Origin of the sequence: Enemella dayhoffiae (assembly GCF_002250625.1) — a bacterium.
GTDB classification, from domain to species: domain Bacteria; phylum Actinomycetota; class Actinomycetes; order Propionibacteriales; family Propionibacteriaceae; genus Enemella; species Enemella dayhoffiae.
The window spans coordinates 1-55,947 of sequence record NZ_NMVQ01000011.1 but is presented as its reverse complement, the minus strand read 5'-3'; the positions used below and the strand labels follow the sequence as shown (position 1 = coordinate 55,947).

Below are 55,947 nucleotides of genomic sequence, written 5' to 3'. Positions count from 1 at the left end.
GGACCAGGGCTGACGCATGCCAAGCACTTGAGCCGACGCTGCTGAGCGCGGCGTTCACCGCCATCGTCCGCGGCCGGGTGGAAGCAGCCCCACCAGCTCCAATCGTCAGCCGCTGCCACCCGGCCGAGACGACGGTCTGCCCGGCCTCGTCGAAGGTCTGCTGCCACAGCACCACTCCCGAGTCGCGATCCAGCCACCAGCGCGACACCGGCGCACCGGTCGGCGTACGCGCCTCCACCAGCTGCGACTGGCGTCCGGCCACCACCGGGCCGGGGCCGCTGACCAGGCTGTGCCGCTCGGCGACGCGGTCGGCGCTGTCGGGTTCGGTACCCGCGACGGCCGGCCACCACGTCCGCGCCTTTTGCCGGTCGGAGCCGGCGGCCACCACCTGGCTGCCCCCGCGGGGATCGCTCTGCACCTCGGCGGTGGCGGTCCAGTAGCCGTTCAGGTGGCGTACCTGGATCACCTGGGTGCCCGACAGTGAGAAGCTGCGCGAGGCCAGATCGGCCCGTTCCAGCTGTTCGCGCGCGCCGGCCGGCTGCATCGGCCCGACCGGTCCGGTGGGCAGGCTGACCCGCTCCACCCGGGGCCCGCCGCGATCGGTGCCGCGGGCGGTGGCAACCGCCGGATTGCCCAGCCCGTCGGCGGCCAGCACGGCCGCGAACTCGCCGCGGGCGGTCGGCGCCGGGTCCAGGGCGGGCGTACGCGTGGGTGGAGCGGCCGCCCAACCGACCCCAACCGCTCCGGCCAGCGCGAGGCTGCTCCCCGCCACCGAACCGGCGGCGATTCGGCGCAGTCGACGACGCCGGCTCGGCAACCGGCCAGCCGACGCTCCGGGCGTACGCCGGGAGTCGAACGGGCGCGCATACAGCGGTGCGGTACGCCCCTCCCCGGCGATCGCGCTCAACCGGTTCGTCAGGTGGTGCGGAGCGCCCGGTTCACCCGCGCCACGACGGACCCGCTCCCGCAGCCCGCGCAGCTCTGCCACCTCGGCGCGGCAGTCGGCGCAGTCGACGAGGTGGGCGCGGACCCGATCACGCGCGGGCAGCCCGAGGGCGCCGTCGACGAACGCCGACAGCTGGTCCGGCCGATCGGGGCAATGGGTCACCCCTGTTCCGCTTCCACGCCAAGGTAACGACGGCGTGATCCGGTGGGTTCCCGATGGGTCAACTCTGCCCGCAGTTGGGCCCGGCCGCGGTGGATCCGGCTGCGCACGGTCCCGAGCTTGAGATCCAGCACCTCAGCGATCTCCTCATAGGTGAGCCCCTCGATGTCGCAGAGCACCACGCAGGCGCGATATTCGGGGGACAGCCCATCCAACGCTCGCGCTACGTCGTGGTCCAGACCCGCATCGTCGACGGCATCCTGCGGCGGCGACTGGTCGCCGGCGAGCCGCTCGTCGGCGTTCTCCCCCAGCCCGTCGAAGCGGATCCGCTGCCGGCGTCGGGCCTGGTCGAGGAACAGGTTCGTGGTGATCCGGTGCAACCAGCCCTCGAGGGTGCCCGGCTGGAACCGGTGCAGCGACTTGAACACCCGGACGAACACGTCCTGGGTGAGGTCCTCGGCGTCGTAGCAGTTGCCGGTCAGCCGCAGCGCCAACCGGTACACCCGGGCGGTGTGGTCACGGACCAGCTCCTCCCACGTCGGCGGCACCCAGGTCGGTTCGCGATCGGGGGTGGCAGCAGGGGCAACTGCTCGCTCCGACTCGGCGGTCGAGCGAGTAGGCCAGCGTCCGGTCAGCGGCATGGTCCCCCCTCCGTCGCATCCATCATGCCCCACCAGCCTGTGCGTGGGCTGTGAGCGTACTGAACCTCCGGGCGTACGCCTCAGAGCAGGCCGGAGAACCGCAGGCAGGCCGCGATCGCCTGCCGCTGTTCCTCGGTCGCCTCGATCATCGGGCGACGCAGCCCACCGACCCCGCGCCCCTGCAGGTCGAGGCCGGCCTTGACCAGGATGCAGCCCTGGGTGGCGAACACCCCGGTGAAGGTCGGCTCGAGCCGACGGTGCAGCTCCAACGCCTGCTCGGGCCGGCCGCCGACCGCGTGCTCGATCATCTCCTTGGCGGCGGCGCCGGTGAAGTGGGTGGAGGTGCCGACGAGCCCGACCCCGCCGATCGACAGCAGCGGCAGCGTCATCACGTCATCGCCGGAATAGAACGCCAGGTCGGTGGCGGCCATCACCCGCCCGGACTCGGTCAGATTGCCCTTGGCGTCCTTCACCCCGACGATCCGCGGGTGCTCGGCGAGCCGCTTCAGCGTGTCGGTGGCGATCTCGGTGCCCGAGCGGTGCGGGATGTCATAGAGCATCACCGGCAGCTCGGTCGCATCGGCGACGGTGGTGAAGTGCTCCAGCAACGCCGGCTGGGGCGGCTTCGAATAGTAGGGGGTGACCACGAGCAGGCCGTGCGCGCCCGCCTCGGCTGCGGCCCGGGCCAGATGCACCGTGTGGTCGGTGCTGAAAGTACCGACGCCCGCCAGCACGCGGGCCCGGTCACCCACCGCGGCCACGACGGTGCGCAGCAGCTCCGACTTCTCCTCGTCGGTGGTGGTCGGTGACTCACCGGTGGTGCCGGAGATGACCAGGGCATCGTTGCGCATCTCGTCCACCAGGTGGGCCGCCAGCTCAGCGGCCTTGTCGTGATCCACCGCGCCGGAACCGTCGAAGGGCGTGACCATGGCGGTCAGCAGGCGACCAAAGGGCAACGTGGCTGTGGACATGGAGGAAATCGTAGCCCGGTGTGCCCTCAGCCGAGGGTGACGACCACCAGCGGGTCGCCGTCGCGGACCACGTCGCCGGTGGAGACGATGACCTCGGCGATCCTCCCGACCTGCTCTGCCAGCACCGGGATCTCCATCTTCATCGACTCCAGCACGCAGACGGTGTCGGTCTCGGTGACCCGGTCGCCCACCTCGACCTCGATGCTGAGCACGTTGGCGACCAGCTCGGCGGTCACGGTGTGCCGGTTGCGGCGTTCAGCGGCGGAACTCGTCATGCGCGACATGGTAGGCCCCCTGTCCCCGACGCTAGGCTGACCCCGTGAATGCGACCCAGCCTGCGAGCAGCAACCCCCGTTCCGCCTCCGGGCGCGGCAAGAACTCCGCGCCGGCCCCCCGGGCCGCGTCCTGGGCGTACGCCGAGGAGTTCAGCCCCGAGCCGACCGGCGCGGCCGATGCTCGCATCGAGGCCGGTGCACTGGGGGTGACCCCGCTGTCCCGCGGCACCGCGAGCCTGATCACCGTGCTGGCGCGTTCCGTCCAGGCCCGGGCAGTGGTCGAGATCGGTACCTCCGCGGGCGTGTCCGGGCTCGCCTTCTTCGACGGGATGGGCGACCAGGGCATCCTCACCAGCGTCGACCCCGAGCACGAGCACCAGAGCGCCGCGCGCAAGGCGTTCACCGCGGCCGGCATCCCCAACCGCCGGTTCCGGCTGATCACCGGTCAGCCGCTGGACGTGCTGCCCAAGCTGAGCGACGGGGCGTACGACATGGTGTGGGTCAGCGGCGACAAGCTCGAATACGGCGAATACATCGACCAGGCGACGCGGCTGCTGCGGCACGGGGGCCTGCTGCTGGTGCACAACGCGCTGTGGTCCAACAAGATCGCCGACGCCAACAACACCGAGAACGAGACGATCGTGATCCGCGAGACCCTGGCCGGGATCAGCGAGGACGAGTCCCTGACCGCCACCCTGGTCCCCGTCGGCGACGGCCTGCTGCTCGCCGTCAAGGCCTGAGCCGTCAGTCGCGGGTGACGCGTATCCCCTTGCCGACGACGGTGATCCCGCCGCTGGACACGGTGAACCCGCGGGCCCGATCACGCTCGTGATCCACGCCGACCTCGCAGCCCTCCTCGACCACCACGTTCTTGTCCAGGATCGCGTTGCGGACCACGGCGTTGCGGCCGACCCGGACGTTGTCCATGATCACCGCGTGCTCGATGTTCGCCCACTTGTCGACCCGCACGTTGGGTGAGAGCACCGAGGCGTCGACGTCGCCGCCGGAGATGATGCAACCGGCCGAGACGATCGAGTCCTCCGCGTTTCCACGCAGCACGAACTTCGCACCGGGACGCTGCGGCTGGTAGGTCCAGATCGGCCACTCGTTGTTGTAGACGGAGAAGTTCGGGTCGACCGACACCAGGTCCATGTGCGCCTCGTGATAGGCGTCGATCGTGCCCACGTCCCGCCAGTAGTTCTTGTCCTTCTCGGTGGCCCCCGGGACGGTGTTCTGGGTGAAGTCATGCACCTGCGCCCGCCCCTGGTTCACGAACCGCGGGATGATGTCCCCGCCCATGTCGTGGCGAGCGGTCGCATCGGCGGCGTCGGCCTCGAGGGCCTCGACCAGCGCCTTGCGGGTGAAGATGTAGTTGCCCATCGAGGCGAACGACTCCTCCGGCGAATCGGGCAGCGCGGGCGGGTCGGCCGGCTTCTCCAGGAACTCCTTGATCTGGCGGTCGGAGCCGGCGTCGATGATGCCGAAGGCACTGGCGTCCTTGCGCGGTACGCGGATTCCGGCGACCGTGCAGTCCAGGCCGGAGTCGATGTGCTGCTCCAGCATCTGGGAAACGTCCATCCGATAGATGTTGTCGGCCCCGAACACGACCACATAGTCGGGGTCGTCGTCGTTGATCAGGTTCATCGACTGGAAGATCGCATCGGCGCTGCCCTGGTACCAGCGCGGCCCGAGCCGCTGCTGGGCCGGCACCGGGGTCACGTAATTCCCAAGCATGGTGGACATTCGCCAGGTCAGCGAGATGTGTCGGTCGAGCGAGTGCGACTTGTACTGGGTGAGTACGCAGATCTGGCGCATGTCGCTGTTCACCAGATTGGACAGCACGAAGTCGATCAGGCGGTAGGTGCCGCCGAACGGCACAGCCGGCTTCGCGCGGTCGGCGGTCAACGGCATCAGCCGCTTCCCCTCGCCTCCGGCCAGAACGATGGACAACACCTTCGGACGACCAGTCATGACACGAACCTATGACCCCACACGATCACCCGACAAGCCCCTCCGGGCCCGCAAGCCGGATTGATTTCGAGGAGCACCTGTGCCTGCCCACAACCACTGTGTCACGATCAGTTCATGAGCATGCGCATCTCCATCCTGACCCGCGAATATCCGCCCTCGATCTATGGCGGGGCGGGGGTGCACGTGGCCCAGTTGGTGCCCCAGCTCCGTAAGCTGGCCGAGGTCGACGTCCAGTGCATGGGCGCCCCCCGCGACGGTGCCACCGCCCACGCCGAGGACTTCCCGGCCGGGGCCAACGCTGCGCTGCGCGTCTTCGGCGCCGACCTGTCGATGACCGCGGCCGTGCCCGAGGTCGACGTCGTGCACGGACACACCTGGTACGCCTGCCTGGCGGCCCAGCTGACCGGGCTGTTCCAGGACATCCCGCACGTGGTCACGGCCCATTCGCTCGAGCCCGACCGGCCATGGAAGGCCGAACAGCTCGGCGGCGGCTATCGGCTGTCCACCTGGGCCGAGCGCACGGCGTACGAATCCGCGGGCGCGGTGATCGCGGTCAGCGAGGCGATGAAGCCGGCCATCCTGAACGCCTATCCCGGCATCGATCCGGCCCGGATCCACGTGGTCAAGAACGGGATCGACCCCGAGGAGTTCAAACCCGATCGAGACACCGACATCATCACCGGGCTCGGTATCGACCTGGACCGTCCCGTGGTCACCTTCGTCGGCCGGATCACCCGGCAGAAGGGTCTGGTGCACCTGGTCCGCGCGGCCGAGGAGTTCGACCCGGACACCCAACTGCTGCTGCTCGCCGGGGCCCCGGACACCCCCGAGATCGCGGCCGAGTTCAATGACGCGTTCGCCCACCTCAAGCAGGCGCGCTCCGGCGGGGTGACCTGGGTGCAGGAGATGTTGCCGCGAGCGAGCGTACGCCAGGTGCTGTCGCACTCGACCGTCTTCGCCTGCCCGTCCATCTATGAACCGCTGGGCATCGTCAACCTGGAGGCGATGGCCTGCGAGACCGCCGTCGTCGCGTCCGCGGTCGGCGGCATCCCCGAGGTGGTTCAGGACGGGCGGACCGGGCTGCTGGTCGACTACGATCCCGCGCGCGCCGACGACCCCGACTTCGTCCGCGGATTCGAGAGCCAGTTCGCCGAGCGGGTCAACGAACTCACCCGCGACCGTGACCGCGCCGAGCGGTTCGGCCGCGACGGGCGACAGCGCTGCATCGACGAGTTCTCCTGGGCGAAGATCGCCCAGCAGACGATGGACGTGTACGCCGCAGCGATCGCCGCGCACCGCGGCTGATTCCCAGCACCGACGCTGATTCCCAGCACCGACGCTGATTCCCAGCACCGACGCTGATTCCCGAGCACCGACGCTGATTTCCGAGCACCGACCGCACCGAACGAACAGCAGGGCCCCGGGACATCCCGGGGCCCTGTTGCTGTTCACGCGATCATCGCCTGGTCGTCAGCCGACGACCTCCTTGAGAGCCGCAGCCAGCTCCGTTGCCTCCTGCGCGTTCATCTCCACCACCAGACGACCGCCGCCCTCGAGTGGAACCCGCATCACGATCCCGCGACCCTCTTTTGTGACCTCCATCGGGCCGTCGCCGGTTCGTGGCTTCATTGCTGCCATCGCGCATCCTCATCTCTCTCAGTGGACCATGTGATCGATCCCCAGGTGTGACCGGGCCCATTATTCCGTATTGGGCGGTCGCCGGGGAGGCGGACCCGACTCAGGCCTTCGGACCGGCGTCGCCACGTCCCGGCCGTTGCGGCGCCCAGGCGTCGTCGTCGCCCTTCTCGGCGGGCCGTTCGTCCCCGTCCTCGTCCTTGCCGCGCCACCGGTTCGCCCTGCGGCGCGTGGCGTTCGGCTCGGCCGAGACCGGATCCCGCGATTCCACCGGGCGCGGCTCAGCCGGGCCCACCTCCGCCGGGCGCGGCTCGGCGGGCGAGTTGGCGGACGCCGCATCGGCGGCGCGACGATCCCGTTCGTCCAGCTCCCGCGCCATCCGCGCCATCAGCTGGTCCACCTCGGCCATGTCGTAACCCCGCGCGGAGGTCGCGAACTGCACCCCGGCCAGGTCCTTGCCCTGGATCGGACCGGCGGCCGGGAGCGGCGGCTCATAGCGGTCCTGGACCGCGTTGGCCTGCATCTCACCGAACTTGCCGACGGCCACCATCGACGCCAGTCCGAGCACCGCCACGGCGATCACCACGATCACCAGCTCCATCTCAGGCCCCTTCCTGGGGTGTGTTCCGCTCGACCATGATGGCAACCGCCTCGTCCACATCGTCGGTGATCGGCAGCATGTCCACGTCGGGGGCGGAGATGTAACCCTCCCCCAGCGCCTGCTCGACGATCCACTCCTTCAGCCCCGACCAATAGCCGGATCCGAACAGCACCACCGGAAAGTCGGTGACCTTGCGGGTCTGCACCAGGGTGAGCGCCTCGAACAGCTCGTCGAAGGTGCCGAAACCACCCGGCAGCACCACGAACCCCTGGGAATACTTGAGGAACATCGTCTTGCGAGCGAAGAAGTAGCGGAAGTTGATGCCGAGGGTGACGTATTCGTTGAGCCCGGTCTCGAACGGCAGCTCGATTCCGAGTCCGACCGACACTCCGCCGGCCTCGCAGGCGCCCTTGTTGGCTGCCTCCATGATCCCCGGGCCGCCGCCGGTGAGCACCGCGAAGCGGGCCTGGGCGAGCCGCTGCCCCAACGCTTCGGCTGCGGCGTACATCGGGTGACCGGGCCTGGTCCGGGCGGAACCGAAGACGCTGACCGCGGGCCCGAGCTCGGCCAGGGTGCCGAACCCCTCGACGAACTCCGACTGGATCCGCAGCACCCGCCACGGGTCGGTGTGCACCCAGTCGCTGGATCCGCGCGATTCCAGCAGCCGCTGGTCGGTGGTCGTGGGCAGGACCATGTTGCGGGAGCGGAACACCGGGCCCTGTTGCCGGCGCTCGTGGTCTCCGCGGGCGGGTGGCAGTTGCGGGGTCATCGGTCGGCTCCGGTCAGCCAGCGGGCCATCGCGTCGCGGCAGGCGTACACCTGGGCCGCGGGACAACACTCGTCGTCGGTGTGCGCCTTGGTCGGTTCGGCCGGTCCGAAGTTCACCGCGGGTACGCCGAGGGCGGCGAATCGCGCCACGTCGGTCCAGCCGTGCTTGGGCCGCGGGTCTCCGCCGACCGCGGCCAAGAAACCCTGGGCGGCCGGCTGGTCCAGCCCGGGACGGGCGCCCGGCGCCAGGTCGGTCACCCGGAAGTCGAACCCGTGCAGGAAATCCGCCAGGTAGTCCGTTGCCGCGTCGGCGTCCTTGTCGGGGGCGAACCGATAGTTGAGCTCGACCTCGCAGCGGTCGGGGATCACGTTGCCGGCGATCCCGCCGTTGATCCGGACGGCGTTCAGCCCCTCGTGATACTGCAGCCCGTCCACCCACGGCTGTTCGGGGGCGTACGCCTGCAGCCTGGCCAGCAGCTCTCCGGCGTCGTGGATCGCGTTCTTTCCCAGCCAGGCGCGGGCGGAGTGCGCGGCGGTGCCCTCGAAACTGACCACGGCGCGCATGGTGCCCTGGCAACCACCCTCGATCCGGCCGCCGGTCGGTTCGCCGAGCACCGCGAAGTCGCCGGCCAGCAGGTCCGGGCGTTCGGCCGCGAGCCGGTTCAGCCCGTTCCGGCTGGCCTCGACCTCCTCGTTGTCGTAGAAGATCCAGGTCACGTCGTGCACCGGTTCGCTGATCGTGGCGGCCAGGTTGAGCGCGACCGCGACCCCGCCCTTCATGTCGCAGGTCCCGCGCCCGATCAGCACCCGGTCCTCGCCGCTGCCCTCGATCCGGCAGGGCAGGTTGGGCTCGTCGGTGAGCGGCACGGTGTCGGTGTGCCCGGCGACCACGATCCGGCTGGGTCGGCCCAGGTTGCTGCGGGCGACGAGCACGTTGCCGATCCGGGTCGTCTCCAAGTGCTCGAGGCGCCGCAACTGCCGCTCGATCGCGTCGGTGATCGGGCCCTCGTTCCCGGAGACGGACTCGATGTCCACCAGGTCACGCAACAACTCGACCACGTCACCGGTCAGTTCCAGCTCAGTCATGGTGGCAACCCTAGCGATCACTCGCGCGGTGATCCTGACCTCACGGCTCCACCGAGAAGATCTCCCCCGGCGTACACCCGAGCGCCTCGCACAGGGCGGTCAACGTGGAGAACCGGATCGCCTTGGCTCGATTGTTCTTCAGCACCGACAGGTTCACCAGGGAGACCCCCACCAGCTCGGCCAGCGCGGTGAGCGTCATCCCTCGTTCGGCGAGGAGCACGTCGAGGTGGCAGACGACCCGGTGCGGTTCGTCGACGGGCATCAGACCAGTCCTTCGGTGTCATGGCGCAACTCGGTGCCGCGACGGAACACCATGCCGAGCACCTCCACCAGGCCCGAGGCCGCCAGGCCCGTCAGCGCGAGGGCGATCGACCCCGGGGACGCGGTGGCGTACACGTTGAGGTTCTCCTGGCTGCCCGCGAGCAGGGTCGCACGAGCCGCCAGGCTCCCTTGGGGTGATTATCGTTCTTCGATATTATCGACTGTCGATAATATCGTCAATCGTCAAACGACCAGATGGGCCGAGAAGCACCGGTAACCTGTCCCTCATGACTTCTGCGCAGCACTCCGACCGTTCCGCCTGGGGCTGGGGCCTGGTGTCCCGGCACGACAACGGGCAGGTTCTGGACACCTGGTTCCCCTCCCCGCAGCTGGGGGCGCACGACGGGTCGGAGGCTCCGGCCGAGCTCACCGCGGCGGCCGGGCACGACGTCGCCCGCGGGGTGAGCACGGCGGTCGAACTGGTCAGCATCGACCTGGACGCCAAGCCCGCCGACATGCCGGACGCCTACCTGCGGCTGCACCTGCTCAGCCACACCCTGGTCCGGCCGAACACGATCAACCTGGACGGATTGTTCGGCGTGCTCACCAACGTCGTCTGGACCTCTGCCGGGCCGTGCGCCGTCGACGGGTTCGAGGTCACCCGGGCCAGGCTGCGGGCCGCTCGGGGCCACGTCACCGTGTTCGGGGTGGACAAGTTCCCCCGCCTGGTCGACTACGTGATCCCCGCCGGGGTACGCATCGGCGACGCGGACCGGGTCCGGCTCGGCGCCCACCTCTCCCCCGGCACCACCGTGATGCACGAGGGCTTTGTCAACTTCAACGCCGGCACCCTGGGCGCCTCCATGGTCGAGGGGCGGATCTCCCAGGGGGTCGTGGTCGGTGACGGTTCCGACATCGGCGGCGGCGCCTCCACCATGGGCACGCTGTCCGGCGGCGGCACCGAGCGGGTGTCGATCGGCGAGCGCTGCCTGCTCGGCGCCGAGTCCGGCATCGGCATCGCCCTGGGTGACGACTGCGTGGTCGAGGCCGGGCTCTACGTCACCGCCGGCACCAAGGTCCGCGTCGACGGCGAGGTGGTCAAGGCCGCCTCCCTGTCCGGACAGGACGGGCTGCAGTTCTGGCGGAACTCGCTCACCGGCGAGGTCGAGGTACGCGGGCGGGCCGGGCGTACCGTCGCCCTCAACGACGCCCTGCACGCGAACTGACCCGCTCGGCCGCACCTCGATGGCGAAACGAACCGGACGCACCATCGGCTGCCTGGCCGCCGCGGTGCTGGTCGCGATCGCCGTGGGGGTGCTGGGGTTGGCGTTCCTGCGGCAGCAGGATCAGGTGCCGCCGATGCAGTTCGAGCAGCGCTGCGTGGCCACCGCCGACGGGCGCTCCGTGACACTGACCCGCGAACAGGCCTATTTCACCGCCATCATCGTCGGGGTGTCGGTGCAACGGCAGCTGGACCCGCACGCGGCCACCATCGCGATGGCGACCGCCTATCAGGAGAGCGGGATCCGCAACCTCGACTATGGCGATCGCGACTCGCTCGGGCTGTTCCAGCAGCGGCCGTCGCAGAATTGGGGGTCGGCCGAGCAGGTGCGCGACCCGTGGTTCGCCTCCAACTCCTTCTACACCGCGCTGGAGAAGGTGCCCGACTGGCAGAACGGCGACGTCAACGACACCGCCCAGGCCGTGCAGAAGTCCGGTCACCCCGACGCCTATCGCAAGCACGAGGCGAACGCCCTGGTGCTGGCGAAGGTGTTCACCGGGCAGGCGCCGGGCGGGCTGTCCTGCTTCGACGAACGCAGCGGCGCCGGACGGGCGCAGGCGTTCGGTCAGCAGCTGGAGCTGACTCACGGAAAGGTGCCCACCCGCACCTCCGGGAACACGCTGACGATCACCGCCCGGAACGGCCGGCACGCATGGGCGATCGCCCACTACGCGGCCACCAACGCCGGCCTGCAGGGGATCGCCAAGGTGGAGACCAACGGTCGCACCTGGCAACCCGACGGCCGCACCATGCCCGCCTGGATCAGCGCCGGCGGCAGCGGCGAACGTACCGTCGTGGTCACCTTCCGCTGACTCCGCGGACTGAATTTCACCTCGCGTGGTGAAGTTCACCTCACGGACCACCGGTGACCCGCGGAGTGAACTTCGGCACGCAAAGTGGCGTTCGGCACGCGAAGTGGTCTGGGCTGGCTCAGGTCGAGGGGTACGCCCCGGCTCAGGCACCCCCGAGGCGTACCGCCGCCTGCTCGATCCGCTCGTCGGTCTCGGTCAGCGCGATCCGCACGAAGTCGTCCGACACCGATCCGTAGAAGTCGCCCGGGGCGGCCAGAATTCCGTGCTCGGCCAGGAAATCCAGCGATTGCCGCCCGGATTCACCACGGGTCGCCCACAGGTACAGCCCGGCCTCGGAGTGCACGATCTGGAAACCGACCCGCTCCAGCGCCGGCCGCAGCAGCGCGCGCCGCCGGGCGTACCGCTCGCGCTGCTCGGTGACGTGGGCGGTGTCGGTGAGCACCGCCGCCGCAGCGGCCTGGACCGGGCTGGGCAGCATGAAACCGGAGTGCTTGCGCACCTCGAGCAGTTCGGCCAGCAGCGGCTGGTCGCCGGCGACGAAACCCGCCCGATAGCCGGCGAAGTTGGACCGCTTGGACAGCGAGTGCGCGGCGAGCAGGTTGGCGTGCGAGTCGCCGCAGATGTCGGGGTGCAGCACCGACAGCGGCTCGGCCTCCCAGCCGAACTCGAGATAGCACTCGTCGGAGGCCAGCACGGCGTCGTGTTCGCGCGCCCAGGCCACCCAGCCGCGCAGCAGCTCGGGATCGGCGACCGCTCCGGTCGGGTTGGACGGATAGTTGATCCACGCCATCGCCGCCGGCGGCGCCTCGGTCGGGTCGTCGCACACCAGCACCCTGCTGCGCGCCAGCGCGCCACCCACCGCATAGGTCGGGTACGCCACCGCGGGGATGATCAGCGTGTCGTCGGGGCCGAGCCCCAGCTGGGACGGCAGGTTGGCGACCAGCTCCTTGGTACCGATCGCCGGAACCCCTGCCACCTCACCGATTCCGGCAACCGCACACCGATCGGTGAGGAAGGTGCGGATCGCTTCCTGCAGCGTCGGCGTACCGATCGTCGTCGGATAACCGGGCGAATCGGCGGCCGCCGCGAGCGCCCGCTGGGCCACCTCCGGCACCGGGTCGACCGGTGTACCGACCGACAGGTTGACGATCCCGTCGGGATGGGCCGCCGCCCGCGCCTTCACGCCGGCGATCGTGTCCCAGGGGAAGTCGGGCAGACCGGAGGTGTGCGGGCGTCTCACTCCTCGTGTTCCTGCGGGGGCAGGTTCTTCACGAACTCGTGGTCGTCGTCGATCACGCCGAGCTTCGAGGCGCCGCCCGGGGAGCCGTGCTTGTCGAAGAAGTTGACGTTGACGTCGTAGTAGTTGGCCCACTCGCTCGGAACGTCATCCTCGTAATAGATGGCCTCCACGGGGCACACCGGCTCGCAGGCGCCGCAGTCGACACACTCGTCGGGGTGGATGTAGAGCATCCGGTTGCCCTCATAGATGCAGTCGACTGGGCACTCCTCGACGCAGGCACGGTCCTTCAGGTCCACGCATGGTTGAGCAATGATGTAGGTCAACGTTCCACTCCCTCGTTGTGCGCCCGCGGCGCTGCCGTCACAGTCCAGTATCGCGGTCCACTTCCCACCCCGCAAAGGACCCGCCCATGGTGAGACGTGATCCGCTGGATCACCCGGACAGCGTACGCCCCGGCTGTCGGCTCTCGCTGCGGCTGGCCACCCCCGACGGGCTGACCGATCGGGTTGGGTTACTCGTCTCGCTCGCTCCGGGATCGCTCGTGCTGGAGGATCGCACGGGCGAGCGGCACACCATCGAGCGCGAGCAGGTGGCGTTCGCGCGGGTGATCCCGACGGTTGCCCGCGGGCGCAACCCGTTGGCGTTCGACCCGGGCGGCCTGCGGGCGCTCGCCCACGATGCCTGGCTGGGCGGTTCTGGAGCCTGCTGGGTGGCGCGGTTGGCCGACCTGGTCGACCACCTGGACGACTCCGGCGTACGCCAACTCTCCGCCGAGCGTGCGATCGCCGGCGACTCCCGCGGTCTGGTGAACGGCGAGTGGGCTGCGGTACGCCTGGCCGCCGTCGCCGACCTCGACCCCCTCGCCGCCTGGGCCGCCCGCCGCACCGCCCGCAACCTGGTCCTGACCAGCCCCCTCCCCGACGCCGAGCTCACCGCCCTCGCCCTGCACCCGTTGCCCGATTAGCGGGGGCGCCTGACCTGCAGTCTCCCGGAGCAGCGCGTTTGAAACCCAGTCCCACTGGGTTTGATCATGAACAGTTTCGGAGACTGCAGGCCGGACGTCACGGGCATCTCCCGCCCACCTACTCGGTGGCCCTCAGGGCTTCTTCTCGCACTTGATCTCGTCGGTGGCGGAATACTTCCAGGTCTTGTCCTCGCGGCGGATCACCTGGCCGTTCTGCTTCCAGACGCGGTAGTAGCTGGCGGTGAAACCGGGCGAGGCGGACTGCGGGGTGCAGCCCGGCTTGGTGTCGACGAGCTTCTTCCCGTCATAGAAGTTGGACTTCGTCGGCTCGGGCGACTCGACATCCCACTTCTTGGTGCCCCAGATGCGCACCGTGATCGAGCCCTTGCCGCCGGGCGATGACTTGGCGTTGGACGCCTCCACATAGATCGCGGCGTCGGTGGTGTTCTTGAACTGCACGTCGATCGAGCCCGAATAGATGGTCGACTCACGCCCGGCCGGATAGCGGTCGAAATAGAGCGTGTGCGGCTGGTGCTCGATGTCCTCCAGCCCGGCGAACCAGGCGGCGTTGAACACGGTGGTCGCCGACTGCGAGATGCCGCCGGCGTTCTCCTTCTTCAGCTTGCCCCCGTCGATCACATAGCCGTCGACATAACCCGAGCTCCGGCTGCCGAGTTCCTTGTCCAGGGAGAAGATCCCGCCGACCGGCACGGTGTTCCCGTTGATCCGGGAGGCGGCCAGACCGAGGTTGGTGTTGCGATAGTCGGCGTGCGGATAGAACGTGGTGAACTGCCCGATCACCTCCTTGGGCACCTGCTGATTGGCCTGCTCGGTGGTGAACTTCGCCGGGGCCGGGGTCAGCTCGGCCTTCACCTCGCGCTTGTCGGTGGTGGGCACCGCCGGCAGCACGGCCTTGAGGAAGTTGTCCTTGCCGAGCTGGGCGCCATCCACCGACGGTACGACCGTCGGTCGCCCCCCGTCGAACTTGAACGAGGCGTCCTTCGGCTCCTTGAGGTTCAGCTTCTTGATCGCCGGCTGGGCTTCCTTGAACAGCTTCTCCCCGTCGGTGCTGCCCTTCAGCTTGCCGTTGTCGACGGTGATGCTGCTCGCGTTGCCGATCATGGTCGGGCTCACCTCCGCGACTCCCTGCCCGGTGTCCACCTTGACGGGTCCGGAGACCGCGGGCCCTGCGAAGGTGCGCACGACCTCGTCGGCGTCGGCGTCGGTGATCGCCGGATCGCTGCGGGTGGTGGTCGCGCCGACCTCGGTCTGCTTCAGGTACGCGGACTTGAGCGCGCTGGTCAGGGCCGGCTGCTGCAGCTCCACCGCCTGAGCGGCGGGGGTGCGTTTCAGCTCGCTGCCCGCGAAGGCGACCGTGGCGTCGACGGCCGGCCGGTTCACCTTGCCGGCGAGCTGCCCGACGGCGCCGGTTAGCTTGTTCTGATCGGTGCTGACGACCGGCGAGATCGGGCCGCCTCCGGTGAGCACCCGCCAGATGTGCCCGGGGGCGAGGCTCTTACCGGCGCCGGCCTGGAGCACCGTCTGGTGATGGTCGACGGTGAGGCCGGCATCGGCGGGCTTCACCTCGTGGCGTACGCCGTCGACGGTCACCGCAAACGCCTGCTCGGCCTTCGGCGCATATTCGGTGGCCAGCTTCGTCTCCGCCTCAGCCGCTGTCAGGCCACCGATCGCGATCCCGTCGACGGAGGTGTTCTTGGGCAGTCGGTCCCCCGCCATCGCATATCCGGCGAAATAGATTCCGCCCAGGATCACGGCCAACGCCACCAGCACGAGCGTCACGATTCGGCCGCGGCGCGGCGTACGAGTGGGTCTGGGCGCGGTCAAGGATCCTACCTTCTGCATGGCGACGAACGGGTCCGATCCTACGACAACCCTCGCTCGACGCTGAATTCTTCGGTACGCCGACCGGCCCGACGGAGGCCCTTTCAGCCGGGTCCGGGCAGGAACTCACCCCTGTAGTAGGTCAACGGCCGGCGCGGGTCCTCCACCACCCGACACCCCAGCACCGCCCCGATCAGCAGGCTGTGATCACCGGCCTCCACCAGCTGCTCGGTCCGGCACTCGAACCACGCCAGCGCCCCCTGCAGCAGCGGTGAGCCGGTCAGCTCCGACTGCTCGACCGGCAACCCGTCGAACTGGCGGTCGCGGTCGCGACCGCGGTCGGCGAACCACCTGGCGATCGCCTGCTGGTCCGCGGCCAGCACCGAGACCGCCCACCGACCCGCGCGCACCACCGGATCGTGAAAGCGCCCCGCCCGGGCCACCGACACCATCACCAGCGGCGGGGTCAGCGACAGCGAGGTGAACGAGTTCGCGGTCATCGCGTGCTGCTGGCCACCGTCCTGGGCGGTGATCACCGTGACACCGGTCGCGAAGGTGGCCATCGCCTGGCGCATCCGCCCACCATCCGCGCCGACCAGATCGTCCCGCGGCTCGGCGGGCCACCGCTCCTGACCCGACCGCTGCTCCTGACCCGGCAGACCCTCAGTCACGGGCGAGCCCGGCGAACACGTCGTCCGCCCCGTGCGGCGGGGCCTCGCCTCCGGCGTACACGAACCATTCGGTCGCCCACGCCTGCGGGAACAGGTCGGCCATCGCGAAGAAGGGGCTGTCGAAGGAGATCTGGGTGGCGTGGGCCCGGAACGCGGCCAACTTGTTCGGCACCAGTTCGGGGTCCTGCACGGTGATCGCGATCTGGTCGTCGGGGCGCACCATCGGCGGCATCGGGCCCTCCGGGTCCATCCCTCCCCACGCCTCGGTGTCACCGGCGGCGCGCAGCTGGCGCAGCCCCTCGCGCAGCCAGGTCTCGCTCATCGTCGACCACAGGATCCGCCGGATCCGCCAAGGCTCCCCGAGATCAGGACGGTACGCCCCCACCGCGGCCAGCTGGGCGGCGTACATCGCGACCCGGTGGGCCTGGATGTGATCCGGGTGCCCATAGTTGCCGTAGTCGTCGTAGGTGATCAGCACGTGCGGTCGGCGGTCACGGATCACCGGCACCAGGTCGGTCGCCGCCTCCCGCAGATCGGCGCGCCAGAAGCAGTCGTCGTGCAGCACGTCCGCCGGCAGCACGCGACCGTTCTCGTCGGTGGTCATCCCCGAGTCGCGGTATTTCCCGTCCCCGCCCAGGCGCAGGTGATCCTGCACGCCGAGCTCGGCCAGGGCCGCGGACAGCTCACCGATCCGATACTCCCCCAGGCCGCCGTCGCGATCGGCGGCCAGGTGCTTCAGTTCGTCCACCACGATCTCGCCCTCTTCACCGAGGGTGCAGGTGACCAGCGTCACCGCGGCGCCGTCGCGGGCGGCCCGGGCCATGGTGATTCCGGTCGTGGTCACCTCGTCATCGGGGTGCGCGTGCACCAGCAGCAGCCGGTACGGGTTGGCGGTCGAGGGGGGGTCGTGGAGTTTGGCGTCGGTCACGGGCTCCAGCCTATAGAGACGTCACTTGACCCGGACGCTGCTGAGATCGAGGGTGCCGTAGGTGGTCACCTTCACATCGCTGACCCGGTTGGACCAGGCGACGGGGTTGGTGGACACCCACAGCGGCACCGACGGCGGATCGAGGGTCAGCTGCTCCTCGGCCTGGCGGTACGCGTCGTTGGCGGCCGCCTGGGAGGTGGCGCCGGCTGCGGCGCGCACCCGCTGGTCGTAGGCCACGTTGCTGTAGCGGCCGAGGTTGCTGAACGAGTCGGAGCGGAACGGGGTCAGGTAGGGCTCCGGGGAGAGGTAGGTGGCCACCCCACCGGTCAGCACCAGCCCGCCGAGCCGGCCCTGCTGCAGCTGCTTCAGCACCTGGGCCTGGTTGCCCAGCAGCCGCACCTGGCAGTCGAGTTCCAGCGCGTTCTTCAGCTGGTTGCACAGGGCGTCGGCCCACTGCTTGTTGCCGCCGTCCGCGTTCACGGTGATGAAGAACTCACCCTTGTACTCTCCCGCAGCCTCGTAGAGGTTGCGCGCCTGCACCGGGTCATAGACGCAGGTCGGGCCGCAGGCGTCGGTGCGATATCCGGGCACCAGCGGAGAGACCCAGCTGGTGGCCGGGTTACGGGTGTTGGTGAACACCTGTCGGGCCAGCGCCTCCCGGTCGACGGCCATCGAGATTGCCCGACGCAGCCGCGGCGAGGCCAGCTGCGGGTCGGTCATGTCGTAGGTGAGTTGATCGACCCGTTTGATGTCCTTCTTCGACCAACGCCCCGGCATGTCCTTGTGCCACTGCTCGTCGATCAGCTGGTCGCTGGGGATCACGTCGGTGAAGTCGAGCCGGTTGGCGACGACGTCGTTGTACGCCCGGGAGAGATCGAAATTGCGCACCGTCTCGTCGTACATCCGCAGGGTCACCCGACGGACCTGGGCCGGGTAGCGGCCGGTGTAGTTGTCGAACGCCTCCAACGCGAACTCGCTCGGCGTGCTGCTGGCGATCTTGAACGGCCCAGCACCCACCGGCAGCTTGCCGAAGGTCTCCTTGCCCTCGTCCTCGGGGAAGAACGCGTCCGGGAGCGGGGAGAACACCGGGTGGCTCACGCGTGCCGCGAAGTCGGTCAGCGGCCGGGCCGTCTTCACGGTGAAGGTGTAGTCGTCCAGCACCTTCAACCCGCTCAGCGCCGTCGGGCGGCCGTCCTTGGAACAGGGTCGCTCGGGGGCGCACGCCATCTTGTCCGCCCCTTCGATGGGACTGAAGAAGGTCTGCCCGGACATCTTGTTCGGGCCGTACGCCGCCCAGTTCCACGCCGCGACGAAGTTGCGGGCGCGGACCTCGGTCCCGTCGTGGAAGAACCGGCCGCGGGCCAGGCGTACCGTGAACGTCTGCGAATCGGTGGTGTCCACCGAATCAGCCAGGTCGGCCTCGGGCACGCCGGTCTCGGTGTTCCCGCGATAGAGCCGCGCGGTCAGGCCGTCCAGGATGCGCAGCCCGCAACTGTCCAGGGTGTCCGCCGGCAACAGCGGCCGCAGCGGCGTACAACCGCGGATCACGACCTCGCCGGAGGCCTTGGCGGTGCTCACCGGCAACTGCGGATTGGTCGGGCTGGAGGGCTGACCGGTACAGCCGGCCAGGGGCACCAACGCCACCAACCCCAGCAACAGCCGCCGCTTCATCACCCTCCTCCGATCGTCGGTCGATCTTAGCGGGCAACTGATCAGGCGAGCACATCCCGCGGGCGGGCGAAGTGACAGGCCGACTCGTGCTGGCGTACGCCGTCCTCGCGCGGCTCGAGCAGCGGCTCCTCGATCCGACACTTCTCCTCGGCCCGCCAGCATCGGGTGTGGAAGCGGCAGCCGTTGGGCGGGTTGGCCGGGCTGGGCACGTCGCCGGTGAGCACGATCTGCTGCTTCTTGTCGCGACGGGTCGGATCCGGCACCGGCACCGCCGACAGCAGCGCCTGGGTGTAGGGGTGGGTAGGGTGGGAATAGATCTGGTCCTCATCACCCAGCTCGACCATCTTGCCCAGATACATCACCCCGACCCGGTCGGAGATGTGGCGCACCACCGACAGGTCGTGGGCGATGAAGATGTACGCCAGGCCGAGCTCGTCCTGCAGCTTCTCCATCAGGTTCACCACCTGCGCCTGCACCGACACGTCCAGCGCGGACACCGGCTCGTCGCAGATCAGCACCTTCGGGTTCAGCGCGATTCCGCGGGCGATGCCGACCCGCTGACGCTGCCCACCGGAGAACTGGTGCGGATAGCGGTTGATGTGCTCGGGGTTGAGCCCGACCAGGTCCAGCAGTTCCTGCACCCGCTGGCGTCGCCCGCCCTTCGGTACCGCGTCGGGGTGGATGTCGTACGCCTCCCCGATGATGTCGCCGACGGTCTTGCGCGGGTTCAGCGAGGTGTACGGGTCCTGAAAGACGATTTGGATGTCGCGTCGCATCCGGCGCATCGCTCCGCCGGACTGGGCTTGCATGCTCAACCCGTTGAAGTGCACCTCTCCGGCGGTCGGCTCCTCGAGCCGCATCAGCAGCCGGCCGAGGGTGGACTTGCCGCAGCCGGATTCCCCAACGATGCCGAGGGTTTCGCCGGGATAGAGGTCGAAGGAGACCCCGTCGACGGCCTTGACGTGCCCGACGGTACGCCGCAGCACGCCCCGCTTGATCGGGTAGTGCTTGACCAGGCCGCGGGCCGACAGGATGGGCTCCCGGCCGCCCCCGTCGGTGGGATAGGGCTCGAAGGTCATCGAATCTCCTTGATCTCTTCGGGAGCAACGCCTGCGTGCACCTGCTCGGCGTAGTAGCAGGCGCTGGCGCGCTCCTGGCCGATCTCGATCAGCGGCGGCGGAGTGCCCCGGCGGCAGTGGTCGGTGGCGTACGCGCAGCGCGGGTTGAAGGCGCACCCCTCGGGGATGCGCAGCAGGTTGGGTGGCAACCCACCGATCGCCGAAAGCGTCTGCCCCTTCTGGTCCAGCCGCGGGATGGAATCCAGCAATCCCTTTGTGTACGGGTGTCCCGGCTTGGCGTACAGCTCGAACACGTCGGCGGTCTCGACGAGTCGGCCGGCGTACATCACCGCGATCCGATCGGCCACGTCGGCGACCACGCCGAGGTCGTGGGTGATCAGGATCAGGCCCATCTTCCGCTCCTCCTGGAGCTCCTTGAGCAGCGACATGATCTGCGCCTGCACGGTCACATCCAGTGCCGTGGTCGGCTCGTCGGCGATCAGTACCGCCGGATCGAGGGCGATCGCCATGGCGATCATGATCCGCTGTCGCATGCCACCGGAGAACTGGTGCGGGTAGGCCCGGACGCGTTCCTTGGCGGCCGGGATGTTCACCTTCTCCATCAGGCGCACCGCCTGCTGCAGAGAGTCCGTCTTGTTCATCCCACGGTGTAGCCGGAACATCTCGGCGATCTGCCAACCCACCGGGAACACCGGATTCAACGAGGACAGCGCATCCTGGAAGATCATCGAGATCTCCGGACCGCGGACGGTGCGCATCTGCTTCTCCGGCAGCTTCAGCAGATCGGTCCCGCAGTAGCGGACCTGGCCGCCGGTGATGTAGCCCGGCGGAGTGTCCAGGATCTGCATGATCGCCTGCGCGGTCACCGACTTGCCGGAGCCCGATTCGCCAAGGATGGCAAGGGTTTCGGACTCGTCGAGGGTGAAGTTCACCCCGTTGATCGCCCTGGCCACGCCATCGCGGGTGCGGAACTCCACGTGCAGGTCGGCCACCTCGAGCAGTCGGCCGTCGACCGGCTGCCACCTGTTGCGCCGCTCGTCGATCCGCTCCGCCGGCCTGCCGGAGCCCAGGGTTTCACTCTTGGACATCGTGATTCCTCTCAGCGCAGCTTCGGATCGAGGGCGTCGCGGATCGACTCGCCCAGCAGGATGAAGCCGAGCACGGTCACAGACAGGAACGCCGACGGGACGAGCAGCATGTGCGGTGCCGCGGCGATGTAGCCGATCCCGGACGCCTCGGAGATGTCCACACCCCAGGAGATCACCGGAGGTTGCAGTCCGATGCCAAGGAAGGACAGCGTCGCCTCGGTGGCGATGTAGGCGCCCAGGTTGATCGTGGCCACGACCACCGCCGGCGCGAACGCGTTCGGCAGCACGTGGCTGATGATCAGTCGCGGTGCGCCGGCGCCCAGCGCCCGCCCCGCCTGCACGTAGTCGGTCGGTTTCACCTGCAGCACCGAGGATCGCATCAACCGCGCGATGGTCGGCCAGCCCAGCACGACGATCGCCGCGACCACCTTCAGCACGACCACCATGTAGGGGGTGTTCAGCTTGTTCGGGAAGGTGTAGAGGATGATGATGCCGCCGAGCAGCAACGGGATGGCGAAGAAGATGTCGCCGATCCGGGACAGCACCACATCCAGCCAGCCGCCGAAGAATCCTGCCACGATGCCGATCAGCGAGCCCAGCACCAGCGTGCCGATGGTGGCGAGCAGACCCACCAGCACCGAGGATCGCGCCCCGTGCACGGTCCGGGCGAAGACGTCACAGCCCTGCAGGGTGTAGCCGAACAGCGCGCCGTTCTGCCCCGGCTTCTTCAGCGAGTTGTTCAGGTCGCAGTAGTAGGGGTCCACCCGGGTGAACAGGGTCGGCGCGATCGCCATCACCACGACGATCACGATCAGCAATGCCGCGATCCAGAACATCGGGCTGCGGCGCAGCTCCAACCAGGCATCCCCCCACAGCGAGCGCGCCTTGTCGGGCTTGGCGTTGGGACGATCGGCCGCGCTGGAGTGGTTGTCGGCGGGCGTCGGGTCGGTTGTCACTTGAGCCTCAGTCATGGCTGATCCTCGGGTCCAGGAATCCGTACAGCACGTCCACGATCAGGTTGGCGAGCAGGTAGATGAGCACCAGCACGGTCACCGCTCCGACCACCGAGACGCCATCCTGCTGGTCGATGGAGCGGAAGATGAAGAAGCCGATTCCATTGATGTTGAAGATGCGTTCGGTGACGATCGCGCCACCCATCAGGACGCCGAGATCGATGCCGATCTGGGTGACCACCGGAACCAGCGAGTTGCGCAGGGTGTGCACGCCGACGGTTCTGTTGCGGGACAGCCCTTTCGCCTTGGCGGTCCGCACATAGTCGGCGCGCAGGTTCTCGACCAGGGAGGTTCTGGTCAGCCGGGTGATGTAGGCGATCTGCAGACACGCCAGCACCATCGCCGGCATCACCAGCGAATAGATCAGTTCCGGCGACGCCGGCCCGTTCTGTGCTGTCACAGGGAAGAGCTGCAGCTTGAGACCGAGGGTCATCTGGAACAGACCGCCGATCACGAACACCGGCATCGAGATCAGCACCAGGGTGAGGATCGTGATCAGCAGATCGGGCAACTTGCCCTTGGTGATCCCAGCGATCACGCCGAGGGTGATCCCGATCACGATCTCCATCAGGATGGCCATGATGGCCAGGGTGAAGGTGGTCGGGAACCGCTGCGCCAACTCGGCGGACACCTGGTTCTGATAGAAGTTGACGCCCAGGTCACCCTGCAGCAGCTTTCCCAGGTACATCACATACTGGACGAGGATCGGTTTGTCGAGATTGTAGTCCTGCTTGAACTTCTCGATGTACGCCGCATCACACGGCCGCTCACCGCAGCGGCCCTCCCAGGGCTGGCCGGGCAGCGCGTAGACGAGGACGAAGAGCAGGAAGGTCGCGCCGATCAGCACCGGGATCATCTGGAGCAACCGACGCACGATGTAGGTGATCATGACGCCTCCTTTGCGCGACCGCACCGAACGTGCACGGCCCGGACGGTCAGGGGTAGGTCCTTACGCAGGTCTCGGCCCGCCGGCGGGGCCGACGGGCCGAGACCTGGTCAGGATGGGGTCACTTCAGCGTGATGGACGAGAGGTCCAGGGTGCCGAAGGGGGTCACCTTCACGTTGGTCACCTTGTTGGAGTGACCGTACGGGACGGAGGAGTACCACTTCGGAACCGTCGGCAGGTCCTTGGCCAGCATGGCCTCGGCCTCCTGGTACAGCTTGTTCGCCTGGTCCGGATCCTTGGCCGCGTCCGCCTCGACCAGCTTCTTGTCGAAGGCCGGGTTGGAGTAGTCGAAGTCATTCGAGGAGGCACCGGTCTTGTAGATCGGAGTCAGGAAGTTCTCGATCGACGGGTAGTCCATCTGCCAGCCGGAGCGGAACAGGCCCTTGAGCTCGCCGTTCTTGATCTGGTTGCGCAGGGTCTTGAAGTTCGGGGTGATCACCACGCGGCAGTCGATCCCGAGCACCGTGCGCCAGTTGTTGCAGGCGGCGTCGGCCCACTGCTTGTGGCCACCGTCACCGTTCACGCCCAGGGTCAGCGGACCGTTGTAGCCGCCGGCCTCCTGCCACAGCTGCTTGGCCTTGGCCTCGTCATACTTGCAGACGTCACCGCACTGGCCGGCCTTGGCGCCGTCCACCACGGGGGACACCCAGCCGGTCGCGGGGACGCGGGAACCGTTGAAGATGGTCTTGGTGACCAGGTCACGGTTCAGCGACATCGACAGCGCCTGACGCTTGCGGACATCCTTGAGCTGCTCGTCCTTCGGCGAGAACGCCAGCGACTGGATGACGCCGGACTCCTTCTGACCGCTGCGGCCCTGCAGGGTGGCCTTCCAGGCGTCCCCCACCAGCTGGTCGGCCGGGATGATGTCGGTGAAGTCCAGGTTGTTCGCGACGACGTCGTTGTAGGCGGCGTTGGCGTCGTTGTAGATCTTGTAGGTGACCTTGTCCACTTTGCCGGCCTTGGGGCCGGTGTAGCCGGCGTCCTTCTCCAGGATGATCGCCTGCTCGTTGTTCTGGGTCACCTTGAACGGCCCGGCGCCGACCGGCATCTTGCCGTAGGCCTCGGGGTCCTTGAAGAACGAGTCCGGCAGGGCGGCGAAGGCGGTGTAGCCGAGGCGCAGCGGCAGGTTCGACACCGGGCTGGTGGTCTTGATGGTGAAGGTGGTCTCGTCAACCACCTTCAGCCCGCTCATCTGCTCGGACTTGGCGTCGCCCTCGTCCGGGTGCACGTCGAGGTAGCCCTCGATCGGCTCCATGAAGTAGCCGGACAAGTAACCCTGCTTCTTCTGGGCGGAGAAGTTCCAGGCCTTGACGAAGTTTTCCGCCTTGACGGGGGTGCCGTCGGAGAACTTCGCGCCGGACTTCAGCTTCACGGTGAAGTTCTGGTTGTCGTCGGTCTTGATCGACTCGGCGAGGTCATTCTCGGGCTTTGCGGTGTCGGGGTTGTAGCGCACCAGCTTGGCGGTGACGGCATCCAGCACGTTTCCACCGCACACTTCGTTGGTGTTGGCCGGGATCAGCGGGTTCTGCGGCGTGCACCCACGCATCGAGATCTCACCGCCCGACTTGCCGCCTCCAGTGTTGCCACCCGTGTTGCCGCCGCCACCGCAGGCGCTGAAAGCCAGCGCGACGATGCTGGCCGAAGCTGCGGCGACCATCAGGCGAGAGCGTCCTCGCATGAATTCGTCCCCTAGATCGGGGGGCGCCCGTTATGCGGACGCCTGGGAAGTGCCCCGCGCGATCACGCGGGCGCACCGAACTTGCGCCTTTTCTATGGCATTCCCAGAGGCAGTGACAAGAGGCTCCCCAAAGCGCAACCCATTTGTGACCTCGGGGTAACAGAACGGTCCGTCACATGTGAAATTCTTCACAAAACAAGGACTTCTGTCGCTACGGCTTCACGTCGAACTCACGCCCGCAGGGTCAGCCCACCGGGGCGAACCGTTCCAGCGACGTGACAGCTCGCCGCAACTGATCGGTGGCCTCCATCAGGGGACGGCGCAGCCGTGGGTCGAGATCGGCGGAGGCCAGTGTCCCTTCGGCCAGGTCGAGGGTTTCCCGCGTGGTGGCCGAGGCCGGGAACGCCTGCAGGGCGAGTCGCGACAGCGACCAGCCGCGCCGGAACGCCGCGGTCGAGTTGATGCCGGTGAAGAACCGGCGCACGAACGGCTCGGTCAACTGGGCCTGTTCTGGCGCGAAGAAGCCTTCGGCCACGGCGTACAACTCATAGGCGCTGAGCTCGGAGGGGTGCATCAGCAGCCGGAACGCCTCCTCCTTGGAGCTCAGGTCGGCCAGGCTCGCCAGGGCCCGCGCCCGGTGCACCCGACCGGACGCCGAGCGGTCCAGGGCGTATGCCTCCCCCACCGCCTCCCGAGCCCGACCGAGTGCCGCCGGCCCGACCGCCAGCGTTGCCAGGCGCCAGACCGCGGACCACCTCAGTTCGGCGTCCAGCTCCTGGCCGAGTGGCAGGCTCACACCGGAAAGCCAACCCTCCAACAGTTCCACGTCGTCGGTGCAGCGCAGCAACCCCCGCCAGGCGGCCAGCTGACGATCCGAACCGTGCTCGGCGGCCTCCAACAGCTGATGGCCCAGCACGGCCAGGCGGCGCAACCGGCCGGGGCGGTCGGCCGGGGCCGCATAGGGTCCGGCCAGGACGCCGTGCGCCCAGGTCAGCACAGCCGTCACCACCACCTCGTCCGGCTCGTCCAGCAGCTGCTCGCAGACCACCCGCAGCGCCACCGCAGGATCCAGTTCGGCATTGCGCACCTGGTCGCGGATGCTGTTCCACAGCACCACCCGGACCGACGAGTCGGCGATCCGGGCCAGCGGCGGCCACTGTTCGACCGGAGCCGAGGGGCGGATCCGCGCCCAGGTGGAATCCCCCGCATCGGGCACCCAGAAGCCCGCGGGCAAGGTGGGCCGCGCCGGCCGGTCCCCCACCTGGATCTCCGACCGCCCGCGCTCCGAAGCGTCGCTCGCCAGGCTGACCACCTCGATGACGTGCCGCCGCTCGAGCGGCGCCCCCGGCCGACGGCGGAGCTGCCACGTCTCGGGATCGCCGTCGGCGTCCACGGCCAGGGTGTCCATGCCACTGGTCGCCAGCCAGGCCGCGGACCAGTCGGCCAGCTCCGCCGCGCCGGCGCCCGACCAGGCGGCCATCAGGTCACCCAGGGTTGCGTTGCGGTGTTCAAATTCCGCGAAATAGCTGCGCAGGCCGGTGAGAAACACCTCGGGCGTCATGCTGACCAGGAGCTGCTTCAGCACCCCCGCACCTTTGGCGTACGAGATTCCGTCGAACTGCGCGAGCGCCTGCTGGGTGTCGTACGCCCCGTTTCCGGCCACCGGGTGGGTGGCCGGCCCCTGGTCGGCGATCGCCCCCCAGTCCTTGCGCTGGATGCCGAACTCGACCCACAGCGGATAGTCGGTGAAGTCGCTGCACACCCAGTGCGCCATCAACTCCGCGAAGGACTCGTTCAGCCACAGGTCGTCCCACCAGCTCATGGTGACCAGGTCGCCGAACCACTGATGGGCCAGCTCGTGCACGATCGTGCCGGCCCTGTGAGCCCGTTCGGCAGCCGTCACGGAGCCGCGGAACAGGTACTGATCGCGCAGGGTGACGCAACCCGGATTCTCCATCGCGCCGGCGTTGAAGTCGGGTACGAACACCTGGTGATAGTCGCCAAAGGCGTACCGTCGTTGGAAAAGCTCGTGATAGGCGTCGAACGCCCGGCAGGTCACCCGGAGGATGTCCGCCGACTCCCGCTCCAGCGCCTCGGCAAGGGAGCGGCGCGCGTGCAGACCCAGGGCGATCCCGTCGTGCTCGGCCCGCACCGAGGCGTACGGTCCGGCGACCAGGGTGACGAAATAGGACGCCAGTGGGGGCGTCTGTCGCATCTGCCAGTGACCGGGCTCTGTCTCGGCGAAGCGACCGTTGCCGAGGGCCGTCCAGCCCTCGGGGGTGCGCACGCGCATCGTGTAGGGGCACTTCAGGTCGGGCTGGTCGAAGCTGGCGAACCAGCGCGGACCGGCATCCAGGAAGCTCATCGCATAGAGGTACGCCTCATCATCGGCCGGGTCGAGGTGGCGGTGCAGGCCCTCGCCGTCGTTGCTGTACGCCATCTCGCCGACCACTTCGAGGGTGTTCTGCGGGGCCAGTCCGGGCAGCGGCAATCGGTACTCGGACAGGGATTCCACCGGCAGCGGGTGACCGTTGAGGGTGGCCGAGAGAAGCCTTGCGGGGGCGAACTCGACGAACGTGTCGGCGCCCGGTTCGGCACAGCCGAACTCGATCCGCGTGGTGCTGTGGAACGTGGGAGACAGGGGGTCGGTCAGATCCAGTTCAACCGCACTGCGCTGCACGGTGAGCAGCGCGGCCCGGGCGAGGGCCTCGGCGTGGGTGAGTGCCGGCATGCTCGCACGCTATACCCGCCTCGCCCGGGTGACCGGGGTGGGGCGAGCGAGCCGATCGTCGTTTCATAGGGTGGTGTCATGAGATTCGGTGTATTCATTCCGCAGGGGTGGCGCTTCGACCTGGTCGGCATCGAGCCGGCCCAGCACTGGTCGGTGATGAAGTCCCTGGCCCAACGGGCAGATGCCGAGCAGGGGTGGGAGAGCATCTGGGTCTATGACCACTTCCACACCACCCCGACCCCGAGCGAGGAGGCGACCCACGAGGCGTGGACGCTGATGGCCGGCTTCGGCGCGGTGACCGATCGGGTACGCCTGGGCCAGATGTGCACCTGCATGGCATACCGGAACCCCGCCTATCTGGCGAAGATGGCCGCGACCTGCGACCACATCAGCGGCGGCCGGATCGAGATGGGAATCGGCGGCGGCTGGTACGAGCACGAGTGGCGCGCCTACGGCTACGGCTTCCCGCGGGCCGGCGTACGCCTGAAGATGCTCGACGAGGGCGTACAGATCTTCAAGCAGGCTTGGGAAACCGGCACTGCCACGTTGGACGGGGAGCACTACCAGGTGGACGGGGCGATCGTGCAGCCGCGACCGGTGCAGGAGCCCAGGATCCCGCTGTGGATCGCCGGTGGCGGTGAGAAGGTGACCCTGAAGATCGCCGCGAAATACGCCGACTACACCAACTTCGACGGTACGCCGGAGGGCTTCGTCCGCAAGTCGGAGTTGCTGGCCGAACACTGCAGGTCCGTCGGCACCGACTTCGACCGGATCACCCGCTCCTCGAACTACAACGTGCTGATCGGCCGCGACGAGAAGGAGGTCGCCGAGCGCCGCGCCGCCTACGTCGACCGGGTCAAGGGCCACCTGAGCGAGGAGCAGCTCGCCGGCCAGCTCCGCGCCTTCGACGGCATGCCGGGTGTCGGCACCCCCGAGCAGATCGTGGAGAACCTGCGCGCGATGAAGTCCAAGGGCATGACGTACGCCATCACCTACTTCCCCGAGGCGGCCTACGACCCCTCGGGGATGGACCTGTTCGCCAAGGAAGTCATCCCGGCCCTCCAGGACTGACCCCCTCCCCGCCCACCAGCACCACCGGAGGCGGTGCTGGGCGTCGCTCTGAAAATGATCGGGCATCCGATCGGTTCATCGGGCGGGGCAATTGGTCATCGGGCGGCCGAAATTGCCTGACAATTTTGCCCGCCCGGTGTCGATTTGCCCCGCCCGATGAGAGATTCGGATGCCCGATCAAATTCCTGGCACTGTCAGTCAGCCCATGGGGGACGCCTTCAGGCTGCTCGCTTGCCCAGGCGAAGGGCGCGGGAAAGGAACTCGGCGAACCCCTTGCGGTCATCCAGGTCTTTCCAGATCCACCGAATCACCCACGGTCCTTGGCGCCGGATCGCTTCCTCCCGCTGCTTCTCGAGGAGCACGACGTCGGCGATGGTCTGGCCAGGCTTGAGATCCCTGCCATATTTCACCTTTCCGTCGAACTCGCCGACCACGTTGCACTCCGGCCACCAGAAGTCGGATCGCGCGACGAACTCCCCCTTCGGCGTGAGGATCTTGTGCTGCAGGATCGGCGCCGGAAGTCCCAGCTCGTGCATCAGCCACCGGGAGTGTGACTCACCCACGGACTCGCTGAGTCCATCAGCGAACCGGATCAGCCGGCGGGCCTGCACATTGCCCGCGTTGCGCCGAGAGTCGGTCAACTCCAACAGCAGTTCCTGACCGGCACCAAGCCGCAGGGCGTGATCGAGCAACGCCACGGCATGGACCGGTGGTAGCACCCGGGCCAGATCCACCGCGGTCTGGGCCAGCGAAGTCATCGGACCGTGTTCCCCGACCACGACCTCCTCCTGCGGCAGCTGGGCCCGGTGCAGGTGCACGCTGCCGCTGACCCGCCCGCTGTGTCCTGGCCTGGTGACGTGCACCGCACCGATCAGACGAGGGGGTAGCGGGAGTCCGTGCATCAGAGCAGCCGACTGATGACTCAGCACTGCGCCATCCCCGAAGCCGGGCATCGTGGCAGCCACCTTCGCCAGATGCTGTTCGATGCCATCCGCATCACCACCCGCCAGCGCTTCGATCCGCCGATAGACGCCATGCCGGACGCGGATCAGTTGGCCGGATCGCACCTGCGCGCGGATCTCGTGATGGCGTACCCCTTCGGCGAGCAACTCGCGGGTTCTGATCAGCATGAGACCAGTCCAGCAAGTCCGGGCGGGCCATGGTGTTGTCCGTTGCCAGTTATCCACAGCCAAAATTTGGAGGCCAACCATCTGCGGGGGGCCTCCCAGTGCACGCCGGGGCGTCCGCCCGAAAGTGATCGGGCATCCGATCGGTTCATCGGGCGGGGCAATTGGTCATCGGGCAGCCGAAATTGCCTGACAATTTCGGCCGCCCGATGTCGATTTGCCCCGCCCGATGGAATATTCGGATGCCCGATCAAATTCCGCGATGCCCGGGGCCCGGGTCAGCGAGCACCGGGTCAGCGAGCACCGGGTCAGCGAGCACCGGGTCAGCGCAGGGACACGGTCACTCGGTGAGGGCGCGGTCCCGTTGCTCGGGCATGGTGAGGGCGGCGACGGCGCCGATGGCGAAGGCGGCAGCGAAGGTGGCGAAGACGAGCCAGTTGGAGCCGCCGGCGGCCTTGATCAGCACCGGCACCAGCATCGGGGCGATGATCGAGGCGATCCGGCCGAAGCCGGCGGCGGCGCCGGTGGCCGAGGCGCGCACCCCGGTCGGATAGAGCTCCGGGCCGACGGCGTACAACGCCCCCCAGGCGCCGAGGTTGAAGAACGACAGCGCACACCCGGCGGCGATCAGCGTGGCCGGGGTGTGGGCGAGTCCGAACAGGCCAGCGGCCACCGCTGAGCCGATCAGGAAGGTGGCCAGCGTGGGCCGGCGCCCCCAGCGCTCGATCAGGAATGCAGCGGCCGCATAGCCGGGCAGCTGGGCGAGGGTGATGATCAGCGTGTACTCGAAGGATTTCACGAGACCGAAGCCCTGATTCACCAGCAACGTCGGCAGCCAGATGAACGCTCCGTAGTAGGACAGGTTGATGCAGAACCAGACGATCCACAGGGCTGCGGTACGCCCGCGCAGCCCCGCCGACCAGATGGACAGCGGGCTCGCCACCGGCTGCGGAGCGACATCCGGGGACGGCACCGCGGCCACCCCGGCGGCCGACTCGAACGTCCGAACAGCCCGCTCGGCCTCCTGATCACGGCCCCGCTTTTCCAGGTACCGAACGGATTCCGGCAGCCCGAAGCGGACCACTGCGGCGTACAACGTGGGCACCAGGCCGACCGCCAACGCCCACCGCCAACCGTTCGCCACGTTGGGGATGAGCAGATAACCGATCAGTGCGGCGAGGATCCAGCCGACAGCCCAGAACGCCTCCAGCGCCACCACGATCCGACCGCGGATGTGCCGCGGAGCATATTCACTGACCAGGGTCGAGGCGACCGGCAGCTCGGCGCCCAGCCCCAGCCCGACCAGGAAACGCAGCGCCATCAGCACCGCCACCGACCCGGCCAGCGCCGAGGCGCCCGTCGCCACCCCGTACACCAGCAGGGTCAGCGCGAACACCTGGCGACGGCCGAGCCGGTCGGCCAAGAGCCCGCCCAGGGTGGCACCGAGGGCCATCCCGACGAAACCGATCGAGCCGATCCAACCGAGGGTGGTCGGGTCGAGCTTCCACTCCTTGGCGAGGGCGGCCATCACGAAGGAGATCAGCCCGACGTCCATCGCATCCAGCGCCCACCCGATCCCGGATCCGGTGAGCAGCTTGCCGTGCGCCCGGGTGAACGGCAGCCGATCCAGCCGTTCGGCCCGGGTCAGGGTGGTCTGGCCAGAATCGATCGTCATGCCGCGCTCCTAGGGCAACCTGCACAATGGTGCGGTCAACCTACCGCGCGGCGCCCACCGATTCGCGCGCAGCGCGCAGCTGGTGCAGGGCACCGGCGAGTTCCTCGACCTGGTCGAGCACGCCGGACAGCTCACCGGCACGACGATCGGCCGGCTCGAAACCGTCCGGGCCGAACTCGGTGAACAGCGACAGCGACACCTGGTTGCGTACCGCGATCAGCCGCAGGTTGGCGGCGATCACGCGCCACTGCTCAATGGCGCGTACGCCGCCGTCTGCGCCGTAGCCGACCAGGCCGAGCGCCTTGTCGCCCCACTCCGGGCCGAGCACGTCGACCGCGTTCTTCAGCGCCGCGGGGACGCCGTGGTTGTACTCGGGGGTGACGAACACATAACCGTCGAACTCGTCGATCTTCTGGCTCCAGGCTCGGGTCTCCGCCCGCTCGTACTGCCGGTTGGCCATCCCCGGGACGGTGGGCTCGGCGAGCAGCGACAGGTTGTAGTCGGCGAGGTCGACCAACTCATAGTCGGCTCCGGTACGCCCGGCGGCCTGGTCGGCGACCCAGGGACCGACCGACTCGCCGCTGCGGCCGGGGCGGGTGCTGCCGATGATGATGCCGATCTTCATGTCCACTCCTCAGTCGTGATTGAAAGCTCAAACAAGCGGTCAACAGGGCCGGCCCGAGGCGGTATTCCGAGCAACCACCGTGACCCCACCTCACAGCGGAACGCTCGGTTGGCGTACGCCTGCGCGAGCCTCTATCGTGACCACGTTCTCTCAGCACTTTCTCAGGAGCATCAGGTGACGTCACCGGCCAGGCGAGCAGCGGGGCCTGCCCCCCACTCCCCCGTCCGCGAACCCCGCAACCCCGAACACGCCCCGGCCAACGCACGGCGCGCCTGGCGGGAGGAGACCGAAGCCGCAACCGGCCCGCGCCGCGCCGCCGAACCGCCGACCGACCCCACCCCGCGTCGAGCGGCCGCCGCAATCCCGGCCTCTCGGCCGGGCGTACGCCCGTGGCGGACCGGGCTGCTCGCCGGCAGCCTCGCTCTGGTGGTGACCGCCACGGCGGCCGCCGCCCCGGACGCGCTGAGCAGTCTGACCCCTGCCGACCGGCCAGCCGTGCAGGAGCGCGCGGCAGCGCTGCCGCTGGCCACCCCCCAAGCCGCGGCGCCGGACGACCAGCCGGTCGGCGACCGCCCCGATCGCGGCGCCACCCGTCCGCCCGTGCCGGCTGCCGTGCCGCCGGCGGCTGTCCCGCCGCCCCCGGCACCCGCCGTCGTGGCTCCGCCGGTGCCCAGGGTGGCCGGGATCCCGAACCCGTGCCCGATCGACCTGCCGATCACCGACGCCATGAGTGCGGCCACCATTACCGATCGCGCGGAGAAGCGGTGGGGACTGACGCTGACCGGCTCGCAGTGGCGCAGCAGCGAATACCGCCCCGTGGTGAAGCTGTTCGCCGAGACCCTGGACGCGGTCGACTGCACCGACTATCTGGCCCGGGTCAAGGCCGGCAACGGCGGCCGGCTCGAGATCAACTCCGGCTCCACCCGGTCCTGGGCCTGGGGCGACTATGGGCTGACCCGGCCCAACGTGCTCACCCTTGACTTCAGCAAGTTCAAACAGGGGTACGCCGAGGGTGACCGCGGGCGGCTGGTCCGGTTGATCATCCACGAGATGGCGCACTCGCTGAACACCGACCGGGACGCCTCCCCGGCGTACTGGAACCGTTTCCAGGGGGTGTGGGCGGGCAACGGCCCGGTCAGCCACTATGGCAGCACCCCGACCGAGAGCTTCGCCGATGCGGTCGGCTACTACGTGGCGCGTTGCGCCGCGGACAATCCGTACGCCACCACCAGGCACCGCGACTACTACGAATACGTGAAGGCCAACATCTTCGGCGGTCGCGAATTCGGCACCGCGGTGGGCACCCGGCAGAGTTGCGACGGCGAAGGTCGCTGAACCGAACCGCGCCCCGGGCCCGGTGAGCCCGATCCGATACGCTGCGCAATGGACAAGACCTGTAACCGGCAGCCGAGGGAGAACCGCACCGATGCCCAAGATCATCTACACCCTGACCGACGAAGCGCCGATGCTGGCCACCTATTCGTTCAAGCCGATCGTCGACGCGTTCGCCGCGGCGGCCGGGGTCGAGGTGGAAACCCGTGACATCTCCCTGGCCGGGCGGATCCTGGCGGCGTTCGCGGACCGGCTGCCGACCGACCAGAAGGTGGACGACGCGCTGGCCGAGCTGGGCGAGCTCGCCAAGACCCCCGAGGCGAACATCATCAAGCTGCCCAACATCTCCGCCTCCACCCCCCAGCTGAAGGCGGCCATCGCCGAACTCCAGGAGAAGGGGTTCGACCTGCCCGACTATCCCGAGGAGAAGGGTGACGCGGACGTCCGCGCCCGCTACGACTCGGTCAAGGGCTCGGCGGTCAACCCGGTGCTGCGCGAGGGCAACTCCGATCGGCGCGCACCCCAGGCGGTGAAGAACTTCGCCCGCAAGCACCCGCACTCGATGGGTGAGTGGAGCTCCGACTCCAAGACCAACGTGGCGCACATGCGCGACGACGACTTCCACGGCAACGAGAAGACCGTGGTGATGGACTCCGACGACACCCTGTCGATCCACCTGGTCGACGTGCACGGCAAGGAAACCGTGCTCAAGAACAAGTTGCCGGTGATCGCCGGTGAGGTGATCGACGGCACCTTCATGCACATCCAGTCGCTGCACCAGTTCATCGCCCGCGCCATCCGTCGCGCCCAGGACGAGGACCTGTTGTTCTCGGTGCACCTGAAGGCCACCATGATGAAGGTGTCGGATCCGATCATGTTCGGCCACGTGATCCGCGAATACTTCTATGAGGCGTTCAACACCTACGGCGATCAGCTCGCCGAGGCCGGCCTCAGCCCGAATGACGGTCTCGCCGCGATCTTCACCGGGCTTGAAAAACTTCCCAACGGCGCGGAGATCCGCGAGTGCTTCGACCGGATCATGGCCGCCGGCCCGCGGCTTGCAATGGTCAACTCCGACAAGGGAATCACCAACCTGCACGTGCCCTCCGACATCATCGTCGACGCCTCGATGCCGGCGATGATCCGCACCTCCGGGCACATGTGGGGACCCGACGGCAAGGAGTACGACACCCTCGCCCTGCTGCCCGACTCCTCCTACGGCGACGTCTATCAGGCGGTCCTGGACGACTGCCGCGCCAACGGAGCGTACGACCCCACCACCATGGGCTCGGTGCCGAACGTCGGGCTGATGGCGCAGAAGGCCGAGGAATACGGCTCGCACGACAAGACCTTCGAGGTGCCGCACAACGGCCTGGTCCAGGTGCGCAACAGCGCCGGCGAGGTGCTGATGGAGCACGAGGTGTCCACCGGTGACATCTGGCGCGCCTGCCAGACCAAGGACGCCGCAATCCGTGACTGGGTGAAGCTTGCGGTCACCCGGGCCCGCGCGACCGGCGCCCCGGCGGTGTTCTGGCTGGATCCGGAGCGGGCGCATGACAGCGCGCTCACCGAACTGGTGAAGAAATACCTGGCCGACCACGACACCGACGGACTGCAGATCGAGTTCATGGCCCCGGCCAAGGCGTGCCAGTTCTCCATCGAACGGATCCGGCGGGGCGAGGACACCATCTCGGTCACCGGCAACGTGCTGCGTGACTACAACACCGACCTGTTCCCGATCCTGGAGCTGGGCACCTCGGCCAAGATGCTTTCGGTGGTACCGCTGATGGCCGGCGGCGGCCTGTTCGAGACCGGTGCCGGCGGTTCGGCGCCCAAGCACGTCCAGCAGCTGGTGGCTGAGAACTATCTGCGTTGGGACTCGCTCGGTGAGTTCCTGGCCCTGGCCGAGAGCCTGCGACACCTGGCCGACACCTATGACAACGCGGGCGCCAAGGTGCTCGGTGACGCGTTGGACAAGGCCACCGAGACGCTGCTCAACGAGAACAAGTCCCCGGCCCGCAAGCTCGGTCAGATCGACAACCGGGGCAGCCACTTCTGGCTGGCTCGCTATTGGGCCGAGGAACTGGCCCAGCAGAGCGTGAACCCCGAGCTGGCGAAGAAGTTCGAGCCGATCGCGAAGCAGCTGGTGGAGCAGTCCGAGACGATCGACAAGGAGCTGATCGACGCCCAGGGCGAGCCGGCGGACATCGGCGGTTATTACCGCCCTGACGACGAAAAGGCCAGCGCCGTGATGCGCCCGTCGAAGACGTTCAACGACATCATCGCCCAGCTGGCTCCCTGATCGCAGGGCCCGGCCAGGCGGTGCGGGTCGGCGTAACTGGTCCGGCGAGTGGTTCGCGGCGATAATCCACCTTTCGGCTGATCTTTGTCGCGGCCCCCTCTGGGAGATTCTGGGCATGGCTGATTCTCCTGTGTCTTCGCACGCCCGCGATCGATTGGTCATCGTCCGCCGCCCGTGGATCGCCCTGGGGGTGGCGGTGTTGCTCCTGGTCGCGCTCTTCGGCTTGTTCCGTGGGGCCGATCCCGCCCCGAGAACGGGACAGGCGCCGCCCGACGCGGAGGCCAGTCAGGTCAGCACCCTGCTGGCGAAGTTCCCCGACGCGGATCGCCAGTCCGTCCTGGTCGTGGCCAGCCGAGCGGACCGGGGCGTTCTCTCCGACAGTGACCTCGCCCAGCTCAAGGGCCTGCTGCCGATTCTGAAGCACCAGGAGACCGTGCCCGCCTCGGGGCCGGTGGTCAGCGAGGACAAGCAGGCCGCGGTGCTGATCACGCCGATCACGGTCGGTGCCGACAACACCGAAACCGCTGAGGTGATCAAGGAGCTCCGCTCGCGGGTCGGGGCCAATGTCCCCCCGGGCCTGGTGCTGCAGGTCACGGGCGGGCCAGCCTTCGGCGCCGATGTCGCCGCCGCGTTCGACGGGGCAGATTTCACGCTGCTCCTGGTGACCATCCTGATCGTCGCCGTGCTGCTGATCGGCACCTACCGGTCTCCGATCCTGTGGCTGATCCCCCTGACGGTCGTCGCCGTCGCGGACGGGCTGGCCGGGCGGGTCACCGCCGCGGCGGGAGCACAGTGGCACCTGGAGTTCGACGCCGGCATCGTCAGCGTGCTCGTCTTCGGTGCCGGGACGAACTACGCGCTGCTCCTCATCTCTCGCTATCGGGAGGAGTTGCAGCGCACCACCGACGACCGCGCTGCACTCAGCACCGCCTGGCGCAAGACCGCACCCGCCATCGTCGCCTCGAACTTCACCGTGGTCCTGGCGCTGATGACCCTGCTGTTCGCCAGCATCCCGATGACCCGCGGACTCGGCGTCCCGGCGGCGATCGGACTCCTGATCGCCCTGGCGGCGGTGCTTTTCGTCCTGCCACCGTTCCTGGCGGTGTGTGGGCGCAGGGCGTTCTGGCCGTTCATTCCCCGCCCCGGGGCGGAACGGACCCAGGGTCGCGCCTGGCGCGCGGTCGCCTCCCGGGTCGCCCGCCGTCCGGTGGCAAGCCTGCTGGCGGGACTCGCCCTTCTCGGTGTGATGGCGGGCGGGCTGTTCGGCACGACCGTCGGCCTGGATCAGTTGGAGAAGTTCCGGGTCCAGTCGGAGTCTGCGGCCGGACTGAAGACGCTGTCGGCGCACTTCCCGCCCGGCGAGGCACAACCCATCTGGATCGTCACCGAGACCCGATCGGCCGATCAGGTGGTCAAGGCCGCCAGCACGGTCCGCGGAGTCGTCCGCGCCCACCCGGCCGGGAAGACTCCCGACGGCGCGTTGACCAAGGTGATGGTCACCAGCAGGTATTCGCCCAGCACCCCGGAGAGCCTCGACCAGATCACCGCCCTGCGGGCGGCGGTCCACCCCATCGACGGCGCTCAGGCGAAGGTGGGCGGGGCTGTGGCCACCGAGTTGGACTCGCGCTCGGGCAACGAGGCCGATCTCGCCCTGATCGCTCCCCTCGTGCTCGCAGTGAGCTTCCTGGTCCTGGTGTTCCTGCTGCGCTCGGCGGTGGCTCCGGTGCTGCTGCTGATCGTGAACCTGGGCAGTGCCGTCGCGGCGATCGGTGCCGGAGCCTGGCTCAGCCGGATACTCTTCGGCCAGCAGGCGCTCGACCTGCAGGTCCCCATCCTGTCCTTCCTCTTCCTGGTCGCCCTCGGCATCGACTACACGATCTTCCCGGTCCACCGGGCCAGGACCGAGGCCACCAGACTGGGGACGCGTGCCGGCATGGTCGAAGCCATCGCCCACACCGGCAGCGTGATCACCAGCGCCGGCATCGTCCTCGCGGGCGTGTTCGCCGCACTGGGTGTACTCCCACTGGTGACCTTGGGGCAGCTCGGGCTGATCGTCGGCCTGGGGGTGCTGGTCGACACCCTGGTGGTCCGCACCGTGATCGTGCCCGCGATCTTCACGCTGGTCGGTGACCGCATCTGGTGGCCGGGCCGGTTGGCCCGCGAGGAGAACGAACCGGCCGCCGTCTCGTCGGCACCCGCCGAGTATTTACCTGCCGAGGCTGAGACGCGGTGAGTGACTGCTCGCCGCTGCTCGATCGTGCCGCCACGGCTACATTCATCTCGTGTGCGTGATAACCGTCCTGCAACCAGACCCGGAGGTACCGCTGGGTCGTTTCGCCAACTGGCTGGCCGAAGCGGGAGCTCAGGTCGACCTGGTCCGCCTCTGGACCGACCCGCTGCCCCACCCGGCGGATGGGCTGCTCGTGCTTGGTGGTCGAATGAACTGCCGGGCCGATGCCGAGCACCCTTGGCTGCCCGCTGTGCGCGAACTCCTCCGTGACGCGGTCGCGGTCGGTACGCCCATCCTCGGCATCTGCCTCGGACACCAGATCCTGGCCGATGCGCTGGAGGGCGAGGTGGTCGTCAACCATTCCGGCGGGCGCGAGGAGGGCCCGCAGGAGCTGCGCTGGACCGCTGCCGCCCCGGCCGACCCGATGCTGGGTCCTCTTGCCGCGCAGGGGTCCTGCCTGGTGCCGATGTCGCACCGGGATGTGGTCACCACCCTTCCACCGGGTGCGGTCGAGCTGGCCACGACGAGTCATTATCCGCACCAGGTGTTCCGGCTGGGGTCTGCGGTCGGGGTGCAGTTTCACCCCGAGGCCTCCCCCGATCAGGTGGCTCGCTGGGCCGAGCTGAACGGCGGTGACGCCGCCGAGGACCGAGCAGCGTTGGCTGCGGTTGACGACCAGGTGGCCGCAGCCGCCCGGCAGATCGCCACCGGCTTCGCCGAGGTTGTCCGGGGCATCTCTCCAGGAGAGGCGGACAACACCTGAGCGGTGACACGAGGGCCGTCGAGGGGGCTTGTCCTCGGTGAAGGAGGCCCCATGTCCCATGTCACGCCTATCCGGTCCGCCCAGTCAGCCCTGCCCGGGCAGCCACTCCCGACTCCGCCCAGCCGGCCACGCAACCACGCCCAGCCCTACACCGACGAGGACCACGAACAGTTGGTGAAACTTGCTCGCGAGGGCAGGGACGCCGACGCCATCGCCGAGGCCCTGGGTCGTACGCGTCCGGTGGTGCTGCAGCGGATGCGCCGGTTGCTGCCGCTGGACCACCGAGGCTGTCCCACCGACCGGATCCTGTCGGCGCTGCGGGCTGCCGTCGCCGAGCCCGACTACGACTGGCGCACGACCGTTCTGCTGACCCCTCCACCGCCGCCACCGGCGCCGGTGCAGGAGGTGGTGCGCACCGGGTTGGCGGGGCTCGATCCGGACCAGCTGGTGCGGGTCACCCACGCCGTCGCCGTCAGCGCCACACCCGGCTCGCAGGACCTGCTGGACGAGCTCGCCCGGGAGGTCGCTCGGCAGCACCTTGAGCACCGCCTGGTGGCGCTGCACCAGCGTCACCTGCGGCGTACCAACCGGGGTGACCTGGCCACGGACCGGGACACCGCCGAGGCGTGGGCGGCAGAGCTCCTGCGTGGCGGTGACGAGCCGCCGGCCTATGCCTGGTATCGCCCGGAGCCGTCCAGTCAGTCGCGGTCGGGCAGGTGGGAGTAGACCCACATGGACCGGCGTTCCTCGCCGATCTGTTGATAGTCCCGGAGGAGGCCCTCCCGTTGGTAACCGGCTTCCTCCGCGGCGCGCCAGGACGCCTCGTTGCGTGGTTCGACGTGCAGCTCCACCCGACCCACCTCCTCGATCGTGTCCGCCCAGTCGGTGATCAGCCGCAGCGCGCGGGCGGCGTACCCCTTGCGTCGGTGCTCGCGCGCGATCCAGTAGCCGACCGCGGCACGACCGAACTGGATCTCCCGCATCCGCAGGATGATCTGACCGACGGGGCGATCAGTGGCGAGGTCGGCGATCGCGAACGAATAGCCGTAGCCGGAGCTCAACCGCTCCTGCTGCCGTTCGATCCAGGCCAACGCGTCATCCTGCCGGCCCGAGGTGGGCACCGTGGTGATCAACGGAATCATCGGGTCGTCGTGCACCCGGCGGACCAAGTCGACGTCCTCGGGGCGCCATTCCCGCAACCGCACCGGGCGGCGCTCCAGCACCGGCATTTCCTGTGGCAGCACGGGTTCCTCCTCAGTCGGCCAAGTCACGCAGCACCTCGCGCAGAATCAGGGCGTGGTTGCGCTGCTCGTCATGAGCGGCCACCAGCAGGGTGACCACCTTCTGGTCCGCGGTACGCCGCAGCAGCGCGGCCGCGGCGTTCCCGGTCGCAAGCTCGGCCCGATAGCGCTCGCTGAACTCGGCCCACCGGCCGTCGAGGTCGGCGTGCGCCCACGTGCGCAGCTCGGTGCTGGGGGCGACCTCCTTGGCCCACTCGGCCAGCTGGGCCCGTTCCTTGCTGGTCCCGCGCGGCCAGAGCCGGTCCACCAGCACGCGGTAACCGTCCGCGGCCACCGGTTCGTGCTGCACCTTCTTCACCCGCCATTCGGTCATCACCCCTCCTCGACGGCCAGCAGACTGCCCCGGTCGACAGCGTCGGTGGTCACTCGTGCTCACCCGCCCATTCTGGCCCACCCTTGCGGACCGCGCGCGTACGTGTCCGCGCGATGCTACGGGCCAGCCCGAACCGCAGCCCGTAGACTCGCGCACATGGCCATCAGCCCGGCTCCCGATTCGGCGGCCCACGTCGACGCCTGGCTCACCGACATGGACGGTGTGTTGGTGCATGAGGAACACGCCATCCCCGGGGCAGCCGAGTTCATCGAAACCCTGCAGCACAACAATCTGCGGTTCCAGGTGCTGACCAACAACTCCATCTTCACCCCGCGCGACCTGCGCGCCCGCCTCCTCGGCAGCGGCATCGACGTGCCCGAGGAGTGCATCTGGACCTCGGCGCTGGCCACGGCCAGTTTTCTCCGTGAGCAGCGACCGGGCGGAACGGCGTACGTGATCGGTGAGGCGGGTCTGACCACCGCCCTCTACGAGGCCGGCTACACCATGGCCTCCCGCGACCCGGACTATGTGGTGCTCGGCGAGACGCGGACCTATTCCTTCGAGGCGATCACCCGGGCGATCCGGTTGATCGAGAGCGGCGCCCGTTTCATCGCGACCAACCCCGACGTGTCCGGCCCCTCCGCCGAGGGCAAGCTGCCCGCGACCGGTTCGGTGGCGGCCCTGATCACCGCGGCGACCGGCCGCGATCCCTACTATGTCGGCAAACCCAATCCGCTGATGATGCGGACCGCGCTGAACCGGATCGACGCCCACTCCGAGCACACCGTGATGATCGGAGACCGGATGGACACCGACATCGTGAGCGGACTGGAGGCGGGTCTGCGCACCATCCTGGTGCTGACCGGTTCGACATCGGCGGCCGACATCGAGCGGTTCCCCTTCCGCGCAACCCGGGTGGCAGACTCGATCGCCGATGTCGTCGAGGTGGTGCGCCAGCGGGTGCGCTGAGTGGTTCAGGAGGGCTGCGCCAGCGCGGTGACCACCCGTGTGATCAGCTCGGCGGGCAATGGCTCGTCGAGCGGGAACCAGAGCGTGCCCTTGCCTCGCCGATAGGGCGCCACGGCCGCTGCCAGGGCCTCGTCGGCCGGCACCGGATAGAGGGCGACGTGGTCCTTCCAACCGGAGACATGGACCGGGGCCCGCTTCTTCGGCGCGGTGCGATATCCGAGCACGCCATAACTCAGCGTCTCCTCGGCGCCGGGGAGCACTCCGCGGACCAGGGAGCGCAGCTCGCCCAGGGCCGGGCGGGCCTGCTCGGGGACGCTGGCCAGATATTCGCCAACGGTGGTTGGCTTTGCCGCGGTCCCGTCGTGGTGACGCAGTGACCGGGCGAGCATCTCGGTGAGCACCTCGAGGTCGGCATCGACCAGCTTGTTCAGGTAGAGGCAGGAGACGCTGATCCGGTGCCTGCCAAGCCGGGCCAGCAGGTCGGCATACCGGTCGAACCCCTCGGAGAAATAGACGGTGATGGTTGCCTTGCGGGGGCTGAACGACAGCCTCGGCACGTCCCCCTCGCGGCCGGTGTCATAGCGGTAGTGCATCGATCCGAAGCCAATGATGCTCGGTCCCCAGAGGACCGGTTGTTGCCCAGAAAGGCGTTGCATCAGTGCGATCAGCTGTTCCGACTCCGTGCGGCGCCGCGCGGTCAGCCCGGCCAGAAACTCCCCCACGTCGGCCGTGGTGGGTCCTGTCTTGTTCTCCCTCACCCGCTCATCCTGACACCTCGACTGAGCTGGCTGCAGATCGGCCACTGCTGTTCCCGACCGAATTCGTTCGGCGGTGACCGAGGCACGCCTACCGCGCCGATCTGGGTCGGATCAAGGGCGTCCTCGAGTCCTTCGCTCAGGGCGCAGGCGTCACCGGGTGAAGCCCCACGGGGTGTTGACCACGACCGCCCCACGCTGATGCACCTGGAGCTGGCCGAGCACGGGCTCGAGCTCGAACGCGACTCGGCTGTCCGCTGATCCCACCGCTGACGTCCGATGGAGTCGTCGGGCCCAGTCCAAACACCGCTGAAGAGCCTTGGTGTCGACGTGCGGTGCACCGGCGAGCAGCGAGTCGACCGCTGCGAGCACGAGGGCCCAGCGCCGGTCGCCGAAGGGGCCCCCTCCGGGGTTGCGCCGGCGCCACACGCGCAGCGCGTGCGTCGCGCCGGCGCGCTCATCGCCGTGCCAGCGTTGCGGCCAGGTGGGGGTGGTGCAACCAAAGGTGGGGGTGCGCCGACCGGCGGCCTTCTCGGTTCGGCGCAGGTTGGCGTACGCCACCTCCTCGGCCATCCGCAGCGCGCGTTCCTGCTCCAGGATCCCCAACGCTGGAAGGAGAAACATCGGATCCCGCCAGGGTCGACCGGTCACGCTCTGCAGGTAGGACCAGGTGGCCTCGAATCCGATGGGACAGCTGAATTGCACGCACGAGCCGAAGGAGCGATAGCGCTGCTCGACCGGCAGAAGCCGGTCGCGCACTCGCTTCGCCTCTCTCCCGAACCCCACCGGCACAGGGTAGCCCGCCGAGACCGCGCGAACGTGACTCACGGTCTACGCCCAGCACAACCCCCAACTCGGTCACCGGGTTAGCGACGCCGCGAGCGGCGTCGGGAGCGCTCTCCGCCGCGTCGAGCACGATCCTGCCCGACGGCAGCCGTTCGGGAGGCGCGCTCCTGATCGGTGCGGGAACTGTTGGCGGTACGCCCGCGGACGATGCCGATGAACTCACTGATCAGCGGGTTGTCCTTGTCCGTGGGCCAGGCCAGCACCATCGGGACCGGTGGAGCGTCCACCACCGGCCGGTGCACCAGGTCTCGGCGGCTCGCCGAGCGGGCCACCGACATCGGCGCCAGCAGCACCGCTCCGGCGTTGACCCGGTCAATCGCCACCTGGTCCGGTTCGCTGAGCACCGTCTCGTCGGCCAAGTCCGCCAGGGTGATGGTGTCGAAGGCCGCGATCGGATGTTCCTTGCTGACCCAGGCCACCATCACCTCCTCATAGAGCGGAATCGCGTGCAGGCCGTCGGTGTCGATCGGCAGACGTACGCAGCACATGTCCACCTCTCCCTCGTCCAGGGCGTGGCGTACCTTCGCCTGTTCGAGCTCGACCACGTCGAGCCGCTCGGTCAGCCGCTCCGCCCAGCGGGTGCGCCACTTGGTCAGCGTGACGCCCGGGACATGGCCGACCCTGAGCACGGCCTGGGCTGCGGAGTCGCTCACCCAGGCACGGTATCGCGGACGACTACGCTGCCTGCGTGAGCCAAACGATGAAGCCCTCGACCGCGGCCCAGAAGCTGGGAGTCCTGTTGTCGGCGACCCCGGAGAGTTTCCGGACCACCCCGATCACCCGCGGAGAACTGGACGCCCTGCGTGCCGATCCGCCGCAGTGGCTGACAGATCTGCGACGCAACGGTCCGTTCCCGCGCGACGTGGTCGCGGCCAAGCTTGGCGTCTCGAAGTCCGGGCTGGCCCGGGGTGGGCTCACTGACCCGCTGGACTCCGACCAGATCGGCGAGTTGCTCGCCGACCCGCCCGAGTGGCTGATCCGTGAACGCGAGACCCACCGTCAGGTCGTGGCGGACAACGAACGCCTCCGCGAGCGCAACGACTGACCCTGTGATGACGTGGCTCGAGCGGGGCCTCTGCCTGGCCGGACTGGTCGTCGTCGGTTGGGTGCTGGTCACCGCGTGGGACGCGGTGGTGCACGGGCACCCGCTGTATCCGGTGCTGCTGGTGATCACCGTGACCGGCTCGGCGATCGGGCTGTGGCGCGCGCGACGCCCACACCGGCGGACGGGCTGGCGACTGGTTGGCTGGGTGGTGATGCTCGCCGGCTCGCTCGTCTGGCTCGTGCTGGTGGGCTGGCTTCGCCCGTTCACCGCCGAGCAGGCGGCGCTCCAGGCGATGCGAACCGATGGTCGGGTCGCGGTGACGGAGACGGCGACCCGGATCACGATGGCTCCCGTCGGAGCGCACAGCGACATCGGGTTGGTGTTCCAGCCGGGTGCACGGGTGGATGCCCGGGCGTACGCCGCAGTCCTGCGTCCGCAGGCCGAACAGGGGCACGTCGTGGTGATTGCGAAGCAGCCGTTGGGCATCGCCTTCCTCAGCCTGGGGGCGCTTGACGCAGCCCGGAGCGCCGAACCCGAGGTGCGGCGGTGGGTCGTCGGCGGGCATTCTCTCGGCGGTACGGTCGCGGCCATGCAGGCGGTGTCCGGCGGGCGTACGCCGGCTCCAGTGGCCGGGCTCGTTCTGTACGCCTCCTACCCGGCCGACGACATCAGCGGCGCGCTCGGCGTCCCCGTGCTGTCGGTCTCCGGAAGCGCGGACGGCCTGGCCACGCCCGTCAAGATCGCCGCATCGCGGCCGAATCTGCCCGTCGGCACGACGTTCACGCGGGTGGACGGCGCCTCGCACGCCCAGTTCGGCGACTACGGGCGCCAACCCGGCGACGGAGAACCGACGATCACCCACGACACCGCTCGAGTCGCCATCGCCGAAGCCACCTCAAGATTTCTCACCGAGCAGGTGCGATAGCGGGCAGCGAGGTTGGCCGACAGGGCCCGGAATGACCCTGACGGCTACAGGTCACGCAGGCGCGAGTGCCAGGCCCAGTCGACCAGGTCACCCGGCATCAGCATCGAGCCCGTGAGGGCTTCATCCGTCAGTGGTCCACGGGTTGATCAGGTCAATTCCCGTATGTGTGAAATTCTTGGTGTTCCGCGTCGCGCAGGTCGCGTCGTGGGCCAGACAGATCGCAGCGATCTGGCCATCGGCAGTGCTGATCGGCGCTCCTGCGGCTTCCCGCCACGAGCACGTCGGCGTAGCGGTCCGCCGCCGCCTCATCGAATGACAACACCGAACTACTTCCCCGGTACGGCTCGATCGCTTCATCGATCCTCGACACCAACGCCGCTTTGCGTCGACCGCCGGGAAGCTCGCGCACGCCGGCCAGTAGCTCCGCGAGAGTGATTGCCGTGATCGCAACGTCGCCCCTCAGTGACTCGAGCCACTGGACGACGCGCCGTTCCGGCGTCGGCCGGAAGATCTCCGAGATCACGTTCGTGTCGAGGACGATCACTCGAAGTCGTCTTCTGCCTCGATGTAGAACGTGACGGCCCGGAGTCCGTTCTTCTCGAAGAGGAACCCGACTCCATCGGCATGGAAGCTGACGTAGTGGGCGTACGGCCTGTGGAACGTCTGGGTCACCGCCGAATCGGACTGCGCGTCGAATACCGCCCGCACGTCGGCGTCGTCCTCCGGTCGCCCCAGCACGGCCAGGTACGGCGTGAACGCGCCCGCGATCGCCGTCATGTCCTCCGCCTCCACGCTGCTCATCGTGCGGCTCGTGACCGCCGTCGAAGACGCTACCAATGCATCAATCCTCCGCGCCGGCGGCCACCAGCGAGACCACCTCGACGCGTCCGCGTTGTTAGTCGAACCGGACGTACTGATCGCCGTAGCGATACAGATCCATGACCTGACTCGATCGCGCTCGCGAGCAGGTCGTCGCTACCGAACTCCGCGCCCAGCGCGGCCAGGAACACGGTGATGTCAGCGCTGAGGTCGGCGGTCATGATCCTTACCCGTTCGTCGGCGGTCGTGAACCTGCCGGGCAGCGCCCGAACGGTTCGAGGCTAGCGCTCGATGAAGCCACCGAACTCACGACGATCGTGATAGCCGTGATCGTCTGGCGCTTGCCCATGTTCACGACGTCCTTCGGGCCGCCGACCACCAGCAACGCCACAGACGTGAACGACTCGCCGTATGGCACCTGGCCGTGGGTCTCGACGGCCTTCGCGTCGATGTCGCCGTCGAGCGTTCGCGTGACGGCGTCAGCCGCCGACGCGCTCGCGCAACACGCGCGCGGTCCAGACGACACCCTCCTCGTCGTATTCGAAGTGCACCACGCGGCCGTCGACCTCGTAGAGATCCCAGTCATCGCCGCGAGACGCCGTCGGCTCGCCGAGCGCAGCACGAACACCGTCCCTGGTGTAGTCCTCGAGGCCGCTGATGAGCGTGGCCCGGCCGGGATACGCGTCGAAGCCGCCATGCGCGACGACGTAGAACGACACCTGCTTCAGCCCCTGTTCGTCGAATGCGAAGCCGACGCCGCTCTTGAAGTAGCTCACGTAGTGGACGAACGGGCCCTTGAAGGTCTGCGTCTTCGCCTTGCCCTGCTGCTGCTCCATGATCGCCTGGACTGCTGCGTCATCCTCAGCGAGGCCGAGCACGGCAAGGTACGGGACGCAGTCACCGGTGATGGTCGTCATCAGTTCACCCTCATGGTCGAGTCGCGCGTGGTCGGGGACGTCAGAAAACGCTGGCAGCCTCAGTCTTCCACGCCCGCGATCGTCATCGAGACGACCTCGACGCGGCCGCGCTGATAGTCGAAGCGCAGATAGTGATCGGCCGCCGGATCGAGGCACGCTCCTTGATTCAGAGCTTCGAGAGCAGCGAGTTCGATCCGAACGATCCCGAGGAGGTGCAGACGGTCAACGACCTGGGTTACGAGTTCGCCAAGAAGCTGCATCCCAACAGCGACGTGCTGGTGATCACGCATATCGACGGTGCGGGCGGCAACCCGCACAGCCACATCACGGTCATCAACCATGACAACGTCACCGGCCGCGCGCTCCAGGGCAACAACATGCACTGGCACGTGGCGAAGCAGAACGACGAGCTGATGCGCGACTACGGGCTCCGCGTGGCCGCGCGCGGTTCACGCAACGTGGACTAGCGCTCGCTGTGGGAGCACCGCCGCGAGGGCGAGGCCGTCTCGGAGTTCGACCGACAGATCGGCGACGTTGAGATAATCGATGCGCCCTGGGCCGGCAGGCCGGTGCGGATTCGGTGGCGCAAGCGCCGCTGGATCTGCCTCGAGGACGTCTGCGCGGTGGTCTCGTTCGTCGAGCAGAACCCCCAGGTCTGCGCTCCGCGGGGGCTGCTGAGCACGCGCGCGATCCGGTGGGCGATCGGCTAGCTCCGGGCCGAGGGAGCGACGATCCAGGGTCTGGCCCGGCAGCTCGGCACCACTTGGAACACGCTCTGGTCCCAGGTCCAGCCCGTCCTGGTTCAGGCCGCAGGCGATCCGTCCAGGTTCGAGGGCGTGCAGGTCCTGGGCGTCGACGAGCACATCTGGCACCACCGTGACCCGCACAGGCGCGGCCCGAAGGACCTCACCGGCATGGTCGATCTGACCCGTGGTCTCCACCCCACCGCCAGGCTGTTGGGTCTCGTCCCCCGGCGATCCGGCAGCGCCTACCGAGACTGGCTGGACGAGCGGGGCGAGGAGTTCCGCAAGCGGGTCGAGACCGCAACGCTGGACCCTTTCCAGGGCTACAAGAACGCGATCGATGACCAGCTCGAGGACGCGACCTGCGTGCTGGACGCCTTCCACATCGTCAAGCTCGCCGGCGCTGCGGTCGATGACGTTCGCCGCCGAGTCCAGCAGGAGACCCTCGGCCACCGAGGCCGCAAGGGCGACCCTCTCTACGGGATCCGCCACCTCCTCCGCGCGGGGCGCGAACGCCTCACGTCTCGCCGCCAGAACCGGCTGGCCAGCGCGTTCGCGGCCCACCCCGATCATGTCGCGGTCGAGGTCGCCTACAAGCGCGCCCAAGACGTCCGCGAAGTGTTCCACCAGCCCACCCTTCCCCGGGGCCGACGCCTCGCCGAGCAGCTGATCCAGAAGCTGCCGTCCTGCCCGATCCCGGAGATCGCCAGGCTCGGGAAGACTCTGCGCCGCTCGCGGACAGCGTTCCTGGCCTACTTCGACACCGACGGCGCGAGCAACAGCGGAACCGAGGCCATCAACGGAATCATCGAGCTCGGCCGCCGCATCGCCCGCGGTTTCCGGAACTTCGAGCACTATCGCCTCCGCATGCTCCTCATCACCGGCGGCCTCGACGCCTCACCCCACACTCAACTCTGAAGATCCGGCACATGTCTTGCGAAATGTCTACGTGGGGTCCATTGTGGAGCCAGGATGAATTTCGTCTCGCGGACTCGGCCGGGCAGCGCGAGCCGATGCGCCGCACGGCGGTTGGGCTCGCGGTTCTTCCGAGCGTTTGCGCCTCTGCTTGGACCACATCGTCCAGGTGGGGTGTACACCTCCGACCGTCGAACAAACATCAGCAGTGGAGTTAGAGCGACTCAGCGTAAATGTGGAGGCGGTGAGATGGGTGACCTCATGTGCGGACCTGCGCATCGCTCAGCAGATGGATCCGCGCTTGATGTCGGTCGATCTGTCCCGAGAGGGCGACGAGTACGTTCTGAGGCGAACCTGCCAGGCATCGACAGCGGCAACGTCACCGCCAGTTGCGACCTAGGCGTCCTGCGGGTGGTGACGCCCATCGAGCAGCCCGCCGTCCGGAAAGATCCCCCTGAAGCAGCCTGCTTCCTGACTCTGGGCACTCAGCCCTGCGCCTGCGCCGATCCTGGCGCGCTCTTTGACCACCCCTGAAACGTGTCTCACGTGACAAGAAAGGAACAACCATCATGGCCAAGGCAGTAGGAATCGATCTGGGGACCACGAACTCCGTTATCGCCGTCTGGGAGGCCGGTGAGGCGAAGGTCGTCCCGAACGCGGAGGGAGCCCGCACCACCCCGTCGGTGGTCGCCTTCACCGAGGACGGTGAACGGCTGGTGGGCCAGCTTGCCCGCCGGCAGAGCATCCTCAACCCGAAGGGCACCATCTCGTCCGCCAAGCGGTTCATCGGCCGGTCCTTCGACGAGATCAAGGAGGAAGCCAACGCCGTCGGCTTCGACGTCGTGGAAGGCCCCAACGGCGAAGCACGGTTCAACATCCGCGGCAAGCAGTACGCGCCGGAGGAGATCAGCGCCCAAGTGCTGCGCAAGCTCGTCGACGACGCCAGCAAGTTCCTGGGTGAGAAGGTGACCGAGGCCGTCATCACCGTTCCCGCCTACTTCAACGACGCCCAACGCACCGCGACCAAGGACGCCGGACGCATCGCCGGGCTCGAGGTGCTGCGCATCATCAACGAGCCCACCGCCGCCGCACTGGCGTACGGAATGGACAAGAAGAACCAAGAGACCGTACTGGTGTTCGACCTCGGTGGCGGCACGTTCGATGTCAGCCTCCTCGACGTGGGCGACGGGGTCGTCGAAGTGCGATCCACCGCCGGTGACACCCACCTGGGCGGCGACGACTTCGACCGCCGGCTGGTGGACTACTTTGCCGACGAGTTCAAGAACGAGAACGGCATCGACCTGCGCAACGACCCGCAGGCGCTGCAGCGACTGTTCGAGGCGGCCGAGAAGGCGAAGGTCGAGCTCAGCTCGGTGTCCCAGACCCAGGTCAGCCTGCCCTTCATCACCGCCGACGCCAGCGGACCCAAGCACCTCACCATGACCGTGAAGCGGTCCAAGTTCGAAGACCTCACCGCTGACCTCGTTGAGCGGTGCCTCGGTCCGGTGCGTCAGGCGATGGCCGACGCGAAGATCAGCGAGAACGATATCGACGAGGTCATCCTCGTGGGCGGTTCCACCCGCATCCCCGCTGTCCAAGCGCTCGTCAAGCGGCTCACCGGTGGCAAGGAGCCGAACATGACGGTGAACCCCGATGAGGTGGTCGCTGCGGGCGCCGCCATCCAGGCGGGCGTCCTCAAGGGCGACGTCGACGACGTGCTGCTGCTGGATGTCACCCCGCTGTCGCTGGGTGTGGAGACCCGTGGTGGCGTGATGACGAAGATCATCGAACGCAATACCACCATCCCCGCCCGACGCAGCGAGGTGTTCTCCACGGCCGAAGACAACCAGCCGTCGGTGGATATCGTCGTCCTGCAGGGCGAGCGGGAGAACGCCGCAGACAACCGGGTGCTGGGCCGGTTCCAGCTCACCGGCATCCGCCCCGCTCCTCGCGGTGAAGCGCAGGTCGAGGTCACCTTCGACATCGACGCGAACGGCATCCTGAACGTGACGGCAAAGGACAAGGACACCGGCACCGAGCAGGGCATCACCATCAGCGACACCTCGAACCTGGACCAGGGCGAGATCGACCGGATGATTAAGGAAGCCGAGCAGCACCGTGCTGACGACCAGGCGCTGCGCCAGGCCGTGGACGCCCGCAACGAGCTGGACTCCGCCGCCTACCAGGTCGAGCGGGTACTGCGTGAGCTCGGCGACGCTGCACCGGAGCACGAGCGTGCCCGCGCGGAGCTGCTCATCACGCAGGCCCGCGAGGCAGTGCAGAACAACGTCGGCGAGCAGGAAGCGAAAGAGCGCACCGGCGAGCTGCTGCAGGTTGCGCAGTCCCTTGCTGCGGCCCGCGCGAACGCCAGCCACGCTGAGCAGCCCGCTCAGGACGACGAAGACGACGTCGTCGACGCCGAATTCGACAAGTAGCACGGAGGGAGGATCGCGATGGTCGAGGAGCAGAACGAGGACACGCGGGCCGTGGACCTGCTGAACGACGACCTCACCGACGTGCCCCCGGAGGAGATCCGCGCCGCGCAAGCGGCGGTCGCCGCCCAGTTGGAGATGGCCGAGGACCGGTGGCGCCGGGCGGCGGCGGACTACGACAACCTCCGCAAACGGATGGCGCGCGAGATCCAGACCGTCCGCGAGGAGGAGAGGCGGAACACCGCCAAAGCCTTCTTGCCCGTCGTCGACGGGCTGGACCGGGCGCTCAGCTTCGGGGCGGACCTTGCCGAGGGCGTTCTGGGTGGCATGCAGGCCGTCCGGGCGCAGGCCGCTGATGCGTTGCGCGCACTCGGGTACCCCGAGATTGCCATCGACGGTGCGGAGTTCGACCCGCAGCTGCACGAGGCGGTCTCGGTGGTCGAGGATGCCAGCGTCCCGCCCCGCAGCATCCTCGCCGTCACTCGCCCCGGGTTCGGAACGCCAGAGCGGATGCTGCGACCGGCTGCGGTCGTGGTCACCCGCAGGCCGGACGAGGAGTAGGAGATGGCGGAGGATCTCTACAGCGCGCTGGGGGTCTCCCGGTCGGCGGATCAGAAGGAGATCCGCCGCGCCTACCGGGAGAAGGCCCGTAAGTTCCACCCGGACGTCAACAAGACCCCGGGGGCGGAGGAGACCTTCAAACGGATCAGTGAAGCCCACGATGTGCTGTCGGACCCGGAAACCCGCGCACAGTACGACCGGTTTGGTGAGAACTTCCGGCAGTACGCCGCCGCGGACGCGGCTCGCTCCTCCGAGCAGCCGCGCCGCAGCGGCGGCACCCGATACACGTGGAGCGGGGGCGGCGCGCAGAGCGCGAACTGGGAGGACCTCTTCGGGGGCGGCGCGCAGAGCGCGAACTGGGAGGACCTCTTCGGGGGCGGCTTCGGTGGTTTCGGTCGCGGTGCCGACCACACCGCGGAGCTGGAGATCACCGTCGAGGAGGCCTACCGGGGCGGGCGGCGCACCGTGCAGGTCGCGTCCCCGTACGGCGGCGCGCAGGAGTACACCATCGACATCCCAGCGGGCGCTGTCGACGGGCAGCGGCTGCGGGTCGCGGGCGCAGGCGGAGCGGGCGCCGACGGACAAGACGGGGACCTGCTGGTCACGCTGCGCGTGAAGGACAGTAAGCGGTACCGGCTCAGCGGCGCGGACATCGAAACGGACCTTCCCATCGCACCGTGGGAGGCGGCGCTGGGCGCGGATGTCAGCATGCCCACCCCCGGCGGCCCGGTCACCGTGCACGTCCCGCCCGGCTCGTCCACTGGCAGGCGGCTCCGCCTGCGCGGGCAGGGGATGCCCCGCGGAGGACAGCCGGGAGACCTGTATGCGCGGGTGAAGGTCGTCGTTCCCCGCACTCTCAGCAAGAAGGAGAAGGAGCTGTTCGAACAGCTCCGCGACGAATCGTCGTTTGATGCCAGGAGAGGATCATGACCTCACAGCACCTGCCCGTCCGTGTCCCCCGGGCCGACCTGGCGGCGACCGCGGTGGCCGCAGGTATCCACCCGGATACGCTGCTGAAGTTCGTCGAGCTGGGGCTGGTCACCGCCCACGTCGACACCAGCGGCCGACTGTGGTTCGCCCGTACCGTCCCCGCCCGCGTGCACACCATCGTGCGTCTGCACTCCGATCTTGCCGTGAACTACGCCGGCATCGCACTCGTGCTCGACCTGCTCGCCCGCATCGAGCGGCTCGAGCGGCACCGGACCATCCGACTTGAAGGAGACTCCCCATGGACATGAACTCACTCACTCAGAAGTCGCAGGAAGCGCTCACCTCGGCCCAGAGCATCGCGGTCCAGGCCGGTCAGATCGAGACGGATGAGGAGCATCTCCTGCTCGCACTGCTCCAGCAGGAGGAGGGGCTGGTTCCCCGACTGTTGCAGACAGCGGGTGCTGACGTGGAAGCCGTACGCGCCGACGTCGAAGCGGAGATCGCCCGCAAGCCCAGCGTCTCCGGGTCCTCCCCGCAGACCGGTCAGGTGTATCTGAGCCGCAGCCTCACCTCCACCCTGGAACGGGCGGAGCGGGAGGCAAAGCGACTGAAAGACTCCTACATCTCCGTGGAGCATCTCGTTCTGGCACTCGCCGACGACTCCTCCAACCGTGCCGCGTCCCGCGTGCTGCGCGGGCACGGTGTCACCCGGGAGAACTTCCTCAGCGCGCTCACCAAGATCCGCGGCAACCAGCACGTCAACTCCGCCACCCCCGAGCAGACGTACGAGGCGTTGGAGAAGTACGGCCGTGACCTGGTCGCTGACGCCCGGTTGGGCAAGCTTGACCCGGTCATCGGGCGTGATGCGGAGATCCGCCGGGTCATCCAGATCCTCTCCCGCAAGACCAAGAACAACCCCGTCCTCATCGGCGAGCCCGGTGTCGGAAAGACCGCCATCGTGGAGGGCCTTGCCCAGCGGATCTTGCGTGAGGACGTGCCCGAGGGCCTTCGTGACAAGACCGTGTTCTCGCTGGACCTGTCTGCCCTGGTCGCCGGCGCGAAGTACCGGGGCGAGTTCGAGGAGCGAATGAAGGCAGTCCTGGCGGAGGTGAAAGCAGCGGAGGGACGGATCCTGCTGTTCATCGACGAGCTGCACACCCTGGTGGGGGCGGGAGCCACCGAAGGGGCGATGGACGCCGGCAACATGCTCAAACCGATGCTCGCCCGCGGGGAGCTGCACCTCATCGGTGCCACCACCCTCGATGAGTACCGCAAGCACATCGAGAAGGACGCCGCCCTGGAACGCCGGTTCCAGACGGTGATGGTCGAGGAGCCTGACGTGGAGGACGCGATCTCCATCCTCCGCGGCCTGCGCGAACGGCTGGAGATCTTCCACGGTGTCCGCATCCAGGACAGCGCACTGGTCGCGGCCGCCGTGCTGTCCCACCGGTACATCTCCGACCGGTTCCTGCCCGACAAGGCCATCGACCTCATCGACGAAGCCTGCGCGCGACTGCGAACCGAGATCGACTCAATGCCTGCCGAGCTCGACGAGCTGACCCGGCGGGTGACCCGCCTGGAGATCGAGGAAGCGGCGCTGTCGAAGGAGACCGACCCTGCCAGCAAGAAACGGCTGGAGGAGCTGCGCCGGGAACTGACCGACCTGAAGGCGGAGGCGGACTCCAAGCGCGCCCAGTGGGAGGCGGAGCGTCAAGCGATCCGCAAGGTCCAGGAGCTGCGCAGTGAGCTGGAGCGGCTGCGGCGGGAGGCGGAGGAAGCTGAGCGCTCCTACGACCTCAACCGTGCCGCTGAACTGCGGTACGGGGCTATCGCTGACGCGGAACGACGCCTGCACGCCGAGGAGGAGCGTCTCGCCTCCAAGCAGGGCCGGCAGAGGCTGCTGCGGGAGGTGGTCACCGAGGACGAGATCGCCGAGATCGTCGCCGCGTGGACGGGAATCCCCGTGGCCCGGCTGCAGGAAGGTGAACGCAACAAGATCCTCACCCTGGACGCCACCCTCGCCGAGCGGGTGGTCGGTCAGGATGAGGCCATCACGCTCGTCAGCGACGCGATCATCCGTGCCCGCTCCGGCATCCGCGACCCGCGCCGCCCCATCGGCTCGTTCATCTTCCTCGGCCCCACCGGTGTGGGAAAAACCGAACTGGCCAAAGCGCTCGCGCAAGCACTGTTCGACAGCGAGTCGGCAATGGTCCGGCTGGACATGAGCGAATACCAGGAACGTCACACCGTCAGCCGGCTCGTCGGTGCACCTCCCGGGTATGTCGGGTACGACGAGGGAGGGCAGCTGACCGAGGCGGTGCGCCGCCACCCGTACAGCGTGGTCCTTTTCGACGAGATCGAGAAAGCGCACCCGGACGTGTTCAACACGCTGCTGCAGGTCCTCGACGACGGCCGCATCACCGACAGCCAGGGACGCACCGTCGACTTCCGCAACACCATCATCATCATGACCTCCAACATCGGTGCCCATCACCTGTTGGGATGCGATGGCGGCGCGATCCCCGACGACGTGCGAAACAAGGTGCTCGGTGAGTTGCGCGCCCACTTCCGTCCCGAGTTCCTCAACCGGGTGGACGACATCGTGGTGTTCTCGCCGCTGGGTCGTGAACAGATCCAGGACATTGTGGAGCTGCAGTTCACCGACCTGCGCTCCCGGCTGGCCGAGCGTCAGATCCGCATCGAGCTGACGCCCGCGGCACGCCAGCTCATCGCCGACCGCGGATACGACCCCGTGTACGGTGCGCGTCCGCTGCGACGCTACATCAGCCATGAGATCGAGACCCGACTGGGTCGTGCGCTGCTGAGCGGGGAGGTGATGGACGGGTCGACGGTCACGCTGGACGTGCAGGACGGCGAGCTCGTCTTCAACATCGCAGCGCCCGCCGAAGAGGATGACACGGCGTGAGCGCGATTGTGACCTGCCCCAACTGCGGGAAGAAGAACCGTGTCCCCGCCGCGGCGTCGGGGTACCCGCGCTACCGGGTCTGCAAGAGCGCCGTGCCGTGGATCGTCGATGCGGGCGATGCGGACTTCGCCGAGGTGGTCGAGCAGGCCCCGCAAGTGGTGCTCGTGGACTTGTGGGCGACCTGATGCGGACCGTGCCGGATGGTCAGCCCTGCCCTCGAGAAGGTCGCCACGGAACGTGCCGGCAAGCTCAAGCTGGTGAAAGTGGACGTGGACGTCGCGCCGGAGACGGCCCGCAAGTTCTCCGTCCAGGCGGTGCCGACCCTGCTCATCCTCAACCAAGGGAACGTGCTCTCCCGCCAATCCGGAGCCGCCCCGCCGGACGTGCTGCTGCGCTGGGTGGACGAGGCGCTGCAGAAGAAGGCTGACTCGGCCGGCGGTGCCCCATGAGATACGTCGACCCACACGTCTCGCTCATCCGCCCGGTCCGTCCCCGCACGCCAGGGGAGTGTGAGGACTGTGTAGCCGTGGGTTCGCGGTGGGTGCACCTGCGGATGTGTCGCACCTGCGGGAAGGTCGTGTGCTGCGACTCCTCCCCGATGCGGCACGCCCGCACGCATGCGCTCACGGCGGGGCACCCCATCGTGCGGTCGCTGGAGCCGGGGGAGAACTGGAGCTGATGCTACGTGGATGAGGCGTTCCTATGAGTGACACGCCCGCCGGCAACCGCAGCCAGGCCGCTCAGACCGAGACGCCTGACACCATCGGCGCCTTCCCGCGGCTCAGCGACGAGCAGATCGCGGTGCTGCTCGTACGAGGGCAGCGCCGCACACTCACCGACGGGGAGGTTCTCATCCAGCCCGGCGAGCACCCGTCCTCCCTCTATGTCGTCCTGGAAGGGCGCCTGCTGACGGCGGACACCGAACTTGCGGCGGATCCGCGTCACTCCGATGAGCCGTTGGCGGTCGAGGTGCACGGCCGCGGCCGGTTCGTGGGGGATGTCGGGCTGCTGGAAGGACAGCCGTCTTTCGTATTTCGTCAGTTGAGTCCCTCATAGTGGTGTAGCCCGTGGTGGCTGGCTCTGGACGACAGGGCGGTCACCGCGTGATCCTCGAGTTCACCTCTCACAGCACCCTCGAAGGAATCATCACGATGACCGCTCCACAC

The 55,947-nt window shown here is 68.4% G+C and carries 59 protein-coding genes and 1 pseudogene (1 of these 60 only partly in view); 26 read left to right on the top strand and 34 right to left on the bottom strand.

Annotated elements, in window-relative coordinates:
• The 4 genes from CGZ93_RS07915 to CGZ93_RS07900 all read right to left on the bottom strand — a co-directional run.
• On the bottom strand, positions 1-1,108 hold the 5' portion of the coding sequence (locus tag CGZ93_RS07915) for a zf-HC2 domain-containing protein (protein ID WP_141211134.1). The gene continues 398 nt to the left of window position 1, outside the view; 1,108 of the gene's 1,506 nt are visible here — the first part of the coding sequence; it begins with the start codon at positions 1,106-1,108; its stop codon lies off the left edge, out of view.
• On the bottom strand, positions 1,105-1,746 hold the full coding sequence (gene sigE, locus CGZ93_RS07910; RefSeq protein ID WP_094363603.1) for an RNA polymerase sigma factor SigE: 642 nt from the start codon (positions 1,744-1,746) through the stop codon (positions 1,105-1,107). Before sigE ends, CGZ93_RS07915 begins: the two co-directional genes overlap by 4 nt.
• Positions 1,747-1,826: 80 nt before the next feature.
• Entirely contained in the window at positions 1,827-2,717 is an 891-nt protein-coding gene (gene dapA / locus CGZ93_RS07905; RefSeq protein WP_094363602.1) for a 4-hydroxy-tetrahydrodipicolinate synthase, read from the bottom strand.
• Positions 2,718-2,743: 26 nt separating this feature from the next.
• Positions 2,744-2,992 (bottom strand): biotin/lipoyl-binding carrier protein, encoded by a 249-nt coding sequence (locus CGZ93_RS07900; RefSeq protein WP_094363610.1) that lies wholly within the window; start codon positions 2,990-2,992, stop codon positions 2,744-2,746.
• A gap of 44 nt (positions 2,993-3,036) precedes the next feature.
• Between CGZ93_RS07900 and CGZ93_RS07895 the strand changes: the two genes are divergently transcribed.
• Positions 3,037-3,732 (top strand): O-methyltransferase, encoded by a 696-nt coding sequence (locus tag CGZ93_RS07895; RefSeq protein WP_094363601.1) that lies wholly within the window; start codon positions 3,037-3,039, stop codon positions 3,730-3,732.
• A gap of 4 nt (positions 3,733-3,736) precedes the next feature.
• Here the strand turns inward: CGZ93_RS07895 and glgC are convergent, their stop codons facing one another.
• Positions 3,737-4,963, bottom strand: coding sequence for a glucose-1-phosphate adenylyltransferase (gene glgC / locus CGZ93_RS07890; protein WP_094363600.1), 1,227 nt, complete (start codon positions 4,961-4,963; stop codon positions 3,737-3,739).
• A 120-nt stretch (positions 4,964-5,083) separates the two neighbouring features.
• Between glgC and glgA the strand changes: the two genes are divergently transcribed.
• Positions 5,084-6,268, top strand: a complete 1,185-nt coding sequence (gene glgA, locus CGZ93_RS07885) for a glycogen synthase (RefSeq protein WP_094363609.1) — start codon at positions 5,084-5,086, stop codon at positions 6,266-6,268.
• 165 nt (positions 6,269-6,433) lie between these two features.
• Here glgA and CGZ93_RS07880 read toward each other — a convergent pair whose 3' ends face one another.
• From CGZ93_RS07880 to CGZ93_RS19745, 6 genes are all read right to left on the bottom strand, one after another.
• Positions 6,434-6,601, bottom strand: a complete 168-nt coding sequence (locus tag CGZ93_RS07880) for a DUF3117 domain-containing protein (RefSeq protein ID WP_094363599.1) — start codon at positions 6,599-6,601, stop codon at positions 6,434-6,436.
• Between the two features lie 100 nt (positions 6,602-6,701).
• Positions 6,702-7,199 (bottom strand): DivIVA domain-containing protein, encoded by a 498-nt coding sequence (locus CGZ93_RS07875; protein ID WP_176451675.1) that lies wholly within the window; start codon positions 7,197-7,199, stop codon positions 6,702-6,704.
• A 1-nt stretch (position 7,200) separates the two neighbouring features.
• Positions 7,201-7,968: an LOG family protein gene (locus CGZ93_RS07870; protein ID WP_094363597.1), complete on the bottom strand. Its 768-nt coding sequence runs from the start codon at positions 7,966-7,968 to the stop codon at positions 7,201-7,203.
• Positions 7,965-9,053 (bottom strand): succinyl-diaminopimelate desuccinylase, encoded by a 1,089-nt coding sequence (gene dapE / locus CGZ93_RS07865; protein ID WP_094363596.1) that lies wholly within the window; start codon positions 9,051-9,053, stop codon positions 7,965-7,967. The genes CGZ93_RS07870 and dapE overlap by 4 nt, the downstream gene beginning before the upstream one ends.
• A 40-nt stretch (positions 9,054-9,093) precedes the next feature.
• Entirely contained in the window at positions 9,094-9,315 is a 222-nt protein-coding gene (locus tag CGZ93_RS07860; RefSeq protein WP_094363595.1) for a helix-turn-helix domain-containing protein, read from the bottom strand.
• Entirely contained in the window at positions 9,315-9,449 is a 135-nt protein-coding gene (locus tag CGZ93_RS19745; RefSeq protein ID WP_267489722.1) for a hypothetical protein, read from the bottom strand. Before CGZ93_RS19745 ends, CGZ93_RS07860 begins: the two co-directional genes overlap by 1 nt.
• A gap of 152 nt (positions 9,450-9,601) precedes the next feature.
• Here CGZ93_RS19745 and dapD point away from each other — a divergent pair, with 152 nt between their 5' ends.
• Together dapD and CGZ93_RS07850 are read left to right on the top strand one after the other, a co-directional pair.
• Entirely contained in the window at positions 9,602-10,540 is a 939-nt protein-coding gene (gene dapD / locus CGZ93_RS07855; protein WP_094363594.1) for a 2,3,4,5-tetrahydropyridine-2,6-dicarboxylate N-succinyltransferase, read from the top strand.
• A 19-nt stretch (positions 10,541-10,559) separates the two neighbouring features.
• Positions 10,560-11,408: a hypothetical protein gene (locus CGZ93_RS07850; RefSeq protein WP_094363593.1), complete on the top strand. Its 849-nt coding sequence runs from the start codon at positions 10,560-10,562 to the stop codon at positions 11,406-11,408.
• Between the two features lie 142 nt (positions 11,409-11,550).
• Here CGZ93_RS07850 and dapC read toward each other — a convergent pair whose 3' ends face one another.
• Positions 11,551-12,648 carry a succinyldiaminopimelate transaminase gene (dapC, locus tag CGZ93_RS07845; protein ID WP_094363592.1) on the bottom strand — a complete coding sequence of 366 codons (1,098 nt, stop codon included), beginning with the start codon at positions 12,646-12,648 and terminating at the stop codon, positions 11,551-11,553.
• Entirely contained in the window at positions 12,645-12,971 is a 327-nt protein-coding gene (gene fdxA / locus CGZ93_RS07840; RefSeq protein ID WP_094363591.1) for a ferredoxin, read from the bottom strand. Before fdxA ends, dapC begins: the two co-directional genes overlap by 4 nt.
• Positions 12,972-13,057: 86 nt before the next feature.
• On the opposite strand from fdxA, the gene CGZ93_RS07835 reads away from it, so the two are divergent.
• Positions 13,058-13,612, top strand: coding sequence for an LSm family protein (locus CGZ93_RS07835; RefSeq protein WP_094363590.1), 555 nt, complete (start codon positions 13,058-13,060; stop codon positions 13,610-13,612).
• A gap of 132 nt (positions 13,613-13,744) precedes the next feature.
• Here the strand turns inward: CGZ93_RS07835 and CGZ93_RS07830 are convergent, their stop codons facing one another.
• The 10 genes from CGZ93_RS07830 to pepN all read right to left on the bottom strand — a co-directional run bounded on the left by CGZ93_RS07830 (position 13,745) and on the right by pepN (position 27,259).
• Positions 13,745-15,457: a VanW family protein gene (locus CGZ93_RS07830; protein ID WP_176451674.1), complete on the bottom strand. Its 1,713-nt coding sequence runs from the start codon at positions 15,455-15,457 to the stop codon at positions 13,745-13,747.
• A gap of 101 nt (positions 15,458-15,558) precedes the next feature.
• A complete protein-coding gene (locus CGZ93_RS07825) occupies positions 15,559-16,125 on the bottom strand; it encodes a flavin reductase family protein (protein ID WP_229117292.1) in 567 nt (188 codons plus the stop codon).
• Positions 16,118-17,053: an N-acetyl-1-D-myo-inositol-2-amino-2-deoxy-alpha-D-glucopyranoside deacetylase gene (gene mshB / locus CGZ93_RS07820; protein ID WP_094363588.1), complete on the bottom strand. Its 936-nt coding sequence runs from the start codon at positions 17,051-17,053 to the stop codon at positions 16,118-16,120. Before mshB ends, CGZ93_RS07825 begins: the two co-directional genes overlap by 8 nt.
• A 21-nt stretch (positions 17,054-17,074) precedes the next feature.
• Positions 17,075-18,724 (bottom strand): peptide ABC transporter substrate-binding protein, encoded by a 1,650-nt coding sequence (locus CGZ93_RS07815; protein WP_094363587.1) that lies wholly within the window; start codon positions 18,722-18,724, stop codon positions 17,075-17,077.
• 41 nt (positions 18,725-18,765) lie between these two features.
• Positions 18,766-19,803, bottom strand: a complete 1,038-nt coding sequence (locus CGZ93_RS07810; protein WP_094363586.1) for an ABC transporter ATP-binding protein — start codon at positions 19,801-19,803, stop codon at positions 18,766-18,768.
• Positions 19,800-20,891, bottom strand: coding sequence for an ABC transporter ATP-binding protein (locus tag CGZ93_RS07805; protein ID WP_094363585.1), 1,092 nt, complete (start codon positions 20,889-20,891; stop codon positions 19,800-19,802). Before CGZ93_RS07805 ends, CGZ93_RS07810 begins: the two co-directional genes overlap by 4 nt.
• 11 nt (positions 20,892-20,902) lie before the next feature.
• Positions 20,903-21,862, bottom strand: coding sequence for an ABC transporter permease (locus CGZ93_RS07800; RefSeq protein WP_094363584.1), 960 nt, complete (start codon positions 21,860-21,862; stop codon positions 20,903-20,905).
• Complete coding sequence (locus CGZ93_RS07795) at positions 21,855-22,793, bottom strand: ABC transporter permease (protein ID WP_094363583.1); 939 nt, start codon at positions 22,791-22,793, stop codon at positions 21,855-21,857. Before CGZ93_RS07795 ends, CGZ93_RS07800 begins: the two co-directional genes overlap by 8 nt.
• A 118-nt stretch (positions 22,794-22,911) precedes the next feature.
• The gene (locus tag CGZ93_RS07790) at positions 22,912-24,528 is read right to left on the bottom strand and encodes a peptide ABC transporter substrate-binding protein (RefSeq protein ID WP_094363582.1); all 1,617 of its coding nucleotides are present in this window, start codon (positions 24,526-24,528) and stop codon (positions 22,912-22,914) included.
• A 244-nt stretch (positions 24,529-24,772) separates the two neighbouring features.
• Positions 24,773-27,259 carry an aminopeptidase N gene (gene pepN / locus CGZ93_RS07785; RefSeq protein WP_094363581.1) on the bottom strand — a complete coding sequence of 829 codons (2,487 nt, stop codon included), beginning with the start codon at positions 27,257-27,259 and terminating at the stop codon, positions 24,773-24,775.
• 78 nt (positions 27,260-27,337) lie between these two features.
• On the opposite strand from pepN, the gene CGZ93_RS07780 reads away from it, so the two are divergent.
• Positions 27,338-28,330, top strand: coding sequence for an LLM class F420-dependent oxidoreductase (locus CGZ93_RS07780; protein ID WP_094363580.1), 993 nt, complete (start codon positions 27,338-27,340; stop codon positions 28,328-28,330).
• Positions 28,331-28,548: 218 nt separating this feature from the next.
• Here CGZ93_RS07780 and CGZ93_RS07775 read toward each other — a convergent pair whose 3' ends face one another.
• The 3 genes from CGZ93_RS07775 to CGZ93_RS07765 form a co-directional block, all read right to left on the bottom strand.
• Positions 28,549-29,460 (bottom strand): type IV toxin-antitoxin system AbiEi family antitoxin domain-containing protein, encoded by a 912-nt coding sequence (locus CGZ93_RS07775; RefSeq protein WP_094363579.1) that lies wholly within the window; start codon positions 29,458-29,460, stop codon positions 28,549-28,551.
• Between the two features lie 337 nt (positions 29,461-29,797).
• Complete coding sequence (locus tag CGZ93_RS07770) at positions 29,798-31,132, bottom strand: MFS transporter (protein ID WP_094363578.1); 1,335 nt, start codon at positions 31,130-31,132, stop codon at positions 29,798-29,800.
• A 40-nt stretch (positions 31,133-31,172) separates the two neighbouring features.
• On the bottom strand, positions 31,173-31,757 hold the full coding sequence (locus tag CGZ93_RS07765) for an NADPH-dependent FMN reductase (protein WP_094363577.1): 585 nt from the start codon (positions 31,755-31,757) through the stop codon (positions 31,173-31,175).
• A 174-nt stretch (positions 31,758-31,931) separates the two neighbouring features.
• On the opposite strand from CGZ93_RS07765, the gene CGZ93_RS07760 reads away from it, so the two are divergent.
• The 5 genes from CGZ93_RS07760 to CGZ93_RS07740 all read left to right on the top strand — a co-directional run bounded on the left by CGZ93_RS07760 (position 31,932) and on the right by CGZ93_RS07740 (position 39,110).
• Complete coding sequence (locus tag CGZ93_RS07760; protein WP_141211132.1) at positions 31,932-33,092, top strand: hypothetical protein; 1,161 nt, start codon at positions 31,932-31,934, stop codon at positions 33,090-33,092.
• A 91-nt stretch (positions 33,093-33,183) separates the two neighbouring features.
• Positions 33,184-35,391: an NADP-dependent isocitrate dehydrogenase gene (locus CGZ93_RS07755; RefSeq protein WP_094363575.1), complete on the top strand. Its 2,208-nt coding sequence runs from the start codon at positions 33,184-33,186 to the stop codon at positions 35,389-35,391.
• Positions 35,392-35,506: 115 nt separating this feature from the next.
• Positions 35,507-37,624, top strand: a complete 2,118-nt coding sequence (locus CGZ93_RS07750) for an MMPL family transporter (protein ID WP_094363574.1) — start codon at positions 35,507-35,509, stop codon at positions 37,622-37,624.
• A gap of 55 nt (positions 37,625-37,679) precedes the next feature.
• The gene (locus tag CGZ93_RS07745; protein ID WP_176451673.1) at positions 37,680-38,384 is read left to right on the top strand and encodes a type 1 glutamine amidotransferase; all 705 of its coding nucleotides are present in this window, start codon (positions 37,680-37,682) and stop codon (positions 38,382-38,384) included.
• Between the two features lie 51 nt (positions 38,385-38,435).
• Entirely contained in the window at positions 38,436-39,110 is a 675-nt protein-coding gene (locus CGZ93_RS07740) for a hypothetical protein (RefSeq protein WP_141211131.1), read from the top strand.
• Here the strand turns inward: CGZ93_RS07740 and CGZ93_RS07735 are convergent.
• Together CGZ93_RS07735 and CGZ93_RS07730 are read right to left on the bottom strand one after the other, a co-directional pair.
• Positions 39,083-39,628: a GNAT family N-acetyltransferase gene (locus CGZ93_RS07735; protein ID WP_229117291.1), complete on the bottom strand. Its 546-nt coding sequence runs from the start codon at positions 39,626-39,628 to the stop codon at positions 39,083-39,085. The two genes, CGZ93_RS07740 and CGZ93_RS07735, sit on opposite strands and share 28 nt — an antisense overlap.
• A gap of 10 nt (positions 39,629-39,638) precedes the next feature.
• Positions 39,639-39,998, bottom strand: a complete 360-nt coding sequence (locus tag CGZ93_RS07730) for a DUF488 domain-containing protein (protein ID WP_094363571.1) — start codon at positions 39,996-39,998, stop codon at positions 39,639-39,641.
• Between the two features lie 156 nt (positions 39,999-40,154).
• Here CGZ93_RS07730 and CGZ93_RS07725 point away from each other — a divergent pair, with 156 nt between their 5' ends.
• Positions 40,155-40,967, top strand: a complete 813-nt coding sequence (locus CGZ93_RS07725) for an HAD-IIA family hydrolase (RefSeq protein ID WP_094363570.1) — start codon at positions 40,155-40,157, stop codon at positions 40,965-40,967.
• 5 nt (positions 40,968-40,972) lie between these two features.
• Here the strand turns inward: CGZ93_RS07725 and CGZ93_RS18855 are convergent, their stop codons facing one another.
• The 3 genes from CGZ93_RS18855 to CGZ93_RS07710 form a co-directional block, all read right to left on the bottom strand.
• Positions 40,973-41,725, bottom strand: coding sequence for a DUF1801 domain-containing protein (locus CGZ93_RS18855; protein WP_176451672.1), 753 nt, complete (start codon positions 41,723-41,725; stop codon positions 40,973-40,975).
• A gap of 150 nt (positions 41,726-41,875) precedes the next feature.
• Positions 41,876-42,481 carry a hypothetical protein gene (locus CGZ93_RS07715; RefSeq protein WP_094363569.1) on the bottom strand — a complete coding sequence of 202 codons (606 nt, stop codon included), beginning with the start codon at positions 42,479-42,481 and terminating at the stop codon, positions 41,876-41,878.
• 107 nt (positions 42,482-42,588) lie between these two features.
• Positions 42,589-43,221, bottom strand: coding sequence for a LysR substrate-binding domain-containing protein (locus CGZ93_RS07710; RefSeq protein ID WP_094363568.1), 633 nt, complete (start codon positions 43,219-43,221; stop codon positions 42,589-42,591).
• 35 nt (positions 43,222-43,256) lie between these two features.
• Between CGZ93_RS07710 and CGZ93_RS07705 the strand changes: the two genes are divergently transcribed.
• A complete protein-coding gene (locus CGZ93_RS07705) occupies positions 43,257-43,613 on the top strand; it encodes a DUF5997 family protein (RefSeq protein WP_229117290.1) in 357 nt (118 codons plus the stop codon).
• A gap of 7 nt (positions 43,614-43,620) precedes the next feature.
• On the top strand, positions 43,621-44,538 hold the full coding sequence (locus CGZ93_RS07700) for an alpha/beta hydrolase (protein ID WP_094363566.1): 918 nt from the start codon (positions 43,621-43,623) through the stop codon (positions 44,536-44,538).
• 151 nt (positions 44,539-44,689) lie between these two features.
• Here the strand turns inward: CGZ93_RS07700 and CGZ93_RS07695 are convergent, their stop codons facing one another.
• The 3 genes from CGZ93_RS07695 to CGZ93_RS07680 all read right to left on the bottom strand — a co-directional run bounded on the left by CGZ93_RS07695 (position 44,690) and on the right by CGZ93_RS07680 (position 46,274).
• Positions 44,690-45,082, bottom strand: coding sequence for a PIN domain-containing protein (locus CGZ93_RS07695; RefSeq protein WP_229117289.1), 393 nt, complete (start codon positions 45,080-45,082; stop codon positions 44,690-44,692).
• Complete coding sequence (locus CGZ93_RS07690; RefSeq protein ID WP_141211130.1) at positions 45,079-45,339, bottom strand: hypothetical protein; 261 nt, start codon at positions 45,337-45,339, stop codon at positions 45,079-45,081. Before CGZ93_RS07690 ends, CGZ93_RS07695 begins: the two co-directional genes overlap by 4 nt.
• A 497-nt stretch (positions 45,340-45,836) precedes the next feature.
• Positions 45,837-46,274, bottom strand: coding sequence for a hypothetical protein (locus CGZ93_RS07680; protein ID WP_094363563.1), 438 nt, complete (start codon positions 46,272-46,274; stop codon positions 45,837-45,839).
• A gap of 131 nt (positions 46,275-46,405) precedes the next feature.
• Here CGZ93_RS07680 and CGZ93_RS07675 point away from each other — a divergent pair, with 131 nt between their 5' ends.
• The 12 genes and pseudogenes from CGZ93_RS07675 (at position 46,406) to CGZ93_RS07630 (ending at position 55,837) form a co-directional block, all read left to right on the top strand.
• A complete protein-coding gene (locus CGZ93_RS07675) occupies positions 46,406-46,741 on the top strand; it encodes a relaxase/mobilization nuclease domain-containing protein (RefSeq protein ID WP_229117288.1) in 336 nt (111 codons plus the stop codon).
• 6 nt (positions 46,742-46,747) lie between these two features.
• Positions 46,748-46,984, top strand: a complete 237-nt coding sequence (locus CGZ93_RS20050) for a transposase family protein (RefSeq protein ID WP_407643931.1) — start codon at positions 46,748-46,750, stop codon at positions 46,982-46,984.
• A gap of 21 nt (positions 46,985-47,005) precedes the next feature.
• A complete protein-coding gene (locus CGZ93_RS07670) occupies positions 47,006-47,935 on the top strand; it encodes an ISL3 family transposase (protein ID WP_267489723.1) in 930 nt (309 codons plus the stop codon).
• 566 nt (positions 47,936-48,501) lie between these two features.
• Positions 48,502-50,367, top strand: coding sequence for a molecular chaperone DnaK (dnaK, locus tag CGZ93_RS07665; protein WP_094363561.1), 1,866 nt, complete (start codon positions 48,502-48,504; stop codon positions 50,365-50,367).
• 18 nt (positions 50,368-50,385) lie between these two features.
• Positions 50,386-50,925, top strand: coding sequence for a nucleotide exchange factor GrpE (locus CGZ93_RS07660; protein WP_094363560.1), 540 nt, complete (start codon positions 50,386-50,388; stop codon positions 50,923-50,925).
• A 3-nt stretch (positions 50,926-50,928) separates the two neighbouring features.
• Positions 50,929-51,855 (top strand): DnaJ C-terminal domain-containing protein, encoded by a 927-nt coding sequence (locus tag CGZ93_RS07655; RefSeq protein WP_094363559.1) that lies wholly within the window; start codon positions 50,929-50,931, stop codon positions 51,853-51,855.
• Positions 51,852-52,163 carry a chaperone modulator CbpM gene (locus CGZ93_RS07650; protein ID WP_094363558.1) on the top strand — a complete coding sequence of 104 codons (312 nt, stop codon included), beginning with the start codon at positions 51,852-51,854 and terminating at the stop codon, positions 52,161-52,163. Before CGZ93_RS07655 ends, CGZ93_RS07650 begins: the two co-directional genes overlap by 4 nt.
• Positions 52,154-54,781: an ATP-dependent chaperone ClpB gene (clpB, locus tag CGZ93_RS07645; protein WP_094363557.1), complete on the top strand. Its 2,628-nt coding sequence runs from the start codon at positions 52,154-52,156 to the stop codon at positions 54,779-54,781. Before CGZ93_RS07650 ends, clpB begins: the two co-directional genes overlap by 10 nt.
• Complete coding sequence (locus tag CGZ93_RS19380; protein ID WP_229117287.1) at positions 54,778-54,966, top strand: YbbN family protein; 189 nt, start codon at positions 54,778-54,780, stop codon at positions 54,964-54,966. The genes clpB and CGZ93_RS19380 overlap by 4 nt, the downstream gene beginning before the upstream one ends.
• A gap of 12 nt (positions 54,967-54,978) precedes the next feature.
• Positions 54,979-55,230: pseudogene (locus CGZ93_RS19375) on the top strand (thioredoxin family protein); the annotation flags it as partial.
• Positions 55,227-55,460: a UBP-type zinc finger domain-containing protein gene (locus tag CGZ93_RS19740; RefSeq protein ID WP_094363556.1), complete on the top strand. Its 234-nt coding sequence runs from the start codon at positions 55,227-55,229 to the stop codon at positions 55,458-55,460. The pseudogene CGZ93_RS19375 and the gene CGZ93_RS19740, both read left to right, overlap by 4 nt.
• A gap of 23 nt (positions 55,461-55,483) precedes the next feature.
• Entirely contained in the window at positions 55,484-55,837 is a 354-nt protein-coding gene (locus CGZ93_RS07630) for a cyclic nucleotide-binding domain-containing protein (RefSeq protein WP_229117285.1), read from the top strand.
• The last annotated feature ends 110 nt before the right edge of the window (positions 55,838-55,947 follow it).

Coding starts and splice junctions, on each gene's coding strand:
- sigE (WP_094363603.1), bottom strand. CDS start 1,746: ATGCCGCTGACCGGACGCTGGCCTACTCGCTCGACCGCCGAGTCGGAG.
- dapA (WP_094363602.1), bottom strand. CDS start 2,717: ATGTCCACAGCCACGTTGCCCTTTGGTCGCCTGCTGACCGCCATGGTC.
- CGZ93_RS07900 (WP_094363610.1), bottom strand. CDS start 2,992: ATGACGAGTTCCGCCGCTGAACGCCGCAACCGGCACACCGTGACCGCC.
- glgC (WP_094363600.1), bottom strand. CDS start 4,963: ATGACTGGTCGTCCGAAGGTGTTGTCCATCGTTCTGGCCGGAGGCGAG.
- glgA (WP_094363609.1), top strand. CDS start 5,084: ATGCGCATCTCCATCCTGACCCGCGAATATCCGCCCTCGATCTATGGC.
- CGZ93_RS07880 (WP_094363599.1), bottom strand. CDS start 6,601: ATGGCAGCAATGAAGCCACGAACCGGCGACGGCCCGATGGAGGTCACA.
- CGZ93_RS07875 (WP_176451675.1), bottom strand. CDS start 7,199: ATGGAGCTGGTGATCGTGGTGATCGCCGTGGCGGTGCTCGGACTGGCG.
- CGZ93_RS07870 (WP_094363597.1), bottom strand. CDS start 7,968: ATGACCCCGCAACTGCCACCCGCCCGCGGAGACCACGAGCGCCGGCAA.
- dapE (WP_094363596.1), bottom strand. CDS start 9,053: ATGACTGAGCTGGAACTGACCGGTGACGTGGTCGAGTTGTTGCGTGAC.
- CGZ93_RS07860 (WP_094363595.1), bottom strand. CDS start 9,315: ATGCCCGTCGACGAACCGCACCGGGTCGTCTGCCACCTCGACGTGCTC.
- dapD (WP_094363594.1), top strand. CDS start 9,602: ATGACTTCTGCGCAGCACTCCGACCGTTCCGCCTGGGGCTGGGGCCTG.
- CGZ93_RS07850 (WP_094363593.1), top strand. CDS start 10,560: ATGGCGAAACGAACCGGACGCACCATCGGCTGCCTGGCCGCCGCGGTG.
- CGZ93_RS07835 (WP_094363590.1), top strand. CDS start 13,058: ATGGTGAGACGTGATCCGCTGGATCACCCGGACAGCGTACGCCCCGGC.
- CGZ93_RS07815 (WP_094363587.1), bottom strand. CDS start 18,724: ATGAAGCGGCGGCTGTTGCTGGGGTTGGTGGCGTTGGTGCCCCTGGCC.
- CGZ93_RS07810 (WP_094363586.1), bottom strand. CDS start 19,803: ATGACCTTCGAGCCCTATCCCACCGACGGGGGCGGCCGGGAGCCCATC.
- CGZ93_RS07805 (WP_094363585.1), bottom strand. CDS start 20,891: ATGTCCAAGAGTGAAACCCTGGGCTCCGGCAGGCCGGCGGAGCGGATC.
- CGZ93_RS07800 (WP_094363584.1), bottom strand. CDS start 21,862: ATGACTGAGGCTCAAGTGACAACCGACCCGACGCCCGCCGACAACCAC.
- CGZ93_RS07795 (WP_094363583.1), bottom strand. CDS start 22,793: ATGATCACCTACATCGTGCGTCGGTTGCTCCAGATGATCCCGGTGCTG.
- CGZ93_RS07790 (WP_094363582.1), bottom strand. CDS start 24,528: ATGCGAGGACGCTCTCGCCTGATGGTCGCCGCAGCTTCGGCCAGCATC.
- pepN (WP_094363581.1), bottom strand. CDS start 27,259: ATGCCGGCACTCACCCACGCCGAGGCCCTCGCCCGGGCCGCGCTGCTC.
- CGZ93_RS07780 (WP_094363580.1), top strand. CDS start 27,338: ATGAGATTCGGTGTATTCATTCCGCAGGGGTGGCGCTTCGACCTGGTC.
- CGZ93_RS07775 (WP_094363579.1), bottom strand. CDS start 29,460: ATGCTGATCAGAACCCGCGAGTTGCTCGCCGAAGGGGTACGCCATCAC.
- CGZ93_RS07770 (WP_094363578.1), bottom strand. CDS start 31,132: ATGACGATCGATTCTGGCCAGACCACCCTGACCCGGGCCGAACGGCTG.
- CGZ93_RS07765 (WP_094363577.1), bottom strand. CDS start 31,757: ATGAAGATCGGCATCATCATCGGCAGCACCCGCCCCGGCCGCAGCGGC.
- CGZ93_RS07755 (WP_094363575.1), top strand. CDS start 33,184: ATGCCCAAGATCATCTACACCCTGACCGACGAAGCGCCGATGCTGGCC.
- CGZ93_RS07750 (WP_094363574.1), top strand. CDS start 35,507: ATGGCTGATTCTCCTGTGTCTTCGCACGCCCGCGATCGATTGGTCATC.
- CGZ93_RS07740 (WP_141211131.1), top strand. CDS start 38,436: ATGTCCCATGTCACGCCTATCCGGTCCGCCCAGTCAGCCCTGCCCGGG.
- CGZ93_RS07730 (WP_094363571.1), bottom strand. CDS start 39,998: ATGACCGAATGGCGGGTGAAGAAGGTGCAGCACGAACCGGTGGCCGCG.
- CGZ93_RS07725 (WP_094363570.1), top strand. CDS start 40,155: ATGGCCATCAGCCCGGCTCCCGATTCGGCGGCCCACGTCGACGCCTGG.
- CGZ93_RS07700 (WP_094363566.1), top strand. CDS start 43,621: ATGACGTGGCTCGAGCGGGGCCTCTGCCTGGCCGGACTGGTCGTCGTC.
- CGZ93_RS07690 (WP_141211130.1), bottom strand. CDS start 45,339: ATGAGCAGCGTGGAGGCGGAGGACATGACGGCGATCGCGGGCGCGTTC.
- CGZ93_RS07680 (WP_094363563.1), bottom strand. CDS start 46,274: ATGACGACCATCACCGGTGACTGCGTCCCGTACCTTGCCGTGCTCGGC.
- dnaK (WP_094363561.1), top strand. CDS start 48,502: ATGGCCAAGGCAGTAGGAATCGATCTGGGGACCACGAACTCCGTTATC.
- CGZ93_RS07660 (WP_094363560.1), top strand. CDS start 50,386: ATGGTCGAGGAGCAGAACGAGGACACGCGGGCCGTGGACCTGCTGAAC.
- CGZ93_RS07655 (WP_094363559.1), top strand. CDS start 50,929: ATGGCGGAGGATCTCTACAGCGCGCTGGGGGTCTCCCGGTCGGCGGAT.
- CGZ93_RS07650 (WP_094363558.1), top strand. CDS start 51,852: ATGACCTCACAGCACCTGCCCGTCCGTGTCCCCCGGGCCGACCTGGCG.
- clpB (WP_094363557.1), top strand. CDS start 52,154: ATGGACATGAACTCACTCACTCAGAAGTCGCAGGAAGCGCTCACCTCG.
- CGZ93_RS19740 (WP_094363556.1), top strand. CDS start 55,227: ATGAGATACGTCGACCCACACGTCTCGCTCATCCGCCCGGTCCGTCCC.
- CGZ93_RS07630 (WP_229117285.1), top strand. CDS start 55,484: ATGAGTGACACGCCCGCCGGCAACCGCAGCCAGGCCGCTCAGACCGAG.